Source organism: Saccharopolyspora elongata, assembly GCF_004348985.1.
In the GTDB taxonomy this organism is placed as follows: Bacteria; Actinomycetota; Actinomycetes; order Mycobacteriales; family Pseudonocardiaceae; genus Saccharopolyspora; species Saccharopolyspora elongata.
Map to the genome: position 1 here is coordinate 1 of NZ_SMKW01000001.1, position 56,826 is coordinate 56,826.

52 protein-coding genes, 2 tRNA genes, 1 other RNA gene and 3 pseudogenes (1 of these 58 only partly in view) are annotated in these 56,826 nt (G+C 70.3%); 26 read left to right on the plus strand and 32 right to left on the minus strand.

Annotated features, from left to right (window positions below; translation table 11 throughout):
* Positions 1-120 (plus strand): annotated as a pseudogene (locus tag E1288_RS48525) (IS30 family transposase); the annotation flags it as partial.
* Positions 121-236: 116 nt separating this feature from the next.
* Here the strand turns inward: E1288_RS48525 and E1288_RS00010 are convergent.
* Positions 237-1,286: an alpha/beta hydrolase family protein gene (locus E1288_RS00010; RefSeq protein WP_207954090.1), complete on the minus strand. Its 1,050-nt coding sequence runs from the start codon at positions 1,284-1,286 to the stop codon at positions 237-239.
* Between the two features lie 72 nt (positions 1,287-1,358).
* On the opposite strand from E1288_RS00010, the gene E1288_RS00015 reads away from it, so the two are divergent.
* Complete coding sequence (locus tag E1288_RS00015; protein WP_132479012.1) at positions 1,359-2,288, plus strand: LysR family transcriptional regulator; 930 nt, start codon at positions 1,359-1,361, stop codon at positions 2,286-2,288.
* A 126-nt stretch (positions 2,289-2,414) separates the two neighbouring features.
* Here E1288_RS00015 and E1288_RS00020 read toward each other — a convergent pair whose 3' ends face one another.
* Positions 2,415-2,663: a DUF3817 domain-containing protein gene (locus E1288_RS00020; protein WP_132479014.1), complete on the minus strand. Its 249-nt coding sequence runs from the start codon at positions 2,661-2,663 to the stop codon at positions 2,415-2,417.
* 5 nt (positions 2,664-2,668) lie between these two features.
* Complete coding sequence (locus E1288_RS00025) at positions 2,669-3,112, minus strand: hypothetical protein (protein WP_132479016.1); 444 nt, start codon at positions 3,110-3,112, stop codon at positions 2,669-2,671.
* A 74-nt stretch (positions 3,113-3,186) separates the two neighbouring features.
* Here E1288_RS00025 and E1288_RS00030 point away from each other — a divergent pair, with 74 nt between their 5' ends.
* The 3 genes and pseudogenes from E1288_RS00030 to E1288_RS50255 all read left to right on the plus strand — a co-directional run.
* Positions 3,187-3,519, plus strand: a complete 333-nt coding sequence (locus tag E1288_RS00030; RefSeq protein ID WP_132479018.1) for a PadR family transcriptional regulator — start codon at positions 3,187-3,189, stop codon at positions 3,517-3,519.
* On the plus strand, positions 3,516-4,160 hold the full coding sequence (locus tag E1288_RS00035) for a permease prefix domain 1-containing protein (protein ID WP_132479020.1): 645 nt from the start codon (positions 3,516-3,518) through the stop codon (positions 4,158-4,160). Before E1288_RS00030 ends, E1288_RS00035 begins: the two co-directional genes overlap by 4 nt.
* Positions 4,161-4,842: 682 nt before the next feature.
* Positions 4,843-5,097 (plus strand): annotated as a pseudogene (locus tag E1288_RS50255) (Scr1 family TA system antitoxin-like transcriptional regulator); the annotation flags it as partial.
* Positions 5,098-5,352: 255 nt separating this feature from the next.
* Here E1288_RS50255 and E1288_RS00045 read toward each other — a convergent pair.
* The 3 genes from E1288_RS00045 to E1288_RS00055 form a co-directional block, all read right to left on the minus strand.
* A complete protein-coding gene (locus tag E1288_RS00045; RefSeq protein ID WP_132479024.1) occupies positions 5,353-6,591 on the minus strand; it encodes an RNA polymerase sigma factor in 1,239 nt (412 codons plus the stop codon).
* Positions 6,588-6,950, minus strand: a complete 363-nt coding sequence (locus tag E1288_RS00050) for a YciI family protein (RefSeq protein ID WP_132479026.1) — start codon at positions 6,948-6,950, stop codon at positions 6,588-6,590. Before E1288_RS00050 ends, E1288_RS00045 begins: the two co-directional genes overlap by 4 nt.
* Before the next feature lie 127 nt (positions 6,951-7,077).
* On the minus strand, positions 7,078-7,929 hold the full coding sequence (locus tag E1288_RS00055) for an alpha/beta fold hydrolase (protein ID WP_132479028.1): 852 nt from the start codon (positions 7,927-7,929) through the stop codon (positions 7,078-7,080).
* A 75-nt stretch (positions 7,930-8,004) separates the two neighbouring features.
* On the opposite strand from E1288_RS00055, the gene E1288_RS00060 reads away from it, so the two are divergent.
* The gene (locus tag E1288_RS00060) at positions 8,005-8,391 is read left to right on the plus strand and encodes a winged helix-turn-helix transcriptional regulator (protein ID WP_132479030.1); all 387 of its coding nucleotides are present in this window, start codon (positions 8,005-8,007) and stop codon (positions 8,389-8,391) included.
* A 146-nt stretch (positions 8,392-8,537) separates the two neighbouring features.
* Here the strand turns inward: E1288_RS00060 and E1288_RS00065 are convergent, their stop codons facing one another.
* Complete coding sequence (locus tag E1288_RS00065) at positions 8,538-10,235, minus strand: adenine deaminase C-terminal domain-containing protein (RefSeq protein WP_207954091.1); 1,698 nt, start codon at positions 10,233-10,235, stop codon at positions 8,538-8,540.
* A 244-nt stretch (positions 10,236-10,479) separates the two neighbouring features.
* A complete protein-coding gene (locus tag E1288_RS00070) occupies positions 10,480-11,799 on the minus strand; it encodes an NCS2 family permease (protein ID WP_132479032.1) in 1,320 nt (439 codons plus the stop codon).
* 93 nt (positions 11,800-11,892) lie between these two features.
* Here E1288_RS00070 and E1288_RS00075 point away from each other — a divergent pair, with 93 nt between their 5' ends.
* On the plus strand, positions 11,893-12,870 hold the full coding sequence (locus E1288_RS00075; RefSeq protein WP_132479034.1) for a LacI family DNA-binding transcriptional regulator: 978 nt from the start codon (positions 11,893-11,895) through the stop codon (positions 12,868-12,870).
* Positions 12,871-12,975: 105 nt separating this feature from the next.
* Positions 12,976-14,130 (plus strand): aminotransferase class V-fold PLP-dependent enzyme, encoded by a 1,155-nt coding sequence (locus tag E1288_RS00080; protein WP_132479036.1) that lies wholly within the window; start codon positions 12,976-12,978, stop codon positions 14,128-14,130.
* Between the two features lie 106 nt (positions 14,131-14,236).
* On the opposite strand, the gene E1288_RS00085 is transcribed toward E1288_RS00080, so the two are convergent.
* Both E1288_RS00085 and E1288_RS00090 read right to left on the minus strand, forming a co-directional pair.
* Entirely contained in the window at positions 14,237-14,848 is a 612-nt protein-coding gene (locus E1288_RS00085) for a class I SAM-dependent DNA methyltransferase (RefSeq protein ID WP_207954092.1), read from the minus strand.
* Positions 14,849-14,928: 80 nt separating this feature from the next.
* On the minus strand, positions 14,929-15,585 hold the full coding sequence (locus E1288_RS00090; RefSeq protein WP_132479038.1) for a maleylpyruvate isomerase N-terminal domain-containing protein: 657 nt from the start codon (positions 15,583-15,585) through the stop codon (positions 14,929-14,931).
* Between the two features lie 371 nt (positions 15,586-15,956).
* Between E1288_RS00090 and E1288_RS00095 the strand changes: the two genes are divergently transcribed.
* Positions 15,957-16,631, plus strand: a complete 675-nt coding sequence (locus E1288_RS00095; protein ID WP_132479040.1) for an L-2-amino-thiazoline-4-carboxylic acid hydrolase — start codon at positions 15,957-15,959, stop codon at positions 16,629-16,631.
* 42 nt (positions 16,632-16,673) lie between these two features.
* On the opposite strand, the gene E1288_RS00100 is transcribed toward E1288_RS00095, so the two are convergent.
* Entirely contained in the window at positions 16,674-18,476 is a 1,803-nt protein-coding gene (locus E1288_RS00100; protein ID WP_132479042.1) for an FUSC family protein, read from the minus strand.
* A 293-nt stretch (positions 18,477-18,769) separates the two neighbouring features.
* Here E1288_RS00100 and E1288_RS00105 point away from each other — a divergent pair, with 293 nt between their 5' ends.
* Positions 18,770-20,158, plus strand: coding sequence for an eCIS core domain-containing protein (locus E1288_RS00105; RefSeq protein WP_132479044.1), 1,389 nt, complete (start codon positions 18,770-18,772; stop codon positions 20,156-20,158).
* A gap of 33 nt (positions 20,159-20,191) precedes the next feature.
* Here the strand turns inward: E1288_RS00105 and E1288_RS00110 are convergent, their stop codons facing one another.
* Positions 20,192-20,542: a hypothetical protein gene (locus E1288_RS00110; RefSeq protein ID WP_132479046.1), complete on the minus strand. Its 351-nt coding sequence runs from the start codon at positions 20,540-20,542 to the stop codon at positions 20,192-20,194.
* Positions 20,543-20,570: 28 nt separating this feature from the next.
* Positions 20,571-20,852 carry a hypothetical protein gene (locus E1288_RS00115; RefSeq protein WP_132479048.1) on the minus strand — a complete coding sequence of 94 codons (282 nt, stop codon included), beginning with the start codon at positions 20,850-20,852 and terminating at the stop codon, positions 20,571-20,573.
* A gap of 257 nt (positions 20,853-21,109) precedes the next feature.
* On the opposite strand from E1288_RS00115, the gene leuA reads away from it, so the two are divergent.
* Entirely contained in the window at positions 21,110-22,903 is a 1,794-nt protein-coding gene (gene leuA, locus E1288_RS00120) for a 2-isopropylmalate synthase (protein ID WP_132479050.1), read from the plus strand.
* Positions 22,904-23,090: 187 nt separating this feature from the next.
* Here the strand turns inward: leuA and E1288_RS00125 are convergent, their stop codons facing one another.
* Complete coding sequence (locus E1288_RS00125) at positions 23,091-23,780, minus strand: DedA family protein (protein ID WP_132479052.1); 690 nt, start codon at positions 23,778-23,780, stop codon at positions 23,091-23,093.
* Positions 23,781-23,921: 141 nt separating this feature from the next.
* On the opposite strand from E1288_RS00125, the gene E1288_RS00130 reads away from it, so the two are divergent.
* From E1288_RS00130 to E1288_RS00160, 7 genes are all read left to right on the plus strand, one after another.
* Positions 23,922-25,157 (plus strand): mandelate racemase/muconate lactonizing enzyme family protein, encoded by a 1,236-nt coding sequence (locus tag E1288_RS00130; protein WP_132479054.1) that lies wholly within the window; start codon positions 23,922-23,924, stop codon positions 25,155-25,157.
* A gap of 545 nt (positions 25,158-25,702) precedes the next feature.
* Entirely contained in the window at positions 25,703-25,957 is a 255-nt protein-coding gene (locus tag E1288_RS00135; protein ID WP_235883238.1) for a hypothetical protein, read from the plus strand.
* Complete coding sequence (locus tag E1288_RS00140; protein WP_132479058.1) at positions 25,933-27,573, plus strand: alpha-amylase family protein; 1,641 nt, start codon at positions 25,933-25,935, stop codon at positions 27,571-27,573. The genes E1288_RS00135 and E1288_RS00140 overlap by 25 nt, the downstream gene beginning before the upstream one ends.
* Positions 27,574-27,694: 121 nt before the next feature.
* Positions 27,695-28,012 (plus strand): type VII secretion target, encoded by a 318-nt coding sequence (locus E1288_RS00145; protein WP_132479060.1) that lies wholly within the window; start codon positions 27,695-27,697, stop codon positions 28,010-28,012.
* Positions 28,013-28,039: 27 nt separating this feature from the next.
* Positions 28,040-28,510: a hypothetical protein gene (locus E1288_RS00150; protein WP_132479062.1), complete on the plus strand. Its 471-nt coding sequence runs from the start codon at positions 28,040-28,042 to the stop codon at positions 28,508-28,510.
* Between the two features lie 71 nt (positions 28,511-28,581).
* A complete protein-coding gene (locus E1288_RS00155) occupies positions 28,582-28,899 on the plus strand; it encodes a type VII secretion target (RefSeq protein ID WP_132479064.1) in 318 nt (105 codons plus the stop codon).
* Between the two features lie 21 nt (positions 28,900-28,920).
* Positions 28,921-29,676 (plus strand): hypothetical protein, encoded by a 756-nt coding sequence (locus tag E1288_RS00160; protein ID WP_132479066.1) that lies wholly within the window; start codon positions 28,921-28,923, stop codon positions 29,674-29,676.
* A gap of 44 nt (positions 29,677-29,720) precedes the next feature.
* On the opposite strand, the gene E1288_RS00165 is transcribed toward E1288_RS00160, so the two are convergent.
* Together E1288_RS00165 and E1288_RS47810 are read right to left on the minus strand one after the other, a co-directional pair.
* Positions 29,721-30,362 (minus strand): hypothetical protein, encoded by a 642-nt coding sequence (locus E1288_RS00165; protein WP_132479068.1) that lies wholly within the window; start codon positions 30,360-30,362, stop codon positions 29,721-29,723.
* A gap of 156 nt (positions 30,363-30,518) precedes the next feature.
* On the minus strand, positions 30,519-31,541 hold the full coding sequence (locus E1288_RS47810; RefSeq protein WP_207954093.1) for a hypothetical protein: 1,023 nt from the start codon (positions 31,539-31,541) through the stop codon (positions 30,519-30,521).
* Positions 31,542-31,668: 127 nt separating this feature from the next.
* Here E1288_RS47810 and E1288_RS00175 point away from each other — a divergent pair, with 127 nt between their 5' ends.
* A complete protein-coding gene (locus tag E1288_RS00175; RefSeq protein WP_132479070.1) occupies positions 31,669-33,198 on the plus strand; it encodes an ATP-binding protein in 1,530 nt (509 codons plus the stop codon).
* Positions 33,199-34,384: 1,186 nt separating this feature from the next.
* Here E1288_RS00175 and E1288_RS00180 read toward each other — a convergent pair.
* A complete protein-coding gene (locus E1288_RS00180; protein ID WP_132479072.1) occupies positions 34,385-35,296 on the minus strand; it encodes a LysR family transcriptional regulator in 912 nt (303 codons plus the stop codon).
* Between the two features lie 71 nt (positions 35,297-35,367).
* On the opposite strand from E1288_RS00180, the gene E1288_RS00185 reads away from it, so the two are divergent.
* On the plus strand, positions 35,368-36,300 hold the full coding sequence (locus E1288_RS00185) for an EamA family transporter (RefSeq protein ID WP_207954094.1): 933 nt from the start codon (positions 35,368-35,370) through the stop codon (positions 36,298-36,300).
* Between the two features lie 165 nt (positions 36,301-36,465).
* Here the strand turns inward: E1288_RS00185 and E1288_RS00190 are convergent, their stop codons facing one another.
* The 8 genes from E1288_RS00190 to E1288_RS00225 form a co-directional block, all read right to left on the minus strand.
* Positions 36,466-36,645: a hypothetical protein gene (locus E1288_RS00190; protein WP_132479076.1), complete on the minus strand. Its 180-nt coding sequence runs from the start codon at positions 36,643-36,645 to the stop codon at positions 36,466-36,468.
* A 162-nt stretch (positions 36,646-36,807) separates the two neighbouring features.
* Positions 36,808-37,917: an ABC transporter ATP-binding protein gene (locus E1288_RS00195; RefSeq protein ID WP_132479078.1), complete on the minus strand. Its 1,110-nt coding sequence runs from the start codon at positions 37,915-37,917 to the stop codon at positions 36,808-36,810.
* A 178-nt stretch (positions 37,918-38,095) separates the two neighbouring features.
* Positions 38,096-39,094 carry an ABC transporter ATP-binding protein gene (locus E1288_RS00200; RefSeq protein WP_132479080.1) on the minus strand — a complete coding sequence of 333 codons (999 nt, stop codon included), beginning with the start codon at positions 39,092-39,094 and terminating at the stop codon, positions 38,096-38,098.
* Between the two features lie 14 nt (positions 39,095-39,108).
* Positions 39,109-40,041: an ABC transporter permease gene (locus E1288_RS00205; protein ID WP_132479082.1), complete on the minus strand. Its 933-nt coding sequence runs from the start codon at positions 40,039-40,041 to the stop codon at positions 39,109-39,111.
* A gap of 4 nt (positions 40,042-40,045) precedes the next feature.
* Positions 40,046-41,056 carry an ABC transporter permease gene (locus E1288_RS00210; protein ID WP_132479084.1) on the minus strand — a complete coding sequence of 337 codons (1,011 nt, stop codon included), beginning with the start codon at positions 41,054-41,056 and terminating at the stop codon, positions 40,046-40,048.
* Positions 41,057-41,156: 100 nt separating this feature from the next.
* Positions 41,157-42,851, minus strand: a complete 1,695-nt coding sequence (locus tag E1288_RS00215; protein WP_132479086.1) for an ABC transporter substrate-binding protein — start codon at positions 42,849-42,851, stop codon at positions 41,157-41,159.
* A 385-nt stretch (positions 42,852-43,236) separates the two neighbouring features.
* On the minus strand, positions 43,237-43,833 hold the full coding sequence (gene recR / locus E1288_RS00220; protein WP_132479088.1) for a recombination mediator RecR: 597 nt from the start codon (positions 43,831-43,833) through the stop codon (positions 43,237-43,239).
* An 89-nt stretch (positions 43,834-43,922) separates the two neighbouring features.
* Positions 43,923-44,246, minus strand: coding sequence for a YbaB/EbfC family nucleoid-associated protein (locus E1288_RS00225; protein ID WP_235883261.1), 324 nt, complete (start codon positions 44,244-44,246; stop codon positions 43,923-43,925).
* Positions 44,247-44,404: 158 nt separating this feature from the next.
* Between E1288_RS00225 and E1288_RS00230 the strand changes: the two genes are divergently transcribed.
* On the plus strand, positions 44,405-46,210 hold the full coding sequence (locus E1288_RS00230; protein ID WP_132479092.1) for an alpha/beta fold hydrolase: 1,806 nt from the start codon (positions 44,405-44,407) through the stop codon (positions 46,208-46,210).
* A gap of 238 nt (positions 46,211-46,448) precedes the next feature.
* Here the strand turns inward: E1288_RS00230 and E1288_RS00235 are convergent, their stop codons facing one another.
* Positions 46,449-48,665 carry a DNA polymerase III subunit gamma and tau gene (locus E1288_RS00235; protein WP_132479094.1) on the minus strand — a complete coding sequence of 739 codons (2,217 nt, stop codon included), beginning with the start codon at positions 48,663-48,665 and terminating at the stop codon, positions 46,449-46,451.
* A 67-nt stretch (positions 48,666-48,732) separates the two neighbouring features.
* Positions 48,733-48,827: signal recognition particle sRNA small type (ffs, locus tag E1288_RS00240), an RNA gene on the minus strand.
* 305 nt (positions 48,828-49,132) lie between these two features.
* Here ffs and E1288_RS00245 point away from each other — a divergent pair.
* The 3 genes and pseudogenes from E1288_RS00245 to E1288_RS00255 all read left to right on the plus strand — a co-directional run.
* Positions 49,133-49,537 (plus strand): annotated as a pseudogene (locus tag E1288_RS00245) (DUF2716 domain-containing protein); the annotation flags it as partial.
* Between the two features lie 323 nt (positions 49,538-49,860).
* Positions 49,861-49,946, plus strand: a tRNA-Ser gene (locus tag E1288_RS00250).
* 109 nt (positions 49,947-50,055) lie between these two features.
* Complete coding sequence (locus E1288_RS00255) at positions 50,056-51,417, plus strand: FAD-binding oxidoreductase (protein WP_207954095.1); 1,362 nt, start codon at positions 50,056-50,058, stop codon at positions 51,415-51,417.
* Between the two features lie 80 nt (positions 51,418-51,497).
* Here the strand turns inward: E1288_RS00255 and E1288_RS00260 are convergent, their stop codons facing one another.
* Positions 51,498-53,285 carry an endonuclease/exonuclease/phosphatase family protein gene (locus tag E1288_RS00260; protein ID WP_132479098.1) on the minus strand — a complete coding sequence of 596 codons (1,788 nt, stop codon included), beginning with the start codon at positions 53,283-53,285 and terminating at the stop codon, positions 51,498-51,500.
* Positions 53,286-53,590: 305 nt separating this feature from the next.
* On the opposite strand from E1288_RS00260, the gene E1288_RS00265 reads away from it, so the two are divergent.
* Complete coding sequence (locus E1288_RS00265) at positions 53,591-54,409, plus strand: SGNH/GDSL hydrolase family protein (RefSeq protein ID WP_165967916.1); 819 nt, start codon at positions 53,591-53,593, stop codon at positions 54,407-54,409.
* A gap of 50 nt (positions 54,410-54,459) precedes the next feature.
* Here E1288_RS00265 and E1288_RS00270 read toward each other — a convergent pair.
* From E1288_RS00270 to E1288_RS00285, 4 genes are all read right to left on the minus strand, one after another.
* Positions 54,460-54,545 (minus strand) — tRNA-Ser (locus E1288_RS00270).
* Between the two features lie 43 nt (positions 54,546-54,588).
* A complete protein-coding gene (locus E1288_RS00275) occupies positions 54,589-55,149 on the minus strand; it encodes an RNA polymerase sigma factor (protein ID WP_132479102.1) in 561 nt (186 codons plus the stop codon).
* A 137-nt stretch (positions 55,150-55,286) separates the two neighbouring features.
* On the minus strand, positions 55,287-55,763 hold the full coding sequence (locus E1288_RS00280; RefSeq protein WP_132479104.1) for a nucleoside deaminase: 477 nt from the start codon (positions 55,761-55,763) through the stop codon (positions 55,287-55,289).
* Positions 55,760-56,248 (minus strand): tRNA adenosine deaminase-associated protein, encoded by a 489-nt coding sequence (locus E1288_RS00285; protein WP_093267246.1) that lies wholly within the window; start codon positions 56,246-56,248, stop codon positions 55,760-55,762. The genes E1288_RS00280 and E1288_RS00285 overlap by 4 nt, the downstream gene beginning before the upstream one ends.
* Positions 56,249-56,370: 122 nt before the next feature.
* Here E1288_RS00285 and E1288_RS00290 point away from each other — a divergent pair, with 122 nt between their 5' ends.
* On the plus strand, positions 56,371-56,826 hold the 5' end (the start) of the coding sequence (locus tag E1288_RS00290) for a prephenate dehydrogenase (RefSeq protein WP_132479106.1). 510 nt of this gene lie beyond the right edge of the window; only the first 456 of its 966 coding nucleotides appear in the window; its start codon is at positions 56,371-56,373; its stop codon lies off the right edge, out of view.

Sequence of the window (56,826 nt, forward strand, 5' to 3'; positions counted from 1 at the left end):
ACCCAAGAAGACCTCGACGCCATCGCCCACGAACTCAACACCCGCCCCCGCCAGACCCTCGGCTGGATGACACCATCACACGCACTAGCCCAAGCGCTTGGTGTTGCACCCACCCCCTGAAAACACACGCGAAACCGGCACCCGCAGGCATGGGGAACGCCGGTTTCGCGCGAAAACGGCGCGGAACAAACGCCCGAACCGCAGCGGCTCACCCGCGGAGGTGGTCGGCGAGCCAGTCAGCCGTGTCGGGAAGCCACTTCCAGCGGGTGGTCTCCAGCAGGTGGTTGGCCCTCCGGGATCAGGAGGTACTCGGCGTTCGGGGCGTGGCGCGCCAGGGGTTCGGCGTTGGTGACTCCAGGGATCACGTCGAGGCCGCCGTCGATGACCCGCATCGGCTGGACGATGCGCGGGGCGATCTCGGCAGCGTTGATCCTGCGGGCGAAGTCGCGGCCCGCCGCGACGCTGCCCGTGCGCAGTGCGAAGGTGTCCGTCACGTAGGGCGCCAGCCGGTCCCAGTGCAGGGCCGAGGGGCCGCTGACGCTGACCAGCGCGCGGATGCGCGGTTCGTGCGCCGCCGCGAGGGCGCCGAGGTAGCCGCCCATGCTCAGCGCCATCGCGGCGACCCGCTGTCCGTCCACATCGGACCGTTCAGTGATGACGTCGAGCACCCGGTGGACCACCTTCTGGTACTCGGGTTCCCAGTTGCTCCGCGTTGCGAGCTCGCCCTGGCCCGGCCCGTCGATGGCGAGGACCGCGACGCCGCGCCGGAGCAGGCTGTCCGCGATCGGCATGAACTCGACCTTCCCGGAGTTCATACCCGGGATCAGCACGACAACTGGCGCGCGGGTGTCCGCGGGGCGCCGCAGGATTCCGGTGAAGTCGGGGTCGGCGATGTGCTCGGCGGCCGGGTCCGCGCGGCGTTGCGCGTCGGCGGATGCCTTGGCGGCTGCGGCGTGCGCGTCGAGGTCCGGGTTCGGCAGCACGGTGGCGAAGTGGAACCACAGCGCGGCGTCTCGGTACGCCTCCGCCGCCGAAGCGCTCAGGCCCTGCTCATCGGCTTGCTTGGCACGGGCGAGGTGCTCGCGGCCGGCGCGGACGAACGCCTCCGGCCAGTCCCGGATCGAGGTGAGCTCGGCGGTCACGGCGTCGTACTGGAACGGGTCGATGCCCGCCGCGATGGCGCGCGGGCGGTTGGCGTCGGCGAAGCCGGGGAGGAGATCCGGCTGGTCGAAGAAGGTGTGCACGTCGGCTCCGTCGGGAAGTTCTGCTGCGCCCCAAGCAGACATCGGCCGAGGCATGGCGGTCCAACAGCGATCCGTACCCTGTGACAACCGTTGGTTGTCGTTCGAGGTGAGAGCGTGGATCTTGATCTGGCGCAGGTTCGGGCGTTCGTCGCGGCCGCCCGGGAATCGCACTTCGGGCGAGCTGCCGCGCAGCTCTTCGTCAGCCAGCAGGCGTTGTCGAAGCGGATCGCCCGCCTGGAACGCCAGTTGGGCATCCGGCTGTTCGACCGCGACAAGCACGGCGTGGCGCTGACCGAGGCCGGACGCCGCTTCCTCGAACCCGCGCAACAGACCCTTGCCGCCGCCGACTTCGCGGTGACCGAGGCCCGCCGCGAGCAGCGATCGTTGCGGGTCGACGTCTGGGGTCACCTGTACGCCCCGATGCGCACGATCGGGCTCGTCGTCGAGAACGCTCTCGGCGTCGAGCTAGGGCTCAGCCGCGATCTGGTGGCTGCGACGACGGCATTGGCGCGCGGCGAGATCGACGCCGGGTTCGGCCGGGTTCCTCCGCTCGGCGAGGAGTTCGAGCGCCAGGTGGTGCGCCTCGAACCGGTCGACGCCATCGTCGGCCCGGCCCATCCCCTGGCGGGCTCGGCGGAGCTCCGGCCCGCCGACCTGCGCGGCAGCACGATCTGGTGCCCGGCCGCGCTGGATCGCCTGGACTTCCTCGACCGCTTCACCGTCCACTTCGGACTCGATGCGGAGGCGGCCGGGGTCAACCTGGGGCTGGACCACTTCCTCGACCAGATCCGCGCGGAACCGGAGCGCGTCGCGATCCTGCCCAGCGGCGTCCTGCTGCCGGAGAACGCGCCGCTGACCCGGGTCCGCCTCGCCCGGCCCACGCCGCTGTACGCCTGGTCCCTGCTCTGGCGGCGGGGAGACCCGAGCCGCTCCCTCGACGCACTCCGCCGCTCCTGCGCCGAAGCCGCGACCCGGCGCGGCTGGCTCGACTACGACGCCGCGCGCCACTGGCTCCCCGACGCCGACCGCGCCGCACTCGGCTGAGCGAGATGGCGGCGATTTCGCGCGAAAACGCCATCCGCCACGCGTGGGACGCGCCGGTTTCGCGCGAAAACGCCATCCGGCACGCATGGGACGCGCCGGTTTCGCGCGAAAACGGCGTGGTGCGCGTCAGGGTTGGTGGGCTACGGAGATTCGCCGTAGGGCGAGGAGGCCGCCGATGCCTGGGATGACCGCGAGCCATCGGGCGCTCGGCGAGGCCGGGACGAGGAAGGTCGCCGCGATGGTGACGAGGTAGGCCATGCCGTGGACCGGGCCGCCGAGCGAAGTGATCGTGGACAGGTGCGCGGTGAACAGGTTGAGCAGCAGGATCACTAGCGAGGCCGCCTCGACGCCGGCCGCGATTCGCAGCGTCAGCACGGCCGTCACGCTCCCGTCGTCGAGCCGGGGCGGACGATCATGAGCACGACGACGATCACCCAGAGCACGTTGAAGATGCCGGTGAGCATGGCCAGCCGGGTCGCCATGGCGCTCAGGTCGTCGGTCGAGCCGAGCATGCGCCGCTGGGCCGGGAGGATCGCCATCACCAGGATGGCCGCGGCGATCGCCGTCAGCACGATCGAGATGATCAGCCAGGGGTCGGCGAGGACGCCGAGCTGGGCTCCGGTCGCGAGGCCGAAGACCGGGACCGCGATGCCCGCGACGGCGTAGCCGCGGCAGATCCGGTGCAGCAGCTTGGCGATTCCGGCGGCCCGGTCGGATTCGGGCGCTTGCTTGGCGTATCGCGGGAACATCGAGGCGGCCACGGTGATCGGGCCGATCACCAGCATCGCCGCGAGGACGTGGATGGACAGCAGCAGCTTGGTCACCGCAGACTCCCAAATATGTAACCTGTCGACATGTTGATTGGCAATATATACACGCCTGTGTAGGCTGCCAACTCATGAGGGTCGATGCGGTACGAGGGCATCTGGACGGGCTGCTGCTGGCCGTGCTGGAGCACGGGCCGCTGCACGGCTACGCGATCATCACCGAGGTCCAGCAGCGCAGCGGCGGCGCGCTGGAGCTGCGCACCGGGACGATCTACCCGGCCCTGAACCGGCTGGAACGGCTCGGATTGCTGCGCAGCAGCTGGGAATCCATCGGCGAGCGGCGCCGCCGCTGCTACCGGCTCACCGACGCCGGGCGGGGCAACCTGACCAAGGCGCGCAAGGCCTGGGACGAGTTCACTGCCACCATCGGCGCGGTCCTCAACCCGTCGCGGGGTACCGCATGAGCGCCGATCCGATCGAGGACTACGCGGCCGAGTTGACGAACGCCCTGCACGGCCCGGCGCGGGCGAAATCCCGGCTGGTCGGGGAGATCCGCGACGGCTTGGTTGACGCGGTGGCGGCGCAGACCGCAGAGGGGCTGCCGTACCGGCAGGCCGTCGAGCAGGCGGTGCGGGAGTTCGGAACGCCCGGCGAGCTCGCGCCGAGCTGCCAACAGGAGCTCACCATCGCCCAGACCCGGCACACCTCCCGGGCTCTCATCGTCACCGTCGGATTCCTGATCGTCTGCTGGTACGCGATCTGGACGGCCAGTCACATCCAGGGCTGGCAGCTGCCGCACGCGGTCCAGGTGCTGACCGCGGTCGCGGCGACCGCCGGAGTTCTCGCGGCGGCGACCCTGGCCGCGACCGGGCCGCTCACCCGCTGGCTGCCCGTGCCGGACCGGCTTCCGCTGCTGGTCGGCTGGGCCGGCACCACCGCCAGCGTGGCCATGCCGTTCGCCGGGATCGCGCTCGCCATCGCCTTGCCGCTGGCGACCGCGTGGCCGCTGATCCTGCTCGCGGGCGGGTTCACGGTCGCATCGCACGCGGTGCTGGCGGCGTCGGCCCGGGCCTGCCGCGAGTGCGCCCGCCTGCCGATCGGCTGACCCGCGATCAGCGATGAGGGGCGCAGTGCTGCTTTAGGCCTCGTCGTGCCCGTGGGGCGACGGTTTCGCGCGAAAACGTCGCGCGCACGCCTGGAGAATGACGGTTTCGCGCGAAACCGCCACGCCACCCCTAGGGCGGGGTGGCCGGCGCCGGGGGTCGGGAGCGCGTCGGCTTCCGGGCCTGTGGTCTCGGGATTCAGAGGCGGTGGAGGGCTTCGAGGATCCTCCGCTGGATCTCCTGCGGTGGCGCCGCGATCTCGGTGTCCGATGTGGATCGTTGATCCTCGTAATCGGGCGCTGGCTCGCGGAGGCGATGGCGGCCTGGTCGAGAACGTTGTTGTCGTTCGGCTTCGACGTCGGCTATCAGCTGCCAGACCGTCAGAGCTCCTTCGCCTCCTCCGGCGTGTTGCGGCTGGTCTGCCTTCCAGTGCATGGCGAGGAAGAAGAGTGCCGGGGCGATGCTCGGGAGCATTACGAGCATTCGACGGGTCCTTCCGCGTTGGTCGGGGACTTTTCCGCCGCTACGAAGAGATCCTCGACATGACCCGAACGCGGACGCGTCCCACTGGCTCGCAGTCACCCTTCCCGAACAGCGGCAACAGCTATCCGCCCTGCTCGAGTTCGAGCGCACCGCGAAGACCATCACGCATGCATTCCCGGGCTTCTCCAAAGCACGGCGTACGTGCGAGCGATCACGACGGCGGGCGAAGTACCGCAGGACGCGGTTGAAACGCGCATCGCGGTCCGAGTCGGCAGACGAGAGGCCATCACGCGCAAGGACAGCCCGGTTCACCTCCGCGCCGCGATCGGTGAAGCAGCTCTACGACAAGTGCTCGGCGATGCAGGCGTTATGGCCGATCAGCTGGAACACATACTCCAACTGCCGGATATGGAGAACATCGACATCCGCGTCGTGACCTTCGCGAGTGGCTGGCATCCCGCGCTTGAAGGTCTGTTCGTGCTGATCGAGTCGGATCAAGCACCGCCTGCCGTGCCGCTGTTAAGGCCGGGCGGTTCGAGCGCTGAGGTGCTGGTCAAAGCCGTGAGTACTTTGTGTCGCCATAGCAACAAAGTACGCACGGGCCACGGCCCACCCGGCGTGGGCGCGGTCGTGAGTGGTTTGGATCGTCATAGCACTCCAAACCACTCACGAGCCTCGGTGCACCCGGCGAGGCTGACCCGGTTCCTTGGGTTATGCCTGGCCTTCCAATCGGTGGGCGCGCGACGTGAGGTGGCGGCGTTCGGGTGCGCTCGTGGTTCGGCGGGCCGCTTCGCGGTACGCGTCTGCTGCGGCGACGTGATCACCGAGGAGTTCCTGCAGGTGGGCTCGGGTGGAGAAAAGGCGGTGGTGGCGAGCTATGCGCTTGTCCGCCGATAGGGTCGCCAGGAGTTCGAGGCCGGCCGCCGGGCCGTGGACCATCGCTACCGCGACCGCTCGGTTGAGCGTCACCACCGGGTTCGGACCGGTTCGTTCCAGGAGTTCGTACAGGACCAGGATTTGCGGCCAGTCCGTGTCTTCCGCGCTCTCGGCTTCGTCGTGCACTGCGGCGATGGCCGCTTGGAGCTGGTACGGGCCGACCTGGCCGCGCGGCAGGGTTCGGCTGATCAGCTCGATGCCTTCGGCGATGAGCCGGTGGTTCCAGCGGCCGCGGTCCTGTTCCGCCAGCGGGACCAGTTCGCCGTGCTGGTCGGTGCGCGCCGGACGGCGGGCGTCGGTGAGCAGCATCAGGGCGAGAAGTCCCGCTGTTTCGGTGTCTTCGGGCACCAGGCGGTGCAGCAGGCGGGCGAGGCGGATCGCCTCCGTCGACAGCTCCGGTGCCGTCAGATCCGCGCCATCCGTCGCGGTGTAGCCCTCGTTGAAGATCAGGTACAGCACGTGCCGGACCTCGTCCAACCGCTCGACGCGGTCGGCTTCCTCTGGCATGACGAGGGTCGAGCCGGCGGCCTTGATGCCCTGCTTCGCGCGGCTGATGCGCTGCGCCATGGTCGCCTCCGGCACCAGGAACGCGGCGGCGATCTGCGACGTCGTCAAGCCACCGACCGCGCGCAACGTCAGCGCGACCCGGCTCGCCGAGGACAACGCGGGATGGCAGCAGAGGAACAGCAGGGCCAGGGAATCGTCCCGGTCGGTCTCCGGCGTGCTGTCCGCAGCGTGGCTGAGCAGCGCGGCCTGCGGAGTCGCCAAGGCTTCCTCGCGGCGACGGCGTGCCGCCTCGCTGCGGACCTGGTCCACCAGCTTTCGCGAGGCGACGGTGATCAGCCAGCCCCGCGGGTTCTCCGGCACGCCCGCGTCCGGCCACTGCAGGGCCGCCGCGATCAGCGCCTCCTGCACGGCGTCCTCGCACGAGTCGAAGACGCCGTACCGGCGGACGAGCGAGCCGAGGACCTGCGGCGCGAGTTCGCGCAGCAGGTCCTCAACACCGTGGCTCACATGTCCCCCGCGGCCTCGTGCAGCACCGGCCACAGCTCGACCGGCTCCGCATCGGCGAACGGCATGTCGGCCGCGATCTCCTGCGCCCGCTCCAGGGATTCGCAGTCGAGCAGGTAGAAGCTCGCGAGGTACTCCTTGGTCTCCAGGTACGGGCCGTCGGTGACCACCGGGGCGCCGTCCTTGCGGCGGATGAGCTGGGCGTTGGCCGCGTCGGCGAGGCCGTAGGCGCCGATCAGCTCGCCGGTCTCGCGGTACTTCTTGTTGAACGCGTCCTGCTTCGCGATCGCCTCGGGCCACTTCTCGGCCGGGTAGGAGTCCCACTTGGCCTGGTTGCCGTAGATCATCGCGACGTACTTCATCTCGGGGGTCCTTCCCGTCCCGCACGCCCCGTCGGCGCGCTGTCACCCTCTGGTCGGAGCACGCGGCGGATCCTCGACATCCGGGCGCCAACTTTTTCCAACTTTTTCGAACGAGCCGCTGACCAGCCTAAACGCCCGCCAGGAAGGGGATCAGCAGCGACGCCAGGGCTTGGGGACGGTCGAGCGGGATGATGTGCCCGCAGTCCTCGACGAGGTGCGCCACGAGATCGTCGGCGATCGGGCGCAGCTGGCGTTCGAGGGCGCTGCCGACCGGGTGCGCGCCGATCGCCATGGTCGGCACGGTGAGCCTGGCCGCCGCGACCGCTTCGCGGATCTGGCGCGCGCTGGTGGGCATCTCGCGGTAGATCGAGAACGCGCAGCGCAGGGCTTCGCTTCCTGCGTAGGCGGCGACGAACTCGTCGCGGATCTCCCCCGGGATGCCGCGAGTGCCCGTCGTGAGGAACCAGTCGACGTACTCCGCCTCGTGCCCGGCCAGGACGGTTTCCGCGAGGCCGGGGACCGAGTGGAAGCCGAACCACCACGGCGCACCGCCCGCGAGGAAGTCCTCGGCTCCGGGCAGCGTGCCCAGCAGTGACTCCATGACCACGAGCCGCCGAATCCGCTCGGGTCGCCGCATGGCCAGCAGGAAAGCGGGCGGCGTTCCCGCGTCGATGCCGACCACTGCCGCCGTCTGCTCCCCCAGCGCGTCGAGGAGCGCCTCGGCGTCGGCGGCGAGCGTGCCCGCGTCGTAGCCGTCGGCTGCTCTCGTGCTGGCACCGAGGCCCCGCAGGTCCGGGGCGATGACGCGGTGGCGGGGAGCCAGCTGCGGGATCACCTCGGACCAGAGCCGCCAGGTTTGCGGAAAGCCGTGCAGCAGCAGGACGGCGGGGCCCGCGCCGGCCACCGCCACATTGACGTCGATGCCGTTGGCCCGGACCAGGGCGATGTCGGGCACGATACCTCCACGAGTGGTTACCATTGGTTACTACAAAACCGTAGGTAACGGCACTCGAGGTGCCAAGACGGCACTTCCACGACAGGTGGTGAGCTCCAGGTGACCGCCCCGAAGGGCAACCGCGGCGATCTCTTCGACCCCGACTGCCCCACCCGCAGGCTGCTGGACCGGATCGGCACGAAGTGGACGTCGATGGCGGTCAAGGTCCTCGCCGACGCCGATCCCGAGGAAGTGCGCTTCGCCGAGCTGCAGCGGCGAATGCCCGGCGTCTCGCAGAAGATGCTGTCCGCGACGCTGCAGAGCCTCACCCGCGACGGCCTGGTCGCCCGCCGCGTGGAACCGACCGTGCCGCCCAAGGTGCACTACCGGCTCACCGATCTGGGCCGGTCGCTCGAAGTGCCGCTGGCGGCGCTCCGGGAATGGGCTGAGGAGCACATGGCCCAGATCGACCGGGCGAACGCGGCGGCGCGATCCGGCGATGGGTGAACGCTTCTCGCCACGTCTCTGAATGCGCCGGTTTCGCGCGAAAACGGCGTTCCCACGCCTGCCAGATGGCGGTTTCGCGCGAAAACGGCGTCGCCGCCGCACCCGGAGGCACCCGGCGGCGCCGATGACGCGGAGGGACTCGCGCGTCAGTGGCAGCAGTCGAGGACCTGCGGGGTCCAGTCGCGGGCCAGGACGTCGACCAGGCCGAGGTCGGTGATCTTGACGCTCGGCGAGACCGCGAGGGTCAGCGTCGAAACGCTCATGAACGGGTTCGCGTGCCGCCAACCCCAAGCCTCGAGCGCTTCGCGCACTCGGCGGCTGCCCGCCACGATCTCCGCAGTCGGCTCCGCCGACATGACGCCTCCGACGGCCAGCGGCAGCCGCGCCGCCACGCCTCCGGCGTGGGCGACCGCGACGCCGCCGTCGTCGGCCAGCACCGCTTCCGCGGTGGCTCGCATGGCTCGCCGCGTCGTTCCGAGGGTGACGAAGTTGTGGCTGTCGTGGGCGTACGTGGTGGTCAGGGCTCCGTCGCCGAGGGACATGCCGATGACCGGGACGCACGAAGTGTTGGTGCGGCCGTGGCGGTTGCGCACCCAGAGCAGCGCGACGTGGCCTTCCCACTGCACTTCGCCGTCGACCACGTCGAGCCGCACCTCGGCCGCTTCGGTGTAGGTGTCGACCGGATTCACCCGCAGGGCGCGGAACTTGTGCTGCCCGTCCGGCAGGTCGAGCCGCCAGCGGAACTCGTCCGGCGCGATCTCGTCGATGTGCACGGAACCGGCGAAGGGGTGATCGGTGACGTCCGGCACCGGATAGGTCGGCTCGCCGCCGCGGGCCACCACCGCTCCGCCGGCGATCACCGTGTGCACCGCGAAGTCGGCCAGCTCGCCGTCGAGCAGCAGCAGGTCCGCGCGCTTTGACGGCGCCACCACGCCGCGGTCGTACTTGCGGAGGCGCTGGGCCGGGTTCCAGGTCAGCGCGCGCAGGGCGTCCAGCGGCGCCAGGCCCGCCGCGACCGCCGTCCGTCCAATGTGGTCCAGGTGTCCCTTCGCGGCGATGTGGTCGGCCGCCAGGTCATCGGTCACCAGGCACAGCGGCGGCAGCTGCGGCAGCGACGTCAGCGCCGACACGACCTCCGGGAGCAGGCACTTCTCCTGCAGCATCACCGTCATGCCCAGGCGCGCCTTCTCGACCGCGACCGCCGGGGCGTTCTTGGTGTGGTCGGAGTCGATGCCGGTGGCCAGGTACTTGCTGAGCTCCTCGCCGGAGAGGTTCGGGCAGTGCCCGTCGAGGATGGTGCCGCGCTCGCGCGCGACCCGGACGATGTCGTGCATCCGCTGGTCACCGGCCACCACTGCGCGGTAGTCCATCACCTCGGCTAGGGCGGAAACGCCGTCCCAGCCGAGGAGTTCGTCGATGTCCTCGGGATCGAGGTGCGCGCCCGAGTACTCCATGCCCGCCAGCGCGGGCACGCACGACGGCACGCCCCAGAGCTGGGTCTGCGGGCTGCGCTTGCCGTCCTCGATCATCCAGCGCATCGCGGCCTTGCCCGCGACGTTGACGATCTCGTGCGGGTCGGCGAGCACCGTCGTGGTACCGCGCGGGAGCGTCAGCCGGGCGAAGGCCGCGGGCGTCGCGAACGAGCTCTCGACGTGCATGTGGGCGTCGATGAAACCCGGGACGACCAGCCTGCCGCCGGCGTCGATCACCTCGGCCGCTTCCGGTCCGGCGCCGGGCGGCACGACGCCGCTGATCACCTCGCCGGTCACCAGCACGTCGGCGTCGAAGATCTCGCCGGTGAACGTGGAAACCACGCGTCCACCGCTGATCCGCAGGTCGGTCAAGGCAAGGCTCCTCAGGATTCGTCGTGGGCAGGTCGGCCGACGAGGTCTTCTCGACCGACGTCGTGGTCCGGCCCCACCGCAATTTCCATTGAAATCGAAGGGACGATTTCCATTGAAGTTGCGGGAAGTTGTCCACAGGCATCGGCGTGTCGGGGTGCGACACGCCGATGGTCCGCAGTTTCCATTGAAACTGGACCTCCGATTTCAATGGAAATTGCGGGAGGTCGACACCGCCGGGGACCCGCTAGTGGGCGGAGGTGGCGAAGAAGAACACCAGGAACGGCAGCATGATCCACATGCCGAGGTGGACGTCACGGAACTTGCCCGCCACCACCTTGATCAGCACGTACGCCGTCAGGGCCGCCGCGATGCCGTTGCCGAAGTTGCCCCAGAAGATCGTGCACGCCACCAGCAGCCCGGCCGGGATCGTCTCGGTCAGGTCGGTCATGTCGACCTTCTTGAAGCCGCGCATCATGCTCAGCCCGACCACGATCAGCACCGGCGCGGTCGCCGCCGACGGGATCATCGTGGCGAACGGCGTGAACAGCAGCAGCACCAGGAACAGGCCCGCGGTGGTCAGCGACGTCAGCCCGGTGCGGCCACCGGCGTCGGACCCGGCCGCGGACTCCGCGTAGGTGGTCACCGACGGGGCGCCGAACATCGAGCCGCCGGTGATCGCGACCGAGTCGACCAGGAACGTCCGGTTGATGTTCGACTTCTGGCCCTCGCGCTCGGTCAGCCCGATCCGCTCGGTCACCGCCAGGACGACGCCGGTCGCGGAGAACAGCTCCGAGGCGAAGAACGCGAACAGGTACTGCAGGTACTCCGGCCGCAGGGCGCTCCAGAGGTCGATGTGGAACGCAACCGGGCCGACGCCGGCCGGCGCCTGGAACCAGTGGTCCGGCAGCTCCGTGACGCCCAGCGGGATGCCGATCAGGGTCAGCACCACGATGCCGATGACGAACGCGCCCGGCACCTTGCGCGCCTGCAGCGCGGCGACCAGCACGATGCCGCCGAGCGCGAGCAGCGGTTCCGGCGAGCTGAGGTCGCCGATCTCCAGCCCGCTCTTGCCCGGTTCGAGCATGCCGGAGAGCTTGAAGCCGATGTAGACGATGAACAGCCCGATGGCGGTGCCGATGGCCACCCGGATGTTCTGCGGGATGACCTTGGCGAGCAGCCCGCGCAGCCCGAGCAGCGACAGCACGAGGATCGCCACGCCGGACCAGAAGACCATGCCCATCGCGATCGGGTACGGCACGTGCTGCTGCTGCACCAGCGTCGCCGCGACCAGCGCGGTTCCGCCGAGCCCTGGCGCGAGCACGAACGGCATGTTGGCGAAGAAGCCGACCGCGGCGGTGGCCAGCACGATCGTCAGGATCGTGCCGGTGGTGGCCGCGGCGTGCGGCACGCCGGCCTTGGCGAGCATGCCGGGGATCACCACCACGGCGTAGGCCGACGCGAAGAACATGCTCAGCCCGGCCAGCAGCTCGGTGCGCACCGAGCTGCCGCGTTCGGACAACCGGAACCAGCCGTCCAGCTTCGATCCCGATCTCACGTCGGTCATCAGCGGTATCTCCCCTGGTGAAAGATGCAAGCGCTTGCATTGCAAGCGATTGCAGGGACGATAAGCGGCACGGTATGAAGGTGTCAAAGAGACGTGAGGGAGGACGCGATGGCGCGGCTGGCCGACGTGGCCCGCAAGGCCGGCGTGTCGGTGGCGACCGCGTCGCGCGCGCTGGTGCGGCCGGAGATGGTCGCGGAGCGGACCCGGCAGCGGGTTCGCGACGCGGCGATCGAGCTCGGCTTCCGCTACCACCCGTCGGCCCAGGCGCTGGCCACCGGCCGCAGCAGGCTGCTGGCCATGATCGTCCCGGACCTGACGAACCCGTTCTACGCGACGATCATCGCGGGCGCGCAGCGCGCCGCCGAGGAGGCCGGCAACGACCTGCTGGTCGTGGTCAGCGACGAATCGCCGGAGCGGGAACGAGCCCTGATCGACCGGCTGCGCGACCGGGTCGACGGCTTCGTGGCCATCGCCCCGCGCGGCCCGGCCTCGCTGTTCACCCTCCCGGACGTGCCGATGGTGCTGGTCGACCGGCGGACGCGCGGCGTGCCGTCGGTCGTCATCGACACCCCCGGCGGGCTGCACGAGATGGGCGCGCACCTCGCCGGGCTCGGCCACCGCCGCATCGCCTACCTCGGCGGGCCGCGCGGCTCGTGGGCGGACCCGCGCCGGCTCGACGGCCTGCGCAACGGCTCCGGGCACGAGGTCATCGCGTTCGGCCCGTTGCCACCGACCTTCGAGGCGGGCAACCGGATCGCCGACGAGCTGGTGGCGAGCGGGTGCACCGCCGCCGTCGCCTACAACAGCGCGCTGTTCATGGGGCTGATGTACCGGCTGGCCACGCTCGGCGTGAAGGTTCCGGAGCAGCTCAGCGTGTGCTGCGCCGACGATCTCGCGGAGTTCGGCCTCGCCGTGCCGGAGGCCACCACACTGCACGTCCCGACCGAGGACGCCGGCGCGTCGGCGGTGCGCACGCTGCTCGGCGTGGTCGACGGGCGGCCGCCGGAGCCGCGGCACCGATCGGTGCCGGTCGAGCTCGTGATCGGCGCGACCACGGCCGCACCCGCCTGAACGGCGCAGGCCACTGGGCCGTGGGCACCACGACTTCCACTGATGTTCGGCTCCTGAGCGCTTCACCCGTTACGGACCGTTGGGTCATGCGGTAAGACTTCACTCGTGTGGACCACCACCCGGCCGACGGCAGAGGCGCTCGATCGGACCGACCCACTCGCCGATCTGCGTGCCCGCTACGACCTACCGCCCGGCCTGATCCACCTCGACGGCAGCAGCGGTGGCCCGCTGCCGCGCACCACACCCGACCGGCTGCGCCGGTTCGTAGAGCACCGCAGGCAGCCCTACACCGGCCGCGTGTGCGGCGAATCCGAATGGCGCGGCGAAGCGCGGCTCGCGGCGGCGTCGCTCGCGCCGTTGATCGGCGCCGAGGCCGGGGAGATCACCGTCGCCGAGACGGCATCGATCAGCCTGTTCAACACGCTGCTCGCGGCCGCGCGGCTGCGCCCAGGGCGACCGATCCTCGCGGTGGGCCGGGATTGCTTCCCCGCCGACTGCCTGCTGGCCCGATCGGCGGCCGACTTCATCGGCGGCCGCCTGCACCTGATCCGCAGCAGTGCGGACCTGGCCGAGTTGCCGGCGGGCCAGGTCGCGGTGGTCGCCGTGTCGCACACCGACGCGCGGACCGGAGGCGTGCGCGACGCGGCCGCCATCACGGCCGAGATCCACCGGGCGGGCGCGCTGGCGCTGTGGGAGCTCAGCGGCTCGGCGGGCGCGCTGGACGTGGATTTGCACGGCTGGGACGTGGATTTCGCCATCGGCAGCGGCGACCGCTACCTCGGCGGCGGCTCGGGCGCGCCCGCCTACTGCTTCGTCGCCGACCGGCACCGTCACGAGGCGCCGAAGTCCTCCTGCACCGCGGCGGGCGCACTGCCTTCGCTGGGCGACGGGTTCGCCGGCTCCCTGTCGGTCGCCGAGCTGCGATCGGGACTGTCCATCCTGGACGGTGTGTCACCGGCGGCGCTCGCCGCGAAGGCGGCACGGCTGGCGGAGGTCTTCCTCACGCGGCTGGACGACTTCTGCGCAGACGCGCAGATCGAAGTCGTGCCGGTGCTCGAAGGGCTGCAACGCGGCGCGCAGATCAGCCTGCGCCACGACCGGGCCCAGCGGATCGCGGAGGCGCTGTACGACCGCGACGTGCTGGTGGACTGCGCCGAGGACGACCTGCTCAAGCTGAGCTTCGCCCCGTCGTGGCTGCGCTACGTGGACGCCTGGGAAGCGGCGGAGCAGCTCCACGCGACGCTCCACGAAGTCGGGTAGGCCTCGGGGGCTTCCCAATTTTAGGCAAAATCGGGAAGCCTCCTCCCGGCCTGCCGAACCGCCCAACGGGACTCTGGGGCTCGGCACCCACACCGTCCGCGCGGGACTACTGGTCGGCGCGTACGCGCCGCGCGACGATGGCGGCGTGCGGTCGCCTGCCCGGATCAACGCGGCTTTCGGTCGCCTCCACCTGGAAACCCGATTCCACGAGACGCTGCGACATCTCCTCGATCGTCCAGAAGTAGGCGGTCGTCACGGCGTGCGGGAACGGCTCGACCTGCGTGCCCTCGAACATGCCGAGCAACAGGCTGCCGCCGTCGCACAGGCATCGCGCGAACTCGTCGAGGATGCGGGGCACGTTCTCGGGGTCGGTGTGGATGATCGAGTACCACGACAGGATCCCGGCCACCGAACGATCGGGCACGCCGAGCTGATCCAGCTCGCCGACGCGGTACGAGCCATCGGGAAACCGCGACCTGGCGATCTCGATGAAGTTCGGCACGAGGTCCACACCCTCGACGTCGCAGCCCTGGCCGCGCAGGAAGTCGGTCCACTGCCCCGGCCCGCACCCCGCGTCGATCACGGGCCCGGACACCTCACCGGCCCACCTGGACACCAACTTCCGGTCCGGCTCGGGCATCCACTCCACCGACAAGGCCAGATCGGCGTACTCGTCCGCCCGCCGGCCATACGCGTCCCGCACATCACTTACCGACACCCGATACTCCCGTCAATGCAACACCCGGCCCCACCGAGGACACGGTGAGACCGCACACTTCAATATCTACAGTGGACTGGTCAGCCGAGGACGAACGGCAGTTTCGCGGCCAGGTCGCCCAGTTCGGCTCGCTCCGCGTCGGTCGGAACCCGGCGCCCGGTGCCGATCAGCAGCGCGTCCTCGTCGGAGAACGACGCGGGGAACGCCGTCCCGGCGATCTCCTCCAGCATCTCGCGGGTCCGGGCGAGGCCCTCGGCGGGCGGGCCCGCGGCGTCCGGGAGATGTGCGATCAGGTCGAGGTGGTGCAGGGTCCACTCCAGGACGTACGCGGAGAGGTAGTCGCCCGTGGTGAGCACCATGTCCTGGGTGCTCACGGCGAGCTTCGGGTCGGCGAGTTCGGCGGCGCGCCCGGCGGCGGAGCCGACGTCGTCGAGGTGGAACTTCAGCAGCTCCGGCTGCTCGTACGCGGCGGCCAGCCGGACGATCAGTGCGTCCAGCGGATCGTCGCCGGTCGGCGGCGTATCGGAGACGGCCCAGTAGGTCACCGCGTCGCGGGTCGGCTCCGCGTCGGCGGGGGTCACGAGGGTGATCAGGACGTCCTGGGCGTCGATGATCAGGTGGCACACCAGGTCTCGCACGAGCCAGCCGGCGCAGCCGGACGGCTGCGCGAAGTCTTCGTCGGAGAGTTCGGCGACCGCCGTCCGCAACTCAGCCCAAGAGCGCGAGAAGAGATCCACGGCCGCAAGTTATCAGCGCGCGGCCCGCCCTGCGACCGATTTCGCCCCCCTCAGCGAATGCCTTGCCGGTGAACGGGATTCTGCGGATACAGGGGTGCCCGGTCGGTGCGCCCGTCGGTCACCGGCGCACCGCTCCCGCACGGAGACCCGACGCATCGCCGTGGCGAGTCGGAAGCCCGGGGCTTGCCGGAAAATCGGCTGACAGGGCGCTGCCAGCGTGGCAGGCTGACCTGGTCAACATCAATTGAAGTTCGTCAGCGCTTGGTGGTCGGTGGAGTGCGCTGGCGTGCTCGCTCGGTTGCGGGCACGACCAGCTTGCCGCCAGGCGTGCTGCGTCGTCCCGGGGCCGGGCCCCATCCGGAAGGACGACCATGACCACCGACGAATTCGGCCTCGCCGCGGGCGACTACGTGCCGGACCCGGACCGCGACACGGCCGTGCTGCTCGACGGCTTCTTCGGGCACCTCGCCGAGACCATTCGCGAACACTCGCTGCCCGCCGACCTGGTCGCCGACATTCGGCTCCGGCACGAGGCATTGGAGACGGCCGACCAGCACCTGGTGGTCGACGAACCGGCGCGCTACAACCTCCGCCTGACCTTGGCGTTGGTGGCCGCTTACGAGATCTTGCGGCCCCGGTTGGGACGCGAAGCCGCCATCGGTGCCGTGCGAGCCGCCCTGGTCGAGCCGCTCAGCGAGACCGTGCGAGCCGGGACCAGGGCCGTGCTCGACTCCGCCGCGGACCCGTTCCGGGCAATGGTCGACCTGTCGAAGTCCCGGGAGCAGCACGCGTTCGGCGCGGGGTTCGCGTTCCACCACCCCGTTGACGACGACCGGCGCTACCAATCGGACGTGCACCGCTGCTTCTACCACGAGGTGCTGGTCGCCAACTCCGCGCCGGAACTCACCCCGGCGATGTGCGCCTTCGACCAGAACTGGATCGAAGCGATCGACCCGGACCGGCACGGCTTCCGGTTCGAGCGCGCCACGACCATCGGTTTCGGCGGCACGCACTGCCCGTTCCACTTCACACGCACCGACGGCTGAGGACTCGTGAGCGATTCTGGGCCACGAGACATCCCGAAGCGCTCACGGGCCGGCGAGGCTCGCGTAGATGCGCTCCAGCTCGTCGCGCAGTGCGGCCGGGGGCACCGGGTCGCTGCGGAGTTGGCGGGTCGTGGTGCGCATGGTGGACACCAGGCGTTGGGCCCGCTGGAGGTCCTGGGAATCGTCGAGGACCGCCTTCTCGGTCGCCGCGTCGACCACCCGTTCCAGCACGATGACCGCCGGCCACCAGCGCTCGGCTTCGGCCGCCGTCGCCGGGTTCATCAGCTCCTGCTGGAGCGCCGACCTGAGGTCCGCCAGCTGGCGGTAGGTGCGGCGGCGGAGGGCCGGGCGGCCGTGGCGGACTCCCGCGAGCGACTGGGACACGTACTCCGAGACCGCCTCCACCGCGTCCGCGAACCGGCTCGGCAACGCCGGCCCCCGGTGCAACGGCCGCAGCAGGAAACCGCCGGCCAGGACGATCGCGCAGCCGACGACCGTGTCCACCAGCCGGGCTGCCGGGAAGAACTGCGCGCACTGGCTCATCTGCAGCAGCACCAGCGCCGTCATGACCGCGGTGAACAGGCCGTAATGCCTGCTGAGCGCCTCGGGCAGCTTCGCGGCCAGCGCGACGATGAACGGCAACAGCCACCAGCCGGTCGGCACGAGCGCGATCAGCGCCGATGCGACGAGCACGCCGATCACGGTGCCGGCCGCGCGCAGCACGGTGCGGGCGAAGACCGAGCCCGAGTTCGGCTTCAGCACCAGCGCGACCGTCAGCGCGATCCAGTACGGCTCGTCCATGCCCGCCGCCAGCCCGATCCCCTCCGCGAGCGCCAGGCACAGCAGCATCCGGCACACCTGCGCCCAGGTGGAGCGGCCGAAGGTCAGCCGGAAGCGCTCGTGGTGATCGCCGGAAACCGGCGGGAGCTTCGCGCGCCGGAACGCGGCGACCAGGTCTGCGATGCCCCGGTCCAGGGCGCGTACCAGCGGTGATTCGTCGGAACCGGGCCGGTAGGGCGGCGGGAGGTCGCCGGTTCGCATGCAGCGCGCCAGCTCGCGCAGCGCTTCGCGAGCCCGCTCCGGCGGCTGCTTTCCGCTGTGCGCAAGGGAAACCGATGCTTCGACGATCGGCGTGGCATAGGTGTAGACGAGGTAGAGGCGGTCGCGCACGCGGCTGCGCGACATCGATCCTCCGCTCACGAGCACGTCGTGCGCGTTGTCCAGCGCCTTCGTCAGGTTCTGCCGCGCGGCGATCGGCGACTCGGCGTCGAACATGCGCAGCGTCGCGTCGAAGACCGCCGCGACCGCGCCGCGCGCCGGGGCCGTGCCCCGGAACGGCCAGGTGGCGGCGATGATCGCGAGCACCAGCAGCTCACCGGCGAAGAACCACCAGACCTGCGCACCGAGCGGCAGCGCCGAGCGCTGACCGGTCGCGACCACGCAGAACGTCAGCATGTGCGCGCCGCCGGACGACCAGAGATCGCCCATCCGGCTGGAAAGCACCGACGGCACCGCCACCGCAAGCACGATCGCCGCCGCAAACCACGGTCCCGGCGCGGCGGCCCCGGCCGCGAACCCGAGCGCGCCGAGGATCGCGGCCAGGCCCACCCGGCGCAGCCGGTACCCGTAGGAGCCGGTCAGGTCGGAGAAGCTCGCGCACAGCGCGCCGACCGAGGCGAGCACGGCCTCGTCGATCCGGCCGGTCAGCAGGCCCGCGACCTGCGGAAGCCCCACGCCGATGCTCGCCGCGCACGCGCGGGTCCAGTCCGCCGGAATCGGCGCCGGCCGCAACATCCGCAACAGCCAGGGCGGCAGCAAGGTGATGGGGAGCGCTCGGGTCGTCACACGCACATCCCTCCGGTGCTTGGGGACACGCGCTCCACGCCGAGCGGCATTGGGTTGCACTCGATTGTCACGCGCCGGAAGCCGTCGCACCGCCGAACGCCACCGGCGTCACACCTTGCGGTCGATCACATCCGGCCGAGGAGCAGCGAATTCGACCGGAGCTCGGACGACGGGGCAGCGGCAGGGGCAGGACGGGCACCAACGCTGCCCTCGATGCTGCCCGCCCGACCCGTCCGCCGGACGAAGCGGGCGAGCAGCCTGGCCAGAGGCACGATCTGCGGAGGGGGTTCGGGGTGCGCGCGCACGAGCAGCGAGACGAACACGTCGGTCAGGCGGCTAGGACGCCATCCCCGTCCGAGCCCCACCGGCCGGGGCCTGGCCCGCTGACCCCTCAAGCGGTTCTCGCCCTGCAACGCGCCCTGGGCAATGTCGCCGTCAGCAGGCTGCTCGGCGATCACCCCCAGCAGGTGCAGCGCTCCACCGTCGACGCGGTCTTGCGCTCGCCCGGAAAACCCCTCGACGACGGGATCCGGGAGGAGATGGAGGCGCGGCTGGGCGCCGACTTCACCGACGTCCGCGTACACAACGACGGCGCATCCCAGCGCTCGGCGGCCGAGATCGACGCCCGCGCCTACACCTCCGGCAACCACGTCGTCCTCGGCTCGAACGAGGTCGACAAGCACACCCTCGCCCACGAGCTGACCCACGTCATCCAGCAGCGCCAGGGCCCGGTGGCGGGCACGGACCGCGGCGACGGGCTGGCGATCAGCGACCCGGCGGACCACTTCGAGCGGGCCGCCGAGGCCAACGCCTCCAGCGCGCTGGCCAAACCCCTACCGGCGCAACGGGACGTCGCGCCGGTGTCTCCCGGCCCGGCGCGACCGGCAGTCCAACGGGCGAAGGACGAGGAAACCTCGGCTGATTCCAACTGGCCCGGGGCCTGGAAGAAGGAGATCGCCAACCTCGCGCAAGGCAACCACCTGCTGGGGTCGGGCAACGGGAACATCAAGAGATTGCCGGAAGCGATCAAGAACAGGGTCTTGGCACTGGCCGCCGAGTTCATCAGCACGCTGCAGGACCCGGAACAACCTGCGGAAAACGCGAAGGCAAAGCTCCTGGAAATGTTCGACGCCGCTCGCACCGACAAGGACCGCGAGCAGCTGGAGAAGCTGCCGGGGGGCGGTGGACCGGGGGCCCTCGGCCCCAGCCGCTTCCCATCGAGCACGTACAACGACCTGCACGAACTGATCAACGCCAAGCGCCTCTGGTTGGCTGGCGATCACAGCCTGGGCCCGTGGCCGTTCGACGCAGCCGCGAAGAAGCCGGACTACGTCGTCGGCGACAGCAACGCCGAGGGCCAGACCGCAGAGAAGTTCTACGAGAGCACCAGGGATGTCGGCGACCACGTGAAGGTGACCGGGAAGAACAACCTCGCCGCCGTGGTCAGCGACTTCGGGAAGAACGTCAAGTCGAAGATCAGCACCTACGACGGGAAGGGGGTCCGGGTCGTGGTGGACCTCACCGACAACGCGGTGCTGCACAAGTCCTACGACGGCGATCTCGCCGGCCTCCTCGAGAAGGAGCTCTCGAACATCACCTCTGCCCTGCTCGACCGACTCCTGGGCGTCGACGCCGTCACGCCCCAGGGCATCCTCACCTTCCGGCCGCCCTTCGGCGGGTGAAACCCCGGGAAGACGAACGTCCGAAGTGGACGATCAGGCGATGGCGCGGAGGATGCGGACCGCCATCGCCGTGGCGATCAGCCAGAACAGGGCCGCGATCCCGTAGTTGATCGCCACCGCGAGCTTCGGGTCGTCCGGCATGAACAGGTCCTCGAAGCCCAGCGCGAGCGGCTCCGCCCAGGACGCCACGAACTTGGCGATGCCGTTGTCCGGGTTGGCGCCACCGATGGCGAACACCACGTGGATCGCCAGCAGTGCGGCACCCGCGTTACCGACCCAGCGGACCACGTTGCTGAGCACGCCGACGACCCGAGCCCGGGCCCGCCGCAGGTCAGCGCGACGCACACCGTTCTCGTGCGCGTCCGCGCTCACGTCTTCCGCCACGATCTCCAGTGTGGCACGACCGGGGCGGTCAGCCGAACATTCGTGCCAGCAGCCCGCCCACCAGCACCCAGAACACCGCCGCCAGGCCGTAGTCGAGCAGCACCTGCAACACCTCGGCCGGCGCCTGCACCAGGCCGGGGAAGAACAACGCCAGCGGCTCGGCCGCCTGCGCCACGGACCTGGCCAGCCCGTTCTCCGCCGGGAAGCCGGTCACCACGAACAGGATGTGCAGCACCAGCATCGCGGCGAGCAGGAAGCCCGCACCGTTGATCAGCGTCGCGACCCCGGATCGCCCCTTCTTCGCCGCCATCGACCCTCCCCTTGATCCACCGACCACTCTGCCAGGCGGATCCGATCTCGTGCGAGAGAAGATCGTGACGTGTCACTTCCCACGATGTGGAAGGGGTGCTTGCATTTCGGGCCACTACTGCGGTTAGCCTAGTTCCGTGGCTCGCGTTCTCCTGCTTCGAAGCCGCGACGGGGTCTCCTAGACCGGCCCCTCGTCGCGGGGTTCGAACGCGCCGGTCGTCGGTCCAGACCCGGTAATCGCGCAGGAGAACCTTTCGGATGAGCACCAATACGCCCGACCCGCAGGCCCCCTTCGGCGGCAAGGTGCGGAAGCCGTCCCGGCCCGCCCCCGCCGACCAGCAGCCGTGGAACCCGCAGCTGGGCAGCTCGATGCCCGCCCACCGCTACCGCCCCTTCCACGAGCTGGTCGAGAACGTATCCCTGCCCGACCGGACCTGGCCCGACAAGCGGATCACCAAGGCCCCGCTGTGGTGCGCGGTCGACCTGCGCGACGGCAACCAGGCGCTGATCGACCCGATGTCGCCCGCCCGCAAGCGCCGCATGTTCGACCTGCTCGTGCAGATGGGCTTCAAGGAGATCGAGGTCGGCTTCCCCGCCGCCAGCCAGACCGACTTCGACTTCGTCCGCGAGATCATCGAAGACGGCGCGATCCCCGACGACGTCCGCATCCAGGTGCTCACCCAGTGCCGCCCCGAGCTGATCGAGCGGACCTTCCAGTCGCTGGAAGGCGCGCCGCAGGCGATCGTGCACATCTACAACTCGACGTCGATCCTGCAGCGCCGCGTGGTGTTCCGCGAGGAGCGCGAGGGCATCAAGAAGATCGCCACCTCGGCAGCCGAGATGGCCGTGGAACTGGCCGGCAAGTACTCCGACACCGACTTCCGCTTCCAGTACTCCCCGGAGTCCTACACCGGCACCGAGCTGTCCTACGCCGCCGAGGTGTGCGACGCGGTCACCGAGATCTGGCAGCCCACCCCGGAGCGGCCGGTGATCCTGAACCTGCCCGCCACCGTCGAGATGGCCACCCCGAACGTCTACGCCGACTCCATCGAGTGGATGCACCGGAACCTGGCCCGGCGCGACTCGGTGATCCTGTCGCTGCACCCGCACAACGACCGCGGCACCGGCATCGCCGCCGCCGAGCTGGGCTACCAGGCCGGCGCGGACCGCATCGAGGGCTGCCTGTTCGGCAACGGCGAGCGCACCGGCAACGTCGACCTGGTGGCGCTGGGCATGAACCTGTTCAGCCAGGGCATCGACCCGCAGATCGACTTCTCCGACATCGACTACGTCAAGCGCACCGTCGAGCACTGCAACCAGCTGCCCGTGGCGGAGCGGCACCCGTGGGGCGGCGAGCTGGTCTACACGGCCTTCTCCGGCAGCCACCAGGACGCCATCAACAAGGGCCTGGACGCGCTGCGCGACGCGGCGAACCAGGCCGGCACCCCGGTGGACGACCACCCGTGGGAGGTGCCGTACCTGCCGATCGACCCGAAGGACGTCGGCCGCACCTACGAGGCCGTGATCCGGGTCAACTCGCAGTCCGGCAAGGGCGGCGTCGCCTACATCATGAAGACCGAGCACCAGCTGGAGCTGCCGCGCAAGCTGCAGATCGAGTTCTCCAAGGTGGTGCAGGCGCACACCGACTCCGAGGGCGGCGAGGTCAGCCCGACGGCGATGTGTACGGCGTTCTCCAGCGAATACCTGGAGGCCACCGCGCCGCTGAAGCTGGTCCGGCAGCGCGCCACCGGCGAGAACGGCAACGAGTCCATCACCGCCACCGTCGTCGTGGACGGCGAGGAGCAGGAGATCACCGGCGCCGGCAACGGCCCGGTCTCGGCCTTCGTCGACGCGCTGAGCAGCATCGGCTACGACGTGCGGGTCATGGACTACCACGAGCACGCGCTGACCGCCGGTGACGACGCGCGCGCCGCGGCCTACCTGGAGTGCGCGGTGGGCGACGAGATCTTCTGGGGCGTCGGCGTCGACACCTCGACGATCACCGCGATGCTGCGCGCGGTGGTATCCGCGGTGAACCGCGCCAACCGCTGACCGACGAAACGCGAACGGCCCGTTCACCCCGTCTGGCGGAGTGAACGGGCCGTTCGCTCGTTCGGAGGGTGCGGCAAAGGCGGCGAGCTGTTGCGCCAGCTGCGGGTCACCCCGGGATGGGGACGGTTTCGCGCGAAAACGGCATTCGCCAGGCGCAGCCGTGACGGTTTCGCGCGAAAACGGCGCCTCAGCGCACCGAGGCGTCGGTCTCGGGCTCGGCGCCTTCGGCTTTCGCGGATTCGTCGGCCTCGCCCGAAACCTCGGTTTCTTCCAGTTCTTCCTCGTCGTCCTTCTCCGCGCGACGACGCACCACGTGCACGATCAGCCAGCCGATGACGACGGTGACCAGCAGCGCCACCCACGAGAAGCGGTGGAACCACTGCCCGGCGACCACGCCGAAGATGTAGGCCAGGGTCGTCACCGTGCCCGCCCACGCGATGCCGCCCGTGGCGTTCGCGATCAGGAACTTGCGGTACGGCATGCCCAGGATGCCCGCCAGCGGACCGGCGAGGATGCGCAGCAGCGCCACGAACCGGCCGCCGAACACCGCCCACGCGCCATAGCGGTCGAACGCGCGTTCCGCCTGGCGCACCGGTTTCGGCCCGAAGTGCTTGGGCAGCTTGCGACCGAGCCAGCCCAGCAGCGTGCGGCCGTAGCGCTTGCCGACCGCGTAGCCGACCGAGTCGCCGATGATCGCGCCGCTCGCGGCGACGATGCCGAGCACCACTGGATTCGCCACGCCCTGCGACGCCGCGACCCCGGCACTGACGAGCATGATCTCGCCGGGCAGCGGGATCCCCACGCTTTCCAACCCGATGATCAGCCCGACCACCAGGTAGATCACCCCAGGGGGGATCGTGTCCAGCCACTCGATCATGTACGTCCATTCCGGTCCGGGAACGCGTCGCGCGGTCGCCGAAACGACCGGCGCCATCGGCCAGGGTACGTACCGGGGCCGGGTTGGTGTCATCGACGACGCAGAAGACGTGCGCATCTTTGGCGGAGCACAGCGGTAGGTGTGACGGTAGCCACACAGCAGTCGCGAGCGGCCTGGGGAGGTGCCGCCCGCGATGCCCTGGGGGAGGGCGTTTTGCGCATCATCGGCATCCGCAGCATCCCGGTCGCCGTGCCGTTCGACACCACCGAGAGGTGGGCCGCCGGCAGCCGCCGCGGCCTGGTCAGCGTGCTGATCGAGATCGACACCGACGAAGGCATCACCGGCCTCGGCGAGGCCCCGGCGTATCCGTCGGCCGAGATCGTGCTCGCCGCGCTGCGCTGGGTCGAGCGGTTCGCCATCGGCGAGGACCCGTTCCGCACCGAACGCATCGCGAGGCTGATCGACGTCACCGGCACCTCGAACCGCGCGGGCACCACCGGCCCCGCGACGGCCGCCATCGACATGGCCTGCTGGGACATCGTCGGCAAGGCCTGCGACCAACCGCTGGTCAACCTCTTCGGCGGCCCGCTGCGCGAGGAGGTCGAATACGTGCACTACGTCCCGGCGGGCCCGCCGGAGTGGATGCGGGAGCAGGCCGTGCGGGGCGCCGCAGCGGGCTTCGAGAGCTTCTACGTCAAGGTCGGCGCCGCCGAGCAGGCCACCGACGTCGCACGGGTGGCCGCGGTCCGCGACGGCATCGGCGCCGGGGCCGCGCTGCGGATCGACGCCGACGGGGCGTGGTCGCCCGCGGCCGCACTCCGCGTCCTGCGCGCGCTGGAGCCCTACGACATCGAGTTCGCCGAGCAACCGGTCTCCGGCCGGAACCTGCCGGAGATGGCCCGGTTGCGCGCCCGCACGGGCGTGCCACTGCTCGCCGACGCGGCGTCGCGCACGCGGCACGACCAGCTGGACGTGATCAGGCAGGGCGCGGCGGACGCGATCTCGGCGGACAACGTGCTGGACGGCGGCCTGCTGAACCTGAAGCGCTCGGCCGGGATCGGCGAGGCCGCGGGCATCCCGGTCGTCAAGCAGAGCCTCGGCGAGCTGGGCGTGGCGACGTGCGCCGCGGCCCACCTGATCGCCGCCACCCCCGGATTCCCCTGCGCCAACCAGTCCTACGGCCGGTTGCTCGCCGACGACGTGGTCGAGGACGGGCCGCTGCGCTATCCGGGTGGTCGGCTGCGCCTGCCGGACCGACCGGGCATCGGGGTCCGGCTGGATCGCGACCGGCTGGCCCGGTACGCGGAGTTGTACCAGGTCGCGGGGCATGAGTACGGCTTCGCCGAACCGTCGGGAGGGACCGAACCGCCGGCCTGAATACACCAGAAGTCGCATTTCGCTGAGCCGAGGATCGGCGTCCGGTCCGGTGAACACACTCGACCAAAGATGGTATTGCGCTTTCCTCCGAGTCGGCACCATTGATGACGTCGCGGGATGCCAGGCGACGCCCCTGGGGAACACGGGGGCAGGGGGAGACGGGCCGGAGACGGGGGAAACGTCGGGGACACCGGCCCCTCCCCCTGTTCCTTCTTTTTTGTTTCCAGACTCACCTTGCGTGGCGGTGCCGGTAGCGGAACCTCAGAGGCCTTCTCGCTGTGGGATCCCCGACCTCATGAATGACCAATTCACCACGTCGGGGCTGTCCTCGCGAGAAGACCTCTGAGAACCCGCGGCGGTGCAAGGTGCGTAGGTGGGCTAAGCGGCTGCGCCGCTTCAAAGACAACAACCCGCCCTGCCGCTCGACGCAGCAACGCCGTCGCGGACGCTGCACGCCTCTACCACTCGATCGGTCTACCGGACTTGATGTCGGGCTGCCGCCAGGGTTCAGTCAGGCACCGAAATGCAGCAGTGTTGAGGTGGACATGTGGCCGACCGAGGACCCGACCGAACAGCTCCGCTGGCGAATCCCGTGCACCACACCGGTCGATTCGGGCAACATGACGGTGCTGGTCGTCGGAGATCGGGTCGCCGTGGTGCTGCCGCCGGGCGAGACGCTCGTCTTCACTGCCGATGAAACCGATGACCTCGCAGCGCTGCTGGACGAGGCCGCCGGCTACCTGTCGCGCGGCGCCGAGGGATCGGAGGCACCGGCGTGGCCCTCATCGACACCGACCTGAGCTTCGACCCGCGCGACCCCTACTTCCCCATCCCCGGCGCCGCCGGCGTGGAGTGGGCGGTGCAGGTGTTCACCACGACCAACGGCTACAGCATCGACGTCGAGCGGGCGCACGTCCGGGAAGGCGACCGCGTCCACGTGCACGCCGACCGGTACGCGCGGCTCGGCCAGCAGGTCCCGGTCGAGGCCGGCGAGGCCGACATCGAGGTGACCCGCGCGGCCGGCGTGCTGGAGTGGGCCATCACGGTCCGCCACGACGAACCGATCAAGGCGGTGAAGCTGCTGCTGCGCGGCCTGCCGCCGGAGCAGCTGCGGGCCGGCTGGTGGACGCCGAACACCGGGCGCGGCTGGGCGCACGGCGTCAACGGCCAGCGGTTCCAACTGGAATACCCGGGCTCGGACTGGGCGACGCCGTGGGTGGCGGCCGGGGACGAGGCGAACGGGCTGGTGCTCAGCGTCCGCGATCCGCTGGTGCGGCGGAAGATCCTGCACGTCCACCAGCCCCCGTACGCGCCGGGGCCGATCGCCGAGCTGGTGCACGTGCCGTCGGCGACGGCGCGCTCGACGACCTGCCGGGTGCCGTCGGTCCGGCTGCGGCTGGGCACCACCGGGCACAGCGCCGACGCCGACCTGGACGAGCACCTGTCCTTCGTGGAGGGTTCGCAGAACCTGGTGCCGTGGTCCTCCCGCCCGGACGTGCCGGACTGGCTGCGGCGGACCGCGCTGGTGGTGACGCTGCACGGCCAGCACTGGACGGGCTACGTGTTCAACACGTTCGCTCAGATGGCCGAGTCGCTGCGATTCGTCGCGCGGCACATCGATCCGAGCCGCGTACTGGCCTACCTGCCCGGCTGGGAAGGCCGCTACTACCACGCCTACCCGCGGTACCGGCCCGGCGAAGACCTGGGCGGCGCAGGGGGTTTCACCGAGCTCGCGCACACCGCGCGGCAGCTCGGCGTGCGGCTGATGCCGATGTACGGCGGGCACGGCGCGAACGTGGTCGAGTACCCGGCGTGGGAGCGGGCGGCGCTGCGCAACGACACCAACCGCTACGTGGAACTGCTGAACCGGCCGGACTGGGACGGCGACCGGGTCGGCGAGGGCGATCAGGTCTTCCTCAACCCCGGCGAACCGGAGTTCCGCGCGCATCTGGTGGAGTCGATCTCGGCGATGGTGCGGGACTTCGGCGTCGACGCGGCATTCCTGGACACCCTGGGCTACTGGTTCAACGACCCGCGCTACGAGGTGATCGACGGCTACCGCCGGCTCGCCGACGAGCTGCACCACCGACACCCCGGGCTGGTGCTCGCCACCGAGGGCTGGTGGGACGCGCTGACGGCGATCTTCCCGCTCAGCCAGCAGTGGTACGGCGCGGACCGGGACCTGCGCAAACCCCGCGTGCTCACCCGGTACGCCCGCACCACCGGCCACCTCGCCGAAGGAACGCCGGGGCGGGGCAGCACGGGCGTGCACGAGAAGGGCTTCCTGCACCGGCCGCCGGACGTGGCCCGCGAGGCCCACATCCCGGTCGTCGGCATCGCCGACGACACCCTCCCGGCCCACGCCGAGGAGATCGCGGCGATCTGCCGCTGGGCCCAGGAGCACGCCCCGGAGTAATGCGCAGACGATCAACATTTGCGCAGGTCGCTGGCTAATCATCATTCCCGCCGTCAGGTTCGAGCCCAACGACGGAACTCGGGTGTGCCGCACCCGAGTCGGCTTCGGGCGAGGTTGTCGAATGAGAATGGTCAAGGCAGAAACAAGCGACTTGAAGGCTGCGGGCTCGACGGTGGTGTCGGCGGCGGAGTCGCTGCGCGGGACCACGGACGGGCTGGTGCTGGACTCCGCCGCGCGCGACATGACCGGCTCGATCACCGCGGCGCTGCTGCCGAGCTTCGCGGCCGAGTGGCGGCAGAACGTGCAGCAGCTGGCCGCTGCCGTGCGCACGACCGGCGAGCACCTGCAAGCTGCGGCCACGGTGTACTCGGCGCTGGATCGCAGTGCGGCCGAAATGCTCGCCGACCTCGAACTCGCCGTCCTGGGCGGTGGTGAGTGATGGACGTCAAAACCCTCGACGGCTGCGATGTCGGCAAATTCGACCAGTGCGCGGCGGAAGACCAAGTCGATCGACGTGGACCACCTGCTCACCAACGATCCGGGACTCAGCGATGCAGTCGAGAAGAAGATCGCCGAGCACAAGTCGGCTTGGAAGAAGGAAGCCGTTGAAAGCTTCCACAAAACCGGAGGTCAGCCGATCGTGCTGGAGAAGAACCTCGGCAAGTGGGACGGTCGCACGGCAGATGCGATAACCGACTGGTACGCGATCGGCTCGTACCAGTACACGATGACCGGACTCGTGAAGGCCACACCGGACGCCGACGGAAACCCGAAGGTGAGCTTGGACTACCAGGTCCATGCCACGGATCGGTACAACTGGGACAACCTGAAGTTCGACCCCATGCCCGACTTCATCCAGGGCATGGGCCACCGCGTGGGCACCTCGCAGGAATACATGCGCGGCACCAGCAAGCTCCGCTCCATCCCGCTCGACTGACCACGCCGCTGCTAGCCCGGCGGGCGCAGACCTGCGCGAAACCCGGCCACCACTTCAGGGAAGGAATTCGCATGCCGACTCACGACGGCCTCAAGGTGTTTCCCAACGCACTGCGCTTGGACGCGCAAACCTGGGAGGCAGCATCGAAGAAGATCCGCACCGCCGCGAAAACCGCCGACGGCCTCGACCTGACGATCGAGCATTTCGGCTTCCTCGCCGACGAACTCGGCGCTACTGCGGTGTACCAGGAACTGCAGGAGAAACTGGTGCTGCTGCTCGACGGGGCCGCCGCCAACTCCGCGGACGTGTCCGAGGCGCTCGAGAAATGCGCGAGCACCTACGAACGCCAGGACGAAGACTCCGCGACGAAGCTCAGCCAGACCAACTGACGGAAGGGAAAGGCCCGCCTCATGTCCGCAACCGCGACGGCCGACCAGTTCTCGGCCGTCCTCGACAAAGCCCAACACCTGCTCGGCCGCCTCGAACGGATGTCCGGCGAGGTGGTCTCCGCCGTCGAGTCGAAGGCCAAGGCCTTGCCCGGCGTGATCGCCGACAAGGTGATCTGGACGCTGGAGCAGTCCATCAAGCCGTACAACGACGGACTCCAGCTGATCAGGAACTACCTGAGCCACCCGGGCGACGCCGATGCCCTGCGCAAGGCATCCGAGGCGTGGAACTCCGAGGTCGGGGGCGTCGCGAGCGATCTCGCCGCGACGATATCCACCCAGTTCCTCAAAGCCGACGACGCGTGGGAGGGCAAGGCCGCCTACACGTACAAGCAGACCATTCCGGGGCAACAAGAAGCGCTGAAGTCGATCAAGACGATCACCGACGCGCTCATGGATGCGCTCACCGAGCTGGCATCGGCGGTGACGTCGTTCATGTCCGCCATCGCGATCGCAACCGGAACGCTGGCCGCCGCAACGGGAACGCTCATCATGGCCGGTCTGGCATCGTTGCCCGGCCTGGTGGTCTGGTTCCTGTCCTGCGCGACAGCGGTGTTCGCGTCCCTGTCCTCGGCCGGCGAACAGCTCTCGAGCTTCGCGAAGACCGTGCGGACTCAGATGGCGGCGCTGAAGAAGCAGCTCGAGAACAACGCGACGTTCCCGAACGGCGAGTGGCCGAGGCAGACGACAGACCTGTCCGACGGCATCACGCCGCTGTGACCAGGAGGCTGCCGCGGATCCTGCGGCAGCCTCCAACCGCGCCGTCAGGACCGGCCGCCGCCCAGCGGAAGTCCCAGCGAATCCCAGACCCGGTGCAGATCTGGCGCCAGCATCGGCATATCGGCCCGGGCCACTGCCGATTCCGCTCGCGCGAACACAGCCCTGAGCTCGGCGGCGAGCTCCGCCGAGTTCGCCCGGGCCAACCAGTCCTGATCGACGTCGACCCGCACGACATCCCCGCCGATCAAGTGCAGTCCGACGGGACCGCCGGAACTGGCCGGAACGTGATTCGCCGACAGGTGCCGCTCCAGGTCGTCCAGGTGCCGCTCGACTTCCTCCAGCAGACGCAGCGCCCCGTCCAGGTCGCCGGGGGCGGTCGGCGGGACGGGAGCCGGAGCTCCTGTCGACTGCTCGCCGACGAGCCCTTCGGTGCGGCGGTCGTCGACCAGCGCCGTGCTCCGGGCGCGCAGCACGGCATCCCCGAAGCTGCGCGGATCGAGGTTCCGCCGCCAGTCCTGGGCCACCTCCACCCACCGGACCGCGCCCGCCTCGTCCACGGAGACCGACACGCTCGCCGTCTCGTCCCGACCGGTGCGAAGTCCGTCTTCGCCCCGCGGCTCATCCCGCCTTCGCGCCTCGCCCGCGCACATCCACGACTCTTCGGGGTACTCCGATTCGTCGGTCATCCAATCCGGCATCTGCGATCGCCTCTTCTCACCCGGGAACAGACCCTCCCCGGTTGCCCCGGGGAGATCGCGGTTCACGGTGCCGCGCGCGGAATCGACGCACCAGGAAACTTCGGATCGGGTGATCGGCTGGTGATGGTTCTGCCACCGTTCGGCCTACGGCCAGGTGACCCCTGCGCTGTTGAGTCCCGTGGCGCTGGGGTCCTTGAACATGGCCGGAACCGGCGAGGTGCCCTCCTCGGCGACGGTCGCTGCGACGTAGCTGCGTCCGGGCTCCGGGCGGATCAGGACCGGGCCGCACGTGACCGTCTGGCCGGGCGCGGTGAAGGCGGTCTGGCAGTGGTGCAGGGTGCCGGGCACCCGCTGCTTCGCGGTGGCGTCGCGCAGCCACAGGTGGACCGCGACTTCCGGCGCGGCCTCGACCGCGGTGACGCGGACCGAGATCCGCACACCGTCCGGAACGGCCGTGATGCACGGATCCAGCTTCACCGGGCCGCGTTGGAACTCTCCCCTGCACTGCTGTGCGATCAGGTCCGCCTGGACCTGGGTGGCGGGGCTCGCGACGATCGGCGTCGCGGCCGAGATCTCCTCGCCCGGGCGCAGCAAGAATCCGACGACCCCCGCGACGACCAGGAGCACGGCCATCACTGCCGCTGCGACGAGCGCCGAGCGCGCACGTCGGCTGCGGATCGGCTCCAGGTCCCCGGCCTCCGCACCAGCCACCTCGTCCGGCGCTGCTTCGAGGCGAGACGCACCTGGCTGGGACGATTGCTCCGGCCGAGGCTCTGGCCGTGGGGCTTCCTCCGTCGCCTCGGGCTCGCGGTCATACGGCTGCGCGAGTTCGTTGCGGCGTCGGCACCAGTACGCGACGAGCTCGTCGACTTCCTGGCCGAGCACCTCGGGATCGGGGAGCTGGTGGCGGTTCGCCGCCGCGTAGCGCATGCACGCGCGAACGAAGGCCGCGGTCACCTCGGCGGTCGGCAGCACCGAGCCCGACACGGCGTTGCGGAGCGTGCTGGTGGAGAACGGTTCGCCGAGCTGCCTGGTCTGCCGCGCCAATTCCTGAAAGCTCGGCCCGCCCGCCTGCCTACGCAGGATCCGCAGCTCGTGCGCGAACTTCTGGAGCGGCCCCTCATCCGGATCGATGGCGGCCTCGCGGCGTCCGGGCCTACCCGTCATCTGCGGCTCCGATTCTCCCAGCGGAAATGAACGGACAATTAGCAACCCCACGACCTCGTTGGATGTTAATCATCAGCCGGGACAGCTTGATCGCAGTCACCGGAAACTCCACCGAGGAGGCAGGAAGATGCGATCAGGCCGGCACTCCGATTCCGTCCGCGTCCGGACCGAACCCGGCAGCGCGTTGGGGCGGTTCGCCCTCGGGCTCCAAACGCTGCGGCAGCAGGCGGGGAATCCCAGCTACGAGACGTTGTCGTACGAAACGTCCCGGCTCGGGCACAGCTACTCCGACACGTCGCTGCGCAATGCGGCGGCGGGAAAGCAGCTGCCCACCTGGGAAGTCACCGAGATGTTCGTCCGCGCGTGCGTCTCCTACGCGCACACCAATCCGGAGCGCGTTTCGGATGCCGCGCGCTCCTGGACCGCCAAGGAGCTCGCCGCGCAGTGGGCGCAGCGCTGGCGGCTGTTGCGGCACCCGCCGGAGACCACCGAGGCGGCCGCCGAACCGGTGACCGCGGCGAACGGCCTGCCGGCCGAACTCACCACGTTCTTCGGGCGGGAACGGGAACTCGCCGAAGCGCAACGGCTGCTCGCCCGGGCCAGGCTGGTCACGCTGGTGGGCATCGGCGGGATCGGGAAGACCCGGCTTTCGCTGCGGATCGCCGCCCGAGCCGCCCGGCACGGTGCGCGGATGGTCGAACTCGCGGACGTGGACCAGTCCGGGATGCCGATCGGTGCCGTCGCGTCCGCGCTCGGTGCCGAGGGATCGGACCTGCCCGCGGTGCTGGACTTCCTCGCCGGCGAGCAGCTGGTGCTGGTCCTGGACAACTGCGAGCACGTCCTGGACGGATGCGCCGCGCTGACGCGCGTGCTGCTGGAGGCCGCACCGCAGCTGCGGATCGTGGCCACCAGCCGCCAGCCGCTCGGCGTCACCGGCGAGCACACCCTGCCGGTCGGACCGCTGCCCGTCGATTCCGGGGAGCCGGCCCGCTGCGATGCGGTCCGGCTGTTCGCCGACCGGGCGGCCGCGGTGGCACCCGGATTCGCGCTGACCGCCGGGAACCGCGAGATCATCGCGCAGGTGTGCCGCCGACTCGACGGCATACCGCTGGCCATCGAGCTGGCCGCGCGCTGGATGCGGGTTCTCAGCGCCGAGGACCTGCTAGAACGGCTGGGTGAGGAGTTCCGCCTGCTCCGCGACGGCGATCGCAGCGCCAGCGGGCGACACCGCACGCTGCGCGCGCTGTTCGACTGGAGTTGGGACCTGTGCTCGGCGGCGGAGCAGGCGATGTGGTCGCGGTTGAGCGCTGCGGAGGGCGACGGCCCGCTGGAGCTCGCCGCGGACGGGCTGGGCGGCGCGGAAGCCTTCGACGCCGTGGTCGGCCTGGTGGACAAGTCCATCCTGACCAAGGCCGGAAATCAGTACTCGATGCCGGGCACCCTGCGCCGGTACGGGCGGCAGCGGCTGGCCGAGGCCCGCCCGGCGCGGGGACCAGGCGGTCAGCCCGCCGGGAAGATCCAGTGCTCGGCCGACGCGCTGGTGGCCCACACGAATCCGCCCGCGCTGGCCACCGGGAGCGCGGTCAGGTTCTCCCCCAGCGGGCGGCGTTCCGAAGTGGACACCGCGATCGGCAGCTCCTCGTCGATCAGCCCGTAGACCGCTCCGCCGGTGAGCGCCGTCAGGCGGAACGCCCGGTCGCCCTCGGCGCTCTCCCACAACAACCGGCCGGACCGGATGTCGAGCAGCGTGACGCCCTGGTCGGAGTGCACCGCGCCGAGGCCGCTGAGCCGGTCGTACGCCAGCTCCTGGTGGAAACCGGACCATCGGTGGCCGCGTTCGACCGGGAGCGTCCAGGCGATGGCCCCGCTGGCCGGGTCGTGCGCGACGATCGCGAAGGAACCGATTCCCAGCTGCCAGTGGATCAGCATCTTGCCTTCGGCGAACCCGATCACGTCGGGCGCCTCGGCCGGGCCGTCCTCGCCAGGCGGCGCGATGTCCTCGGTCCGCCACAACTGACCAGCGCCGCCCGCCGAAAGCCGGTAGGCGGTGAGCTCGCCGACCTCGCCGTACTGCGCGACGAGCAGGTCGCCGTGCACCCCGACGACGTGTTGCCGGCCCACCCAGGTCGGCTCCTCGGCCGTCCACACCTCGCGGTCCTGCAGGTCGTGGACGCTGTCCACCTCGACACCGTCCGCCTGCTCGGACCTGAGCACCCAACCGTTGCGGAAGAACCCGCCGTCGCCGTCCTCGGCAGCCTCCCGCCAGATCACGTTCGCGGCGGAGTCGTAGACCTCGATCACGGACAGCTGCTGCGCGGCCTGCATCGCTGTTTCCTCGGTGGACGTGGCGTAGGTCAGCACCACGACCTGCCTGCCGTCCACCTCGGCCGGTTCGAGATCTCCCTGCGAGACAGTGGAGGGGACGGGAATCCGAGCGCGTTCGCGCCCCGTTGCGGCATCGAGGAACAGCAGCGTCTCGCCGCGGTTCTCGCCCTCGTCGCGGAGGTACGCGAAGACATCGTCGAAGCCCACGACCTTGTTGTACGTGCTGGTGCCGAAGTCCCCTCCTTCCGCTCGGCCGGACGGCGGTTCGTGCCACGCCGGTTGCGCGGCCAATCCGGGCGGGGCCGCACCGCGGAAGGCCGGCGCGGCCGATTCCGGCGCAGCGGGCTCGGACGCACCACCACTGCAACCGGCCGTGCTCATCAGGGCGGCGAGGGCCACCGCGAACATGCGAACCCGTCTGGTCATTCCGGTCTTCACCTTCTGCGCGTTCAAGGACGGACGACGATCACGTTCTTCGCAATCCGACCGCGCCACCAGCGAAGTCCGGTACTTCTGAGCTACTTCTGATCGTGCGGCCCGGTGGTGGCGGCCGCCTCGGCGAGGAGCGTGTCGAGCACGAGGCGGACCGCCGGGCGTTCCGTCGCCCCCTTCCGGGACACCACCTCGATGTTCCGGCCCGCGCGGACCCCGGCCAGCGGGCGCATGACCAGCCGGGGAGAGTCCACTGTGTACCTCGGCAGCAGCGCGACGCCGTGGCCGTCGGCGACCAGGGCCTTGGTGACCTGGAAGTCGTTGATCCGCTGCACCACCACCGGCCGGACGCCCGTGCGGACCGCCAGCGAGCGCAGCACGTCGTCGACCGGGAAGCCGACGTCCACGCTCAGCCACGGCTCGCCGACCAGCTCCGCCGGCTCGATGCGCTCCCGGTCGGCGAGCGGGTGGCCCGGCGGCAGCGCGACGTCCAGGGGCTCCCGCAGCAGCGGGGTGATCTCCACGCGCGCGCCGTCGAACGGCGGCGCCTGGTCGTCCCGGTGCGCCACCACCAGGTCGAAGTCGGCGGTCAGGGCCGGCACCCCCGGCGGCGTCATGTCGACGTCGCGGCACTCCAACCGCACCTTGGGATGCGCCGCCATCCGCCGGAGCAGGCCGGGCAGCAGCAACAACGCGCCGGACGGGAAGATCGCGACCCGCACCACGCCGCGCGGCGTCGACCGGTAGCTGTCCAGCTCGGCCTCGGCGCGGTCCAGCGCGGCCAGCACCTCGTCGGCCCGGGCCGCGAGCGCCCGGCCTGCGTCGGTGAGGCGCAGGCCGCGGCCGGCCGGTTCCGTCAGCGGCACGCCGACCTGCGCCTGCAACGCCCGGATCTGCTGCGATACCGCCGACGGGGTGTAGGACAGGGCCTTCGCGACGGCGGTGACCGTCCCGCGATCAGCGAGTTCGCGCAGGAGTCTCAACCTGCGGACATCCATGAAGGAATAATACACATTAGCTGTAAATAGTATTGCTTGTTCTTCACAGAGCCGGGCCGCAGGCTGGCATGGTGAACTCACGAGACCGCTTGCTGGCCGTGGTGGTCGTCGTGCTCTGGGGCGCCAACTTCATCGCACTCGACTACGGGCTCGGCCAATTCCCACCGTTCTTCTTCGCCGGACTCCGCTTCGCCGTGCTGCTGCCGGTGCTGCTGTTCGTGCCGCGCCCGCGAGTGCCGTGGCGGTGGCTCATCGGGTACGGGCTGTTCTTCGGCGCCCTGCAGTTCGCGTTCCTGTTCACTGCGATGAACATCGGGATGCCGACCGGGCTGGCCTCGCTGGTGCAGCAGGCGTCCGCGCCGTTCACCGTGGTGCTCGGCGCGCTGCTGCTGCGGGAGCGGATCACGCCGGTGCAGATCGTCGGCATCCTCATCGCGGTGCTCGGCATGGTGGCGATCGGCTGGCACCGCGCCCAGAGCGCCACCCTGCTGCCGCTGCTGATCACGCTCTGCGGCGCGTTCTCGTGGGCGCTGGGCAACCTGTGCGGCCGGAAGGCGAACGCGCCGAACCCGCTGCACCTGGCGCTGTGGATCGCCATCGTGCCGCCGCTGCCGATGTTCGCGCTGTCGGCGGTGGTCGAGGGACCGACGGCGGGCTGGGACGCGCTGGCGACGGCGTTCGACTCGCCGACCGGCTGGTACGCGCTCGCCGGGCTGGCGTACACGTCGCTGCTGGCGACGATCATCGGGTCGGGCCTGTGGACGACGCTGATGGGGCGCTACCCGGCCAGCATGGTCGCGCCGTTCTCGCTGCTGGTGCCGGTGGTCGGCTTCACGACGGCATGGCTGGTCCTGGGCGAGCGGCCGCACCCGATCGAGCTCGCGGCGGGAGCCGTGGTGGTGGGCGGAGTGCTGCTGGGCAGCATCAAGCTGAGCCGCCGCAAGCCACCGGTCCCCGAAGCACCACCCTTGGTCCTGCCCGAGTCCGCGGTCCAGCGCCCGTAAGTCGGGGGCTCCCAATTTTGCCTAAAATTGGGAGCCTCCCCACCCCCCCGGCCGGGTCCGACGTGGAGACGCTCCCGATTTTGCCTAAAATCGGGCGACCCACCAGCCCAGCCCGGTCCGGCATTGTGGCTCCCGATTTTGCCTGAAATCGGGTGGGATCCGGCGTCAGCGGACGGCTTCGCCCCTCTCGAAGTCCGGGTTGCAGAGGTGCACCCCGTTCCCCTCCGGGCAGTCGTAGGTCACCAGGACCTCGCCCGACTCCGCCACCAGGCGCTCCGCGGTCGCCCGCTCCAGGATCGCCCGGTGCTCGCACGCGGAGCACCGCGGCGCGCTGCTGTACCTCACTCACTGCCTCCGTTCCACCGGCTGCCGACGATCTTGTGAACCTAGGGCCTAGCGCGCCGGGCGCGGTGGACAACGCGCGAAATCAGCGCGCCGGTTTCGAACGTCGTGAGTGGATATGGCCGCTGGAGCAGCCATAGCCACTCACGACTTGGACCCGGGCGGTCAGGCCGGGGCCGAGGTGATGTCCAGGTCGCCGAAGTCCGCCGGGTTCACCGCTTCCGCCTCGACCTCGTGGGGCTTCAGCCTGCCGTCGCGGATCTCCTCCGCGTAGTGGCACGCCACCCGGTGGCCCGGTTTGAGCTCGCGCAGTTCCGGCCGCTCCGTGTCGCACCGGGTCGCCTGCCGCCACGGGCACCGGGTGTGGAACCGGCAGCCGGCCGGCGGCGCGGCCGGCGAGGGCAGGTCGCCGGAGAGCAGGATCTGCTCCCGCTCGTCCTCCACCGTCGGGTCCGGCACCGGCACCGCCGAGAGCAGCGCCTTCGAGTACGGGTGCAGCGGCTCCTCGTAAAGATCGTCCGATGTGGACTCCTCCACGATGCCGCCCAGGTACATCACCCCGACCCGGTCGGCGATGTGCCGCACCACCGCCAGGTCGTGCGCGATCACCAGGTACGTCAGCCCGAACTCGGCCTGCAGGTCCTCCAGCAGGTTCAGCACCTGCGCCTGCACCGAGACGTCCAGCGCCGACACCGGCTCGTCGGCCACCACCAGGTCGGGCCCCACCGACAGCGCCCGGGCGATGCCGATGCGCTGCCGCTGGCCGCCGGAGAACTCGTGCGGGTACTTGCGCAGCGACGTCGACGGCAGGCCCACGGCCGACAGCAGCTCGCGCAGCCGCTTGTCCGTGCCCGCCCGGCCGCTGTCCATCCCGTGCGCCCGCATGCCCTCGACCAGCAACGACTGCACCGACTGCCGCGGGTCCAGGGAGGACAGCGGGTCCTGGAAGACCATCTGCATCCGGCGGCGCATCCGGCGCAGCGGCTCGCCCTTCATGCCGGACAGGTCGACGCCGTCGAACACCACCTTGCCGCCAGTGGGCTTCTCCAGCCGCAGCACCGCGCGGCCCAGCGTCGACTTGCCGCAGCCGGATTCCCCGACCAGGCCGTAGGTTTCGCCGCGCCGGATGGTCAGCGACACGCCGTCCACGGCGTACACGTAGCCGACCGTGCGGTCCAGCACCACGCCGCGCTTGATCGGGAAGTGCACCTGGACCTGGTCGATGTCGATCAGCACGTCCCGGGGGGTCCCCGCAGTTTCCGGGGTTTCGGTCATGACGCCTCCAGGGTCCGGCGCCGGGCACCGGCATCCGGTGCGGCCAACAGGTGCATGGTCCGGTCGTGGTGCTCCGCTGCGCCCCGACCGGGTGACTCCAACGCAATTTCAATGGAAATCGAAGGTCCGATTTCCATTGAAATTGCGGCAGAACCAGCGGGGCGCGGGAGCGGGGCGCTCATGACGCCTCCACCGGGCTCGACGTCGTCTCGCGGACCGGGTTGTGGCAGCGCAGCAGCCGCGCCCCCACGTCGATGCTCACGTCCGGCGTCTGCTGCTCGCACACGTCCTGCGCGTTCGGGCAGCGCGGGCAGAACGCGCACCCCGCGTCCCACGGGATGTTGTCGCTGATCGAGCCCTTGATCGGCGACAACCGCTGGCCGCGCGGCGAATCCAGCCGCGGGATCGAGGCCAGCAGGCCCGCCGTGTACGGGTGCCGCGGCCGGGCGAACAGCTCGTGCCGCGCGGCCCGCTCCACCACTCGGCCCGCGTAGAGCACGTTCACCTCGTCGCAGAGCCCCGCCACCACACCCAGGTCGTGCGTGATCATGATCAGCGCGGTGTCGGTCTCGGCGACCAGTTCCGCCAGCAGGTTCAGGATCTGCGCCTGGATCGTCACGTCCAGCGCGGTGGTCGGCTCGTCGGCGATGAGCAGCCGCGGCTTGCAGGCCAGCGCCATCGCGATCAGCGCGCGCTGCCGCATGCCGCCGGAGAGCTGGTGCGGGTACTCCTTGAGCCGCCGCCGCGGGTCCGGGATGCCCACCCGCCGCAGCAGGTCCTCGGCCTCCGGCATCGCCTCCTTGCGGGGCAGCCCGCGGTGCTGCTCGATGACCTCGGACACCTGCAGGCCGATCGGCACCACCGGGTTCAGCGAGGTCAGCGGGTCCTGGAACACCATGCTCAGGTCGCTGCCGCGGCGCTGGTCCAGCTCGCGCCGGGACAGCTGCAGCAGGTCGGTGCCGTCGAAGTTGATCGACCCGGACACCTCGGCGCCGGTGCTCGGCAGCAGACCCATGATCGCCAGCGAGGTGACCGACTTGCCGCAACCGGACTCGCCGACCAGGCCGACGGTGCGGCCCGGTTCGACGTCGAAGGAGATGCCGTCCACGGCGGTCATCGGCGGCTCGCCCTTGCGGGCGAACACCACCGAGAGGTCGCGGACTTCCAGCAGTGCCATTCGTTCCCCCACCTCTAGCGCCGGCGCTTCGGGTCGAGCGCGTCCCGCAGGGACTCACCGACCAGCGTGAACCCGAGCGCGACCAGGATGATGCAGCCCGCCGGCCAGAACGCCAGCTGCGGATGCGAATCGATGATGTTCTGCGCGCCGCCGAGCATCTGGCCCCACTCCGGCACCGAGTCGTCGGCCGCGCCCAGGCCCAGGAAGGACAGCGCCGCCGCGTCGATGATCGCCACCGCGAGCACCAGGGTGGCCTGCACGATGACCGGGCCGAGCGCGTTCGGCAGCATGTGCCGAAACACGATCGCGCTCTCCTTCACCCCGAGCGCCCGCGCCGCGAGCACGTGATCGCTGGCTCGTTGCGCCAGCATCGTGCCTCTCAGCAGCCGGCCGAAGATCGGCACCTGCACGATCGCCACCGCCAGGATCACGGTGAACTGCGTCTGCTGCGCGAACAACGCGCCGATAGACACCGCCAGCAGCAGCGACGGCACCGACAGCATCACGTCCGCGACGCGCATGACCACCGAGTCGACCCAGCCGCCGAACGCGCCGGCCAGCAGGCCGAGCACCAGGCCGCCGCCGAGTCCGATCACGGTGGCCAGCACCGCGACCAGCAGCGTCTGCTGGGAACCGAGCAGCAGCCGGGAGAACAGGTCGCGGCCGTACTGGTCGCCGCCCAGCGGGAAACCCGCCTGCGGCGGCGGAATCGTGTTTTCCGCGCGGGAAACCTGCTGCTCCAGCAGGCGTTGCGCCGGATCGTGCGGGGCCAGCAGCGGCGCGAGCAGCGCCAGCAGCACGAACGCGGCGATGATCACCGCGCCGACCACGAACACCGGGTTGCGCCTCAGCCGCCGCCACGCCGACGCGGCCAGGCTCACCCCGGCGTCCGACGCCGTCTCCGCCAGCGCGTCGATCCGTTCCTTGCGCTGCGTTTTCAGCACCATGACCTCACCGTGTCCGCAGTCGTGGGTCGATCAACGCATATGAGAGGTCGACTATCAGGTTCACCAGCACGTACACCATCGCGGACGCCAGGATCACCACTTGCAGCACCGGGAAGTCCTTGCGCTGGAACCCGATCGCCACCGCCTGGCCGATGCCGGCGATGTTGAACACCCGCTCGGTCAGCACCGCCCCGGCCAGCAGCGCGCCCGTCTGCAGGCCGATCGTGGTCACCACCGGCAGCATCGCGTTGTGCAGGATGTGGCGGCGCCGGATCACCATGCCCGCCAGGCCCTTCGCCCGCGCAGTGCGCACGTAGTCCTCGTCCATCACGTCCAGCACCGCGGCCCGGGTTATCCGGAAGATCACCGCGAACGGGATGGTGGACAGCGCGATGGCCGGCAGGATCAGGTGCACGAACGAGTTCCACGCAGCGTCGAACTCGCGGGTCAGCAGGCCGTCCAGGATGTAGAAGCCGGTCACCCGCGTCCCGTTCAGCCCGACGTCCTGGCGGCCGGAGGCGGGCAGCGCGCCGAGCTGGATGGCGAACACGAACTTCAGCAGGAACGCCAGGAAGAACACCGGCACGGCGACACCGACCAGCGACCAGGTGATGCTCACGTTGTCCAGCCAGCTGCCGCGCTTGCGGGCCGCCAGGTAGCCCAGCGGGATGCCGACCGCGACGGCCAGCAACAGCGCCAGGATCGACAGCTCCAGCGTGGCCGGGAAGCGGGTCAGGAACACCTCCAGCGCCGGCGAACCGCGCTGCACGCCGGTCGACGTGCCGAAGTCGCCGGTGACGGCGCGTCCCAGGAAGCGCCAGTACTGCACGAAGATCGGCTGGTCCAGGCCGAGATCGGCCTCCAGCTTGGCCCGCGCCTCGGGCGTGGCGCGGTCCCCCAACAACGCCGACACCGGCCCTCCTGGCAGCATCCGCAGCCAGGCGAACAGAAGCATCGACAGCACAACGACGACCAGCGCCAGCTGCGCGAGCCGTCGGATGGTGAAGCGGAGCACGAAACCCCCGTTTGGTCAGTCCGGCAGCGAGCGCGCGATTTCGCGCGAAACCGACGGTCCCTGTGCGGGAGCCGCGCCGGTTTCGCGCGAAATCGTCAACTCACTTCTCCGAGACGCTCACCGACGCGAACTCCTCGGCGGTCAGCGGCGAGGTCTGCAGCCCGTGCACCCGCGGGCTGGTCACGATCGCCGGCGGCGAGTGCGACAGCGGCACGGCGGGCAGGTACTCGGACATCAGCTTCCGGTTGATGTCCTGGTACATCTGGTTGCGCTTGGCCTCGTCCGGCTCGCTGTCGGCGGCCTTCAGCTGCGTCGCCAGCTCCTCGCCCCACGGCGCACCGGCCGTGTAGAAGCGGTTGGTCGGCGTGCCGAAGAAGGTGCCGATGAAGTTGTCCGGCGTGTTGTAGTCGCCGGTCCAGCCGAGCAGGAAGATGTCGGCCTTGGCGTTGTCCACGTCGTCGATGTAGCCGCCGTTCCACGGCTTGCTCACCGGGTTGACGGTGAAGCCCGCCTCGCGCAGGTCCTCGGCGAGGGCGTTGTAGATGCCCTGCGGGTCCGGCATGTAGGGCCGGGAGACCTCGGTGGGCCAGTAGAAGTTCAGCGCGAGGTTCGGCACTCCGGCCTCGGCGAGCAGCTGCTTGGCCTTCGCCGGGTCGTGCGGGTACTGCTGGACGTCGTTGGCGTAGCCGTCCACCGTCTTCGGGTAGAACTGGGTGGCCACCGCGGCGCCTTCCGGCATGTTGGCCTTGACCAGCGTCTCCCGGTCCACCGCGTAGGCCAGCGCCTGCCGCACCTTCAGGTTCTGCAGCGCCGGGTTGTTCTTCTGGGTGATGCCCAGGTACATGATGTTGAACGGGTCGCGGACCTGGACGTTGTTGCCGGCGTCGCGCAGGGCCTTGAGGTCGGCGGCGTTGGGGTAGTCGTAGCCGTCGATGGCGCCCGACTCCAGCTCCTGCTTGCGCACCGTCTCGTCCGGGATGATGCGGAAGATCAGCTCGTTGAGCTTGGTCTTCTCGCCCCAGTACTCGTCGTTGCGGACCAGCTTGATGGTGCCGTTGCTCTCGTCGTAGGACGCGAACTTGAACGGGCCGGTGCCGGTCGGGTGCGCCCTGGCGTACTCCGAGAACACGAAGCTGTCGCCCTGCGCCTGCACGTTGTTGGCCTGGTACTGGTCCATCGCGGTCGGCGACTGCATGCTGAACGACGGCAGCCCGAGGATGTCCGGGAACTTCGAGCTGGCGCGGGTCAGGTGGACCACGGCCGTGGTCGCGTCCGGTGCGTCGCACGACTGGTACAGCGACGGGGTCTTGCCGTCGGCGAACCCGCCGAAGTTCTCGATCCAGTAGTAGGACAGCGCGTTGTTCTGCCCGGCGCCGGTCTGGTTGAACATGCGCTGGAAGTTCTTGCAGACCGCGTCGCCGTTGAAGTCGGTGCCGTCGTGGAACTTCACGCCCTGCCGGAGCTTGAAGGTCCAGGTCTTGCCGTCCGGGGTGTGCTCCCAGCTGTCGGCGAGCTCCGGTTGAACGTCCGCCGATCCCGGCTTGAACCCGACGAGGCCCTCGGTGATCTGGCGGGTGACCCGGAAGGTCTCGCCGTCGGAGGCGTAGAAGGGGTCGAACAGGTCGGGTGCGCCTGCCGCGCCGAAGGTGAGCGTGCCGCCTTCACCGCCGCCGCCGGTCTCGCGCTGCGATTGTGCGCAGGCCGCCAGCGAGGTCGCCGCGACGATGGCGATGCCGGCGGTGGCGACACGGCGTCCCGTGCCGGATCCGCGGCGCGGCGATGGAGCTCTACTCATGGAAGCACCTCGGTGTGTCTCAGGTCTCAGAGTTCCGTGAGACTAACTCGCATTAGGAGTCCATTGGGGAACCTGAGGTTACGATCCCACTACTTAGGGACGCCTAAGGAAAACCCGATATTTCGGGCATTCACCCAGGTGGGCGAGGATGCTGGGCCTCTCGGAGTCCCCGGAAGAACCGTTGAACAACCCGTGAATACCGGTAAAAACTGCGGAAAGTTCCGGCTCGGGCAACAGATTCTGGCGATCACCTGACACGTCCGGCGGTACCGCTCGCGGCCGGTCTTCACCACACCGAGGCAAATGCAAAAAGCTCGTGAGTGCTTTGGATCGCCATGGCGGTCCAAAGCACTCACGAGCTCGAAAAAGCGTCGTCCCGTGGCGGCTACATCGCGCGGCGACCGGAGAGGGCCCGGCCGAGGGTCAGCTCGTCGGCGAACTCCAGGTCACCGCCCATCGGCAGGCCGGACGCCAGCCGCGTGACCGAGAGGCCGGGGAAGTCGCGCAGCATCCGCACCAGGTAGGTCGCGGTCGCCTCGCCCTCGGTATTCGGGTCCGTCGCGATGATCACCTCGGCGATGTCGTCCTGCCCGATGCGGGCCAGCAGCTCGCGCACCCGCAGCTGGTCCGGTCCCACGCCGGAAAGCGGATCCAGCGCGCCGCCGAGCACGTGGTAGCGCCCCTTGAACTCGCGCGTGCGCTCGATCGCCAGCACGTCCTTGGGTTCCTCGACGACGCACACCAACGTCTTGTCGCGCCGGGCGTCCCGGCAGATGCGGCAGGTCGTCTCCTCAGAGACGTTGCCGCAGACGTCGCAGAACACCACGCCTTCCTTGACCTTCTGCAGGACCTCCTGCAGCCGGGTCACGTCCGCGGGCTCGGCCGCGAGCAGGTGGAAGGCGATGCGCTGCGCGCTCTTCGGACCGATGCCCGGCAACCTGCCGAGCTCATCGATCAAATCCTGAACGGGACCTTCGTACACTTATCGCTCGTTTCCAGGGGTTCGGCGCAGTTTCAATTGAAACTGCACTCCCCGCCGACGACGGTGCGCAGTTCCAATCGAAACCGCGATCACATGCCCGGCAGGCTGAGACCGCCGAGGCCACCGCCGCCGAGCGCACCGGTGAGCGGGCCCATCTTCTCGGCCTGCAGCTCCTGCGCCGCCCGGTTGGCGTCGCGCACCGCAGCGACCACCAGGTCGGCCAGCGTCTCGGTGTCCTCCGGGTCGGCCGCCTTCGGGTCGATCGACAGCCCCTTCAGCTCGCCCGCGCCGCTGACGGTCGCCGTGACCAGGCCGCCACCGGCGCTCCCGGTGACCTCCGCGTCGGCGAGCTCCTGCTGCGCAGTCATCAGCTGCTGCTGCATCTTCTGCGCCTGTTCCATGATCTGCTGCATGTTCGGCTGGCCACCTGGCTGCACCGTGATCCTCCTCCGGCTGGCGCGTGCACGTACCCCGATTCGGGCTACGCCACCAGCCTAGAGAATGCGCGGCCCGGTCTGCCTGGCGGTCCGCGCCCCTGGGCGGCGGGGGCGAAGCGTGACAGGGTGATCGCATGGCGGTGGACATCGTGCGGTTGCTCGAACTGACCAGCTGGCGGGCCTTCGACGTGGCCGACACCGGCCGGGTCCTGGCGGGCTCCGACGAATCCGGATCCACCCAGCTCGTCGAGCTCGCCGACGGCGAGCCCACCCCGCTGACCGCCCTGCCGGGCGCGGTCAGCGGCCGCTACCTGCCCGGCGAGCGCGCCGTGGTCGTGCAGCACGACACCGACGGCAACGAGCGCGGGCAGCTTTCCCTGCTGCGCCTGGACGAACCGCGCCTCCGCCCGGCGCGACTGCACGACCTGCAGCCGCTGGTCCGCGACCCGGCGCACGTGCACCGGCTGCTCGACGTCCTGCCCGGCCGGATCGTCTACGCGACCAACCGCCGCAACGATGTGGACTTCGACGTGGTGATCCGCCACGTCGAGACCGGCGAAGAAGCGATCGCCTACGACCAGGGCGGCATGGTCCTGGAGGCGACGGCCTCGTCGGACGGCCGCCACCTGGCGCTGACCATCCCTGCCGACCGCGCGATGTCCGACCGGCTGCTCCTGGTCGACACCGCAACCCGCGAAGTGCAGGCGCTGACCGGGCGCGACGAGCCGGCGCGGTACGGCCAGATCGGCTGGCTGCCCGACGGGCTGGTCGTCACCACCGACGCCGACCGGGACCGTGCCGGCATCGCGCGCATCGACCCGCGCACCGGCGCCCGGCGCTGGCTGGTGACCTCCGACGAGCACGACCTCACCGGCTGGCTCTCGCCGGACGGTTCGACGCTGCTGGTGCAGGCGAACGACGACGGCGCCAGCAGGCTGGCGCTGCACGACGCGGCCACCGGCGACCTGCTGCGGACGATCCGGTTACCCGCCGACGGCTGGTGCTCGTACCCGCTGCCGGCCCCGACCTGGTCGCCGGACTCGCGGTTCGTCGCGCTGTCGTTCAGCGCCCCGGCGGTCCCGGGCGACGCGCTGCTCGTGCACGCCGCGACCGGCGAGTGCGAGTCGCTGACCGGTTCCGCGGCGCAGCTCGACGGCCTGGTCGAACCGAGTTCGCACCGGGTGCCGGCCCGCGACGGCGAACAGGTGCCGTGCTTCGTCTTCGCCCCGCACGAGGCCGATCCGCGGCTGGCCGGATCGGCGGTGCTGATCGTCCACGGCGGCCCGGAGAGCCAGGCGGTGCGGACGTTCAGCCCGATCGCCCAGGCCCTCGTCGCACAGGGGCACACCGTGCTGGTGCCGAACGTCCGCGGCTCCACCGGCTACGGGAAGCGCTGGTACTCGGCCGACGACGGCCGCAATCGCCTGGAATCGGTGGCCGACCTCGGCGACCTGCACGACTGGCTGCCGTCGATCGGGCTGGACGCCGGGCGCGCGGCGCTGTGGGGCGGCTCGTACGGCGGCTACATGGTGCTCGCCGGGCTGGCGTTCCAGCCGCAGCGATGGGCGGCCGGGGTCGACATCGTCGGGATCTCGTCGCTGGTCACGTTCCTGGAGAACACCGCCGCATACCGGCGAGCGCACCGCGAGCGCGAGTACGGCTCGCTCGCGGCGGACGCGGAATTCCTGCGCTCGGCGTCGCCGCTGACCAGGGTCGTGTCCATCGCGGCGCCGCTGTTCGTGCTGCACGGCGCGAACGACCCGAGGGTGCCGCTGTCGGAGGCCCAGCAGATCGCGACCGCGGTCCGGGCGAACGGCCTGGAGTGCGAGCTGCGGGTGTACGACGACGAAGGCCACGGCCTGGCCAAGCGCACCAACCGCCTCGACGCCTACCCGAGAGCCCTCGCATTCCTGGCCCGCCACCTGGCGAAACAAGCCTGACCGCCCCGCGACGGCGGTTGCGCCGCGTTGGTAGTGGGGCGTCGGCATTCCCGATTTCCCCAAGGGGTCGTTTCCAGAACGGTTCGAGGGCACGCGCGAGACGTGGTGCTCCGGGGTGCAGGGCGCCGTTTTCGCGCGAAAACGGCACCGGGCGACCTCCGGGATCAACCGGACGAAGCCTCCGACTTCAGGCGAAATCGAGGGCTCCGAAAGCCAGGTTCCCGCTCGACGGGGTGGTTCAGCCGTCGATCCGGCGGGCGCCGAGTTCCCGTTCGAAGAGCTCGACCGCCGCCGTTTCCGGGTCCGGACCCACCTGGGCGTTGGCGTCCATCGGGGAGGACTCGGCGAGCATCTTCTCCGGGTCTTCCTCGTCGTCGGAGACCGGCTCCGGCGGCCTGGGCGGCTCCGGAGGCGGCGGGACGTCATCCGGCGGCGGGGGCTCGTCGTCCGGCGGCTCGGGCGGCGGCGGGATGTCGTCCGGTTCCGGCGGGCGCGGCACCGAGCCCTGGCGCGCCGGCGAACCCGCCTGCGGGCGAGCGGGGTTCCGGCCGTTGGCCGCCTGGCCTGCCTGCGGATTCGCCGACTGGCCGTTCGTCGGGGCGGACTCGCTCTGCTGGGTCGACCGGCGCTGCACCGGTTGCTTGGGCGCGGCGGGACGAGCCGCAGGCGGCGGCGCGGCACCGGCCTCGACGCACTGGATCTCCCACTCGCCGCCGACGACCTCGCGCAGCGCGTCCCGGACGAAGTCCAGCCGTCGCTGCTGGGCGAGCTGCTTGACCAGCCCGGAGGTCGGCATCGACAGCACCAGCGTGTTGTCGCCGCTGAGGTCCTGAACCGCGGCGTTGAGCAGCAGCGCCTGCGTCGGGCGGTTCCGCGTCGCGACCGCCTGCAGCACCTTGGCCCACACCTGCCGCACCTTCGCCGCGTCGAACCCGGCCTGCGCCGGCGCGGCGGCCTCCGCCGCCGGCGCAGCGGCCGGACGCGGCTCCGCAGCCACCGGACGCGGCTCCGCCGCTGGTGGCGGAGCCTGCTCGGCCGCCGGAGGCGGCGTCGCAGGCGCGGGGGCAGCCGCCTTCGGCGGTGTCACAGGACGCTCCGCCGCCACCGGCTGCTCCGCCGCTGCGGGCGCCGGACGCGCTGGCGCCTCAGCCTGCTGCGCTGCCTCTTGCGCTGCGCGCTCGTGCGGCCGCTGGAAGACGCGCTTCGGCCGCGCGTCGCCGTCCGCCACCGGCGCGGCGGTGGAAGGAGCGGCGGCAGGAGCAGCCTGGCCTGCAGGGGCTCCCTCGCCCGGCGCGATGGTCATGCGGCTCTCGACGCGCTCAAGCCGTTGCAGCAGCGCGACTTCCGAGTCCGATGCGGTCGGCAGGAGCATCCGCGCGCAGAGCAGTTCCAGCAGCAGCCGGGGCGCGGTGGCCCCGCGCATCTCGGACAGCCCAGTGTGGACGATCTCGGCGAACCGGGAAAGCGTTGCCGCGCCGAGCTGTTCGGCCTGGGTCTGCATCCGGGCGAGCTCGTCGCCCGCGGCGTCCACGAGTCCGCGCTGCGCGGCGTCCGGCACCGAGTTGAGCAGCACCAGGTCGCGCAGCCGGTCTAGCAGGTCGGAGCCGAACCGGCGCGGGTCGTGCCCTGCCTCGACCAGCCGGTCAACCGTGCCGTACACGGCGGCGCCGTCGCCCGCCGCGAGCGCGTCGACCATGTCGTCGATCAGCGCGACGTCGGTGACCCCGAGCAGCGCCACCGCGCGCTCGTAGGTGACGCCTTCGGGCCCCGCCCCGGCGAGCAGCTGGTCGAGCACGCTGAGCGTGTCGCGGGCGGACCCGCCACCGGCCCGGATCACCAGCGGGAACACCGCGGGCTCGACCTGCACGCCCTCGTCGCGGCAGATCCGCTCGACCAGGTCGCGCATCACGCCCGGCGGCATCAGCCGGAACGGGTAGTGGTGGGTCCGGGACCGGATGGTGGTGAGCACCTTGTCCGGCTCGGTGGTGGCGAAGACGAAGATCAGGTGTTCCGGCGGTTCCTCGACGATCTTCAGCAGGGCGTTGAAGCCCTGCGTGGTGACCATGTGGGCCTCGTCGATGATGAAGATCCGGTACCGCGACTGGGCAGGCGCGAAGAAGGCCCGGTCGCGCAGTTCGCGGGTGTCGTCGACGCCACCGTGGCTGGCCGCGTCGAGCTCGACGACGTCGACGCTGCCGCCGCCTTCGGGCGCGAGCGAGACGCACGAGTCGCATTCCCCGCACGGGTCGGGGGTCGGGCCCTGCGCGCAGTTCAGCGAGCGGGCGAGGATGCGAGCGCTGGAGGTCTTGCCGCAACCGCGCGGCCCGGAGAACAGGTAGGCGTGGTTGACCCGCCCGGCGGCCAGCGCGGTCCGCAACGGGTCGGTGACGTGGTCCTGCCCGACGACCTCAGCGAAGGTCGCCGGCCTGTACTTGCGGTATAGGGCGAGCGCCACGGACAAAACCCTACGCGGTGAGCCCGACAACCCGAACGCGGCCTGATCCGGAGGCCCGCCGGGGAAAATAAGGGGACCCCGTGCACCCGCCAGAGCCCGCTTACCCTTGCTGCCTTCCGGCCCTGGGGGAGTTCACAGGATGGACGCCGCACGAGGTCCACGGACAGTGTACCCCGAAGCCCCGAACCCCCGCGGAGCCCCCCTCTCGCAGCGCTGACCAGGCAGCACGGCAACGAACGAGGTTCGGGTGCCGATCTCGTCGGCGAACCACCACCTGCGTCACGAGAACGACGAGGCTCAAGATCATTTCCCGCAGTCCGGGCATGCAATGGATCTCCGCACCTCTGCACCGCGCAGAAGAAGCCGCGCTCCGCGGTTGCAGTGCCGTTGCGTCGGCAAGACTGGGACCTCCGCGGTCAGACACCCGCTGGAGAAATGTGACGACTCGTTGAGGACGGATTCGCCCGATGACCCTTGAACGGTTGCGCCACTTGACAGAGCCCGAACGTGCCGACGCCTGGAATCGCTTCGACGCCGAGTTCGACTTCCGGCCCAGCGTGCAAGTCTTCCCTGCGATCGCGGAGCCTTCTCCGTCGGTCACCTGGAGTCTCGACGCGTTGCGCGACGACCCAGGCGATCGAGAACTCGACCGCCTGGTCGATCTGGTGCAGGACGGGCTCACCGCATGCAGTGCGCCCGGAGAGGCACTTTTGATCCTGGACTGGCAGCACACCTGCTATGGACTCCGTCCGGATCTCCCGGCGACCGACATGTTCCTGCCTCGCGTGCTGGAAGGACGTTCGCGGGAAGGCTGGCCGCTCAGCCCGTATCCGGACGGGGACTACTACATCTTCCTCGCCGAGGATCTCCGTTTCGGCACCTTCGGGCATCCCTGGGAACACTCCCTCTGCGTGTTCGGCGCCGAGCTCCTGGATGCGATCGAGGACGGTGTGCAGGAAGTGCTGCAACGAGTCCTCCGCCGCGACGGGACAACAGTCGTCTGGACTTCGCGGCACGGTGCCGCCACGCGATGCGACCGGCTGAAAACCACGCGGCCGTCGGGTTCGGCGTCCCATGTCACAGACCCTCGAATCGTGCCGCCCCCGAGCCCCGCCAAAGATCCCGACAGGCACCCGTCTCCCCAGGTCATGACCCGTATCCGCTGCTCAGGAGGTCACCTGCTAGGCTTCCGCACGGAGGATTGGCCGAGCGGCCTAAGGCGCACGATTGGAAATCGTGTTGGGTTAATAGCCCTCACGGGTTCGAATCCCGTATCCTCCGCTGGTCAGAGCCCTGGCCGCGGATTTCGCGGCCAGGGCTCTTTCGCGTTCCGCAGGTCGTACGTCCCTGTCCCTTCTCATGGGTTCGCCGCACTGTTGCGGTTGTGGGGATGACCGTCGCGCAGTTGCAGGAGCTGGTTCGCGGGGCCGTGATCGACCGGGACGACCCCGGGTTCGACGAGGCCCGCCGCGTGCACAACGCCATGATCGACCGCCGCCCGCAGGTCGTTGTGCGGTGCCGCAACGCCGGGGACGTCGTCGCTGCCGTCGACTACGCGCGGGAGAACGGGCTCGACCTCGCCGTGCGCGGTGGCGGGCACAGCGTGCCTGGGTTCGGGACCTGCGACGACGGGGTCGTGATCGATCTGGCGCCGATGCGGGGCGTGCGCGTCGTTCCGGGTGCGCGGACCGTGCGGGCCGAGGGCGGCGCGACCTGGGGCGACGTCGATGCCGCGACTCATGCGTTCGGGCTCGCCACCACCGGCGGCATCATCTCCAGCACCGGCATCGGTGGGCTCACGCTCGGCGGCGGCATCGGACACCTCGCCCGCGGTCAGGGTTTGACCTGCGACAACCTGATCTCCGCCGACGTCGTCACCGCCGGCGGCGAGCTGGTCGTGGCCGACGAGCAGCAGCACGCCGACCTGTTCTGGGCGCTGCGCGGCGGGGGCGGCAACTTCGGCGTGGTGACGTCGTTCGAGTTCCGGCTGGCCCCGGTGCGCGACATCTACGGCGGCCTGATCTTCTTCGAGCTGGACCAGATACCGAACGTGCTGCGGGCCTACCGCGAGATCATCGCCGACGCTCCGGAGCAGCTCGGCGCGTTCCCCGCGTTCCAGATCGCCCCGCCACTGCCCTTCATCCCGGAGGAGCGGCACGGCGACACGCTGATCGCGATCGTCGCGTGCTGGGCCGGGCCCGTCGATGCCGGGCCTGCCGCCGTCCAGCCGTTGCGCGACATCGCCCCGATCGTCGCCGAGCACCTCGGAACGATGCCCTATCCCCTGCTCAACGGGGCTTTCGACGTGCTCGTCCCGCCCGGGCTGCAGCACTACTGGAAGGCGAACTTCGTCGTCGAGCTGACCGACGAGATGATCGCCGCGCACGTCGAGCACGGCCCGCGGGTGCCGGTGGTGAACTCGACCGTGCACATCTACCCGATCAACGGCGCCTGCCACCGGGTCGCGCCGGATGCCACCGCATTCGCCTACCGGGACGCGAACTTCGCGACGGTGATCGCCGGGATGTGGCCCGATCCGGCCGACAACCCGGCCAACATCGCCTGGGTTCGCGACTACTACGCCGCGACTTCACCGCACTCCGAGGAAGGCGGGTACGTCAACTTCATGGCCGGCGACGACCAAGGCCGGATCAGGGCGAACTACCGGGGGAACTACGACCGGCTGGTCCAGGTGAAGAAGGCCTACGACCCGGACAACCTATTCCACCTGAACCAGAACATCCGGCCTTGATGCAAAGAAAGACCCGTGAGTACTTCGTGCTGCTGTAGCAGCACGAAGTACTCACGGGACCTGGGCAGGCCGAACGTGGCTCAGAACCGCAGGCGGGCCACCTGGGGGTCGTGGTCGCTGGCCTGGTCGGCGAACTCGGCGTTGATGTGGACCACGTCGTACTCCGCCGTGATCGCCGGGCTCACCAGGATGTGGTCCAGCTGCTGGGAATTGCCCTCGTAGACGTAGCTGTAGCGCTCGGCCGGCGGCAGCGAGTCGGCCAGCGGCACCAGCGACCCGGTCAGCGGCGCCAGGGCCGGGGAGAAGCCGTAGTCGTTGAGGTCGCCGAGCACCACGATCCGGGCCTCGTCGTCGATGGCCCGCACCTCGTCGACGAAGCCGCGCACCGCCTGCGCCTGCTTCACCCGCTGCTCCTCCGAGACCCGCGCCGGCGGCTGGAACCGGCCGTGCAGCGGCTGGTCGCCGCCCTTGGAAGCGAAGTGGTTGGCCACCACGAACACCTGCTCGCCGCGGAACAGGAACTCGCCGACCAGTGGCTTCCGGCTGTCCCGCCACGCCGCGTCGGCCGGGGAGATGCGCCCCGGCGAGGCGCTCAGCGCGAGCCTCGAGCCGTTCTCCACCGGGTGCACCGGCGTCGTCGCATCGCCGCCCGGACGATCCACAAAGGACACCCGGGCCGGGTTGTACAGGAAGGCGACCCGGATGTTGCCGCCGGGCTGACCGCCGTCTGCGTTGTTCTGCGGGTCGATCTGCCGCCACAGGTAGCGCGGTCCGCCCGCCGCCTCGATCGCGTCGGTGAACTCCCGCAGCGTCTCCTCCGCGGCCACCACTCCGTCGTCGGTCGGCCCGGTGTTGTCCTGAACTTCTTCCAGCGCAACGATGTCCGGCGCCGCGAGCCGGTCGACGACGCCTTCGGCGAGCCGGGCGAACTTGGCCGGATCGCTGCCCGCGGCGAGGTTCTCGACGTTGTACGTGGCGACCGCGAGCTCGCCGCGGCCCTGCGACCGCGTCGTCTCCGGCTGCAGACCGCCCGGCACGTGCTCGCCGAGCCGCGCGGCCTCCAGCACGTATCCGCCGAACCGGCTGTAGTCCAGCGGTCCTTCGGTGCCGCCGCGCAGCCGGTCGCCGACGTTCGCGGTGGGGAACGGCGCGTCCGCCAGGGATTCGACCTTGAGCCGGCCCGCGTTCGCGTCGTCGTAGCCGGTGTAGGTGGTGCCCCCGCGGCCGTTCGCGTTCTGCTCGGGATTGCTGGTGATCCACAGCGCGCGGTACGCGTCGGTCGGGCCGACCACGCGCGCGTCGTCCACGCGCAGCACCATGGCCTCGCGCGACTCGTAGTAGTCCAGCGCGTAGCGCTGCGGCTCCAGGTCTAGCTTGTCGATGTTGGCGTCCTGCGGCGCGAACTCCGCCGGAACCGTCGCCGGCCCGACCGCCTCGGCCGGGACAGCACCCTTGCCGGTGACCTGCCAGGTCGCGTCGGTGAGCTCGGTGACCGACTGGTTCGGCGTGGTCTCCGGCGTCTCGCCCGAGGCCACCGGGTAGTACTCCACGACCCGCCCGTCGACCGCGACCGCATCGCCGACCGCCACCTGCGGCGTCTGGCCGCCAGTGAACACGAACAGCCCCTCGCTGGTGCGCGGGTCCGCGTCGGGCGCGGTGTCCTGCAACCAGAAACCGCGCGCCTGGCCGAAGCCGCGCACCCCGGTGACCACGCCCGGCACCCCGGCCACCTGCCGGCCCACCAGCGGCGAAACCCGCGTGGCGCCTTGGATGTCGTGGATCCGGACCTGCTGCTGCGCTACCGCGGTCGCCGCGGGTGCGATGGACAGCAGCACCCCGGTGGCGGCAAGCAGTGACGTGACGCGCACTTCGGCTTCCCCTCGCCAAGCGACATGATCGACGAGAAGTTACCCGCCCGAAGCGACGCACGACACACGATCACGTGAACAAAGCGGCGCCGGACGGCCCGACGTGACGATCACGGCGCCCCGTACGGGCAGGTTCAGACGGCGAGGCCGTAGGCGGTCGCTGGTCCCGGCCCGTCTTGACACATTGGTGAGTGCTCACTAACTTGAAGTTAGTGAATGCTCACCCACCATCTCGGATGCCTCTGGCGGCCCGACCTGCTCCGGCGCGCGAAAGCAGGCCCGGACGCCGCCTCGATCGGAAGACGATGTCGACTCTGAAATCGCGAAAAGGCAGACGCCGCGCAGTTGTCCTGGCGTCGTCGCTGGCACTCGGCGCACTGATCGCGGGCTTCGCCGCCCTGATGTACGCCGCCTTCCTGCGCGCGCCGGAGAACTCCCCGGCCGACTTCCTCGAACGCGGCCGCGCGGCCGGCACGAAGCAGCTCGTCGTGGCCGCGGGTTCGAGCTCTACCAAGGCCACGCTGAGCGCGGACTGGCTGGCCTCGCTGCGGAACCGCTTCGGCCCGCAGGGCTACGAATTCGTCAACGCGGGAGCGAACGGCGACACCAGCGCCGACCTGCTGGCCCGGCTGGACTCCGACGTCATCGCCTGCCGACCGGACGCGATCGTCCTGCTGATCGGCGGCAACGACGCCCGCGACCAGGTGCCGCCGGACGAGTTCCGGACCAACCTGACCGCCGTGGTGGACCGCCTGCGCGCGGGCACGAACGCCCGCATCGCGCTGCTCTCCCTGCCGCCGCAGGGAGAGGACCTGTCCTCCGCGGCGAATCAGGCGCTGGCGTCCTACAACGACGTGATCAAGCAGGTCGCGAACGTCCGCGGCGCCACCTACCTGCCGCTGAACGAGCGCTTCGCCGAACTGCTGCGGGAACGATCGCCGAACACCGGCGAGTTCGGCTTCGGCGGTTCGCTCCTGGTCGCCTTCGAGCGGTACGCCCTCGGCCGCACCTGGAACGAGATCTCCGCCGGGAACGGCCTCCGCCTGCTGACCGACCACCTGCACCTCAACGACGACGCCGCCGCCGAAGTCACCGGCCTGGTCGCCGGCTGGCTCAACGCCTGAACGAAGCGAAGGGCCGGTCCCGCAGATCGCGGGACCGGCCCTTCGTCGAGCGGTAGCGGTGGGATTCGAACCCACGGAGGCTGTTAACCTCACACGCTTTCGAGGCGTGCTCCTTCGGCCGCTCGGACACGCTACCGCCGACTAGGCTACCGGTCCCCGATCCGACCCGGCACAGGGGGTCACCGCCAGGCGCGCATCCTGTCGGCGAGGCTGGCCCGGGCCCGCGACAGCCGACCGCGAACGGCCTGCTCACCAGCGCCGACGCGCTGGCCGATCTCGCCGTAGGACAGGCCGTCGACCTCCGCGAGGACCCAGACATCGCGCTGCTTGGTCGGCAGGCCCGCGAGCGCGTGCCGCAGCGCCAGCACGCCCGCGCCCGCTTCCGCGGCTCGCTGCGGGTCGGCGATCACCGTGGCGGCTCCCACGGCGGCTCGGTGCTCGGGCAGCGCATCGACCGGCTCGGTGCGGCGTATCCGTCGGCGGCGCAGCACGATCAAGCAATGTCGGCGCGCGATCTGGAACAGCCAGGTCCGCAGTGCGGCGGGCTCCAGGAGCTCACCGGCCCGCCGCCACGCCGTCATGAACACGTCTTGCACCACGTCCTCGGCCTCGGCCCGGTCTCCGAGCATCCGCAGCGACATCCCGAATATCCCGTCGGAGTACCGGCGCACGAGCAGCTCGAAGGCACCGGTGTCCCCATTCGCGATGCGCGTGGCCAGAACTGCATCATTCGGCTCCACGTCACCCCTCTGCAACGTGATCAGTCCGCCCTAGTTGAAGACGGACCGGCCAATCGTCACAGGCCGCGATGACGATCACAGCGAAGACAGGGCCACCCGAACCGGTGGAATATGACGAGAGCTGTAACGCTCGGCCGCTACTCGCGATGCGTGGCGAAGAACTCCTCCAGCACCGCGGCGCACTCGTCGGCCAGCACCCCTCCGACGACCTCCGGCCGGTGGTTGAGCCGACGATCCCGCACCACGTCCCACAGCGAGCCCACCGCGCCGGTCCGCGGCTCCCACACGCCGAACACCACTCTGGCCACCCTGGCCAGCACCAATGCGCCCGCGCACATCGTGCAGGGCTCGACGGTGACCGCCAACGTGCAGCCCTCCAGCCGCCAGCCATCGCCGTGCACGGCAGCAGCGGCGCGCAGCGCGAGGATCTCCGCGTGCGCCGTGGGGTCCTGCAGCGCCTCGCGCTGGTTGTGCGCCCGCGCGAGGACCCGACCGGCCTGGTCGACCACGACCGCGCCGATCGGAACGTCCCCTGTGGATGGTGCTTCGGCGGCGACCCGCAGCGCGTCGCGCACCAGCTCGGCGTCGCCGGCGCGGACACCGGATGTGCTCACTGCTCCAGCTTCTCCAGCACCTTCGCGAAGTCGTCCCCGAAGCCGCAGCGCTGGGCGATCATCTCCAGCTGCTCGTCCGGGTAGAGGTCGACCTCTTCGATGATCACCAGCAACTCGCCCTCGGGCAGCCCGAGATCGGAGAGGATCGCGAGATTGCCCTCCGGCCAGACCTCTTCGTCGTCCTCATCGGGCGGATCGATGCGCAGCAGATCGAGGACATCCGCCGCGATGTCGTAGTCCAGCGCCGCGGCCGCGTCCGACAGCAGCAGATCAACGCCGCCGGGCACCGGTCTGATCAGCACGAAGAACTCGTCGTCCACATTGCACATACCGAACACCGCGCCGGTGGAGCGCAGCTCGCGCAACGCCGTGATCGAGGCGTCGAGGCCGGCCAGCACCGTTTGGTCCATCGTGCTGCACCGCCACCGCCCGTCCTCCCGCACCACGGCGACGGCGAAGCCAGCGACCGGCTCCTGCACCGTCATGAGGACACCGTAGAGCGTACTAACGCCACCCGAAAGCACTATTGCGCGCTCGTAACCTTCCGGGCACCGATTCACGCTCAACCGGGTACGTGACCAACGGAGAGTTCGGGCAGGATGGACCGATGCGTGCCGTGTGCGTGATCGGACTGGGACTCATCGGCGGCTCGGTGCTGCGAGCCGCCACAACCGCCGGACGCCCTGCCTGGGGCACTACGACCTCGGAAGCCGACGCCGCCGGCGCCCGGGCCGAGGGCTTCGAGGTCCTCGACGTCGAACCGGCCCTGCGCCGCGCCGCCGAGGAGGAGGCGCTCGTGGTCGTCGCGACGCCGCTGACCGCCGTGCGCGCGGTGCTGCGGCAGGTCGCCGAGCACGCTCCCGGCGCCTGGCTGACCGACGTGGTGAGCGTCAAGGAGCCGGTCGACGCCGAGGTCCGCAGCCTGCTGCCCGCCGGCCGCTACGCCGGCGGCCACCCGATGGCCGGGGTGTCGAGTTCCGGCTGGTCGGCGGGTTCCGGCGAGCTGTTCACCGGGGCGGCCTGGGCGGTGACCATCGAAGAAGACACCACGCTCGAAGCGTGG

Excerpts from the sequence above, each read along its gene's own strand:
- E1288_RS00225 (WP_235883261.1), bottom strand. The coding sequence starts at position 44,246 with ATGCAGCAGATCATGGAACAGGCGCAGAAGATGCAGCAGCAGCTGATG.
- E1288_RS00215 (WP_132479086.1), bottom strand. The coding sequence starts at position 42,851 with ATGAGTAGAGCTCCATCGCCGCGCCGCGGATCCGGCACGGGACGCCGT.
- E1288_RS00230 (WP_132479092.1), top strand. The coding sequence starts at position 44,405 with ATGGCGGTGGACATCGTGCGGTTGCTCGAACTGACCAGCTGGCGGGCC.
- E1288_RS00070 (WP_132479032.1), bottom strand. The coding sequence starts at position 11,799 with ATGACCGACGTGAGATCGGGATCGAAGCTGGACGGCTGGTTCCGGTTG.
- E1288_RS00150 (WP_132479062.1), top strand. The coding sequence starts at position 28,040 with ATGTCGGCAAATTCGACCAGTGCGCGGCGGAAGACCAAGTCGATCGAC.
- E1288_RS00050 (WP_132479026.1), bottom strand. The coding sequence starts at position 6,950 with ATGAAGTACGTCGCGATGATCTACGGCAACCAGGCCAAGTGGGACTCC.
- E1288_RS00135 (WP_235883238.1), top strand. The coding sequence starts at position 25,703 with ATGTGGCCGACCGAGGACCCGACCGAACAGCTCCGCTGGCGAATCCCG.
- E1288_RS00155 (WP_132479064.1), top strand. The coding sequence starts at position 28,582 with ATGCCGACTCACGACGGCCTCAAGGTGTTTCCCAACGCACTGCGCTTG.
- E1288_RS00055 (WP_132479028.1), bottom strand. The coding sequence starts at position 7,929 with ATGGTAACCACTCGTGGAGGTATCGTGCCCGACATCGCCCTGGTCCGG.
- E1288_RS00200 (WP_132479080.1), bottom strand. The coding sequence starts at position 39,094 with ATGGCACTGCTGGAAGTCCGCGACCTCTCGGTGGTGTTCGCCCGCAAG.
- E1288_RS00165 (WP_132479068.1), bottom strand. The coding sequence starts at position 30,362 with ATGACCGACGAATCGGAGTACCCCGAAGAGTCGTGGATGTGCGCGGGC.
- E1288_RS00205 (WP_132479082.1), bottom strand. The coding sequence starts at position 40,041 with ATGGTGCTGAAAACGCAGCGCAAGGAACGGATCGACGCGCTGGCGGAG.
- leuA (WP_132479050.1), top strand. The coding sequence starts at position 21,110 with ATGAGCACCAATACGCCCGACCCGCAGGCCCCCTTCGGCGGCAAGGTG.
- E1288_RS00285 (WP_093267246.1), bottom strand. The coding sequence starts at position 56,248 with ATGACGGTGCAGGAGCCGGTCGCTGGCTTCGCCGTCGCCGTGGTGCGG.
- E1288_RS00030 (WP_132479018.1), top strand. The coding sequence starts at position 3,187 with ATGAGGGTCGATGCGGTACGAGGGCATCTGGACGGGCTGCTGCTGGCC.
- E1288_RS00160 (WP_132479066.1), top strand. The coding sequence starts at position 28,921 with ATGTCCGCAACCGCGACGGCCGACCAGTTCTCGGCCGTCCTCGACAAA.
- E1288_RS00010 (WP_207954090.1), bottom strand. The coding sequence starts at position 1,286 with ATGTCTGCTTGGGGCGCAGCAGAACTTCCCGACGGAGCCGACGTGCAC.
- E1288_RS00195 (WP_132479078.1), bottom strand. The coding sequence starts at position 37,917 with ATGACCGAAACCCCGGAAACTGCGGGGACCCCCCGGGACGTGCTGATC.
- E1288_RS00035 (WP_132479020.1), top strand. The coding sequence starts at position 3,516 with ATGAGCGCCGATCCGATCGAGGACTACGCGGCCGAGTTGACGAACGCC.
- E1288_RS00145 (WP_132479060.1), top strand. The coding sequence starts at position 27,695 with ATGAGAATGGTCAAGGCAGAAACAAGCGACTTGAAGGCTGCGGGCTCG.
- E1288_RS00175 (WP_132479070.1), top strand. The coding sequence starts at position 31,669 with ATGCGATCAGGCCGGCACTCCGATTCCGTCCGCGTCCGGACCGAACCC.
- E1288_RS00095 (WP_132479040.1), top strand. The coding sequence starts at position 15,957 with ATGACCACCGACGAATTCGGCCTCGCCGCGGGCGACTACGTGCCGGAC.
- E1288_RS00255 (WP_207954095.1), top strand. The coding sequence starts at position 50,056 with ATGACCGTCGCGCAGTTGCAGGAGCTGGTTCGCGGGGCCGTGATCGAC.
- E1288_RS47810 (WP_207954093.1), bottom strand. The coding sequence starts at position 31,541 with ATGACGGGTAGGCCCGGACGCCGCGAGGCCGCCATCGATCCGGATGAG.
- E1288_RS00115 (WP_132479048.1), bottom strand. The coding sequence starts at position 20,852 with ATGGCGGCGAAGAAGGGGCGATCCGGGGTCGCGACGCTGATCAACGGT.
- E1288_RS00125 (WP_132479052.1), bottom strand. The coding sequence starts at position 23,780 with ATGATCGAGTGGCTGGACACGATCCCCCCTGGGGTGATCTACCTGGTG.
- E1288_RS00265 (WP_165967916.1), top strand. The coding sequence starts at position 53,591 with ATGTCGACTCTGAAATCGCGAAAAGGCAGACGCCGCGCAGTTGTCCTG.
- E1288_RS00180 (WP_132479072.1), bottom strand. The coding sequence starts at position 35,296 with ATGGATGTCCGCAGGTTGAGACTCCTGCGCGAACTCGCTGATCGCGGG.